Here is a 57,671-nt window from a genome sequence, read left to right as displayed (position 1 = left end):
CGTCCGGGACGCGGAAGCCCGCTTCCTGCAGGACGCGCACCGCGCCCTGGGCCAGGGTGTCATTGAGCCCGAAGACGGCGTCGAAGGTGGCGCCGCGGTCCAGCAGGTCATGCATGGCGGCCGCACCGTTGGACCGGTGCCAGTCCACCACATAGGCGACGATCCCGTCGTCGTACGGAATTCCCCGCGCCTCGAGCGCCTCCCGGTATCCGCGCAGGCGGAGCCCGGCCGAGCCAATCACCTCACCCTCGTGCGCGCCCACGACGGCGATCCGCTTCTTTCCGAGGTCAAGCAGGTGTTCGGTGGCGGCCCGGGCGGCCGTGACGTTCTGCATCGTGACGTGGTCGGACGCGCTGCCGAAGATGCGCTCGCCCAGCAGGACAATCGGGACGTCAGCCCTGATCAGGTCCGCATCCTCCTGGCCGAGTGCCAGCGGGCTGAAGATCAGGCCGTCCGACATCTTGAGCCGGGGGCTGGCCATCACCTCGAGCTCGCGATCACGGTCCGCGCCGGTCTGCTCGATCAGGACCACCAGGCCGTGCTTCGCGGCGGCTTCGATCACGGCGTCGGCCAGTTCGGCGAAGTACGGCAGGCTCAGCTGGGGGAGTGCCAGGGTGATGGCGCCGGTCTGCCCCGAGCGCAGGCTGCGTGCCGTCAGGTTGGGCCGGTAGCCGAGTTCCGCAATGGCCTTTTCAACCTTGGCGCGCGTGGTGTCCCGGACGTGCGGATGGTTGTTGATCACGTTGGAGACGGTCTTGAAGGACACGCCTGCCACGCGGGCCACGTCGTGAAGCGTTGCCGCCATCCTGCCTCCCCCTGGTGCTGTTCCAGGCCCGGGCGGCCTGTCACGGATATTTTACAACGTTGCATCGCCCCGCAGGACTTGCACGGACAGCAGGTCGCCGGTGGCCGTGCCTGGAAGGGCGTGGACCGAAAAAGTGAGCGTCCCGGCGGTTCCGGCGGGAACCATGAAGTCCTGCACGTCCGCGTCCACGCTACGCCACGCGGTGCCGGGTTCGCCGAGCGGAACGCCGTTGAGGCGCAGCTCGTGTCCCCGTTCCTGCCCGCCGTCCAGGATGCGGAAACGTACGCGCAGCACCGCCGCACCGTCTCCGCGCCCGGCGAGGGTGTAGGAGAACCAGCCGGTGGCACTGCGCCAGTGCACCCCGTCGCTGCCGCCCGCCCGGGTGGATTCGCCGGCAAAGTGGTGGTCGGATTCGGGCTGCTGCTCGCCGGCTGTGACGCTGTCGAGGACACCCGCGGCGCCGGCCGCGTCGGCGTCCAAGGCAGCCAGCCCGGCGGTGCGCTCCGCAGCCGAACGTCCGGCGGGCCAGTAGAGGGTGTAGCGCTCGTCGTGGATGCCGGCGAACGGCTCCAGCGGAACGGTCACGACGCCGCCGTCGAGCTCCGCGGTCAGTTCCGCCGTGAGCGTCGTGCGGTCCAGGAGTACGACGGCGTCAGCGGGGTTTGGTGCCGTGACCACTGGGGTGCCGGCCAGGGGAGTCTTCGGTCCGGCCGCGACGTGGCCCATCCGCTCGTCCGGGGCCTCGAAGCCGGGGACTCCGTCGGCGCCCGTGCGGGCTGCCAGGACCACCGGTCCATAGGTGAACGAGACCCAAGGGGAGCCGTCCGGCAGGGCCTCGGCCCGTACTTCGGCCGCCAGGCGGACGGTGACGGCTGTGGTTCCCTCCCAGATCCGGCGGATGGCGAGTTCCCGGCTCCCGGGACCCGCCTCCAGAAGCTGCCCGCCGGCGTCGGCCTCCATTCCTGTGGCCCAGCCGGGACGGCGCAGGCGCAGAGTGAACGCGGTAGGCGCGTGGGCGGTGACGTGCAGGGTGGCGGTGTCCGAGCGGGGGAAGTCCGTCTCCAGCCGGACGTGCACGCCCTGGCCTGCCCAGTCCAGTTCGGACGGAATGTAGAGGTTTACCGCGAGGTCATCCGGGCCGTGGCTGTAGATGAGTTCGCCATAGCGGGCGTGGTTTTCCAGCCCGGACCCGACGCAGCACCACATGGATTCCTGGGACTTGGAGTAGACGCGGTAGTGGGCCGGCCGCATGGGGGTGAAGTAGACGAAGCCGCCGCGTTCGGGGTGCTGCGAGGAGAGGATGTGGTTGTAGGTGGCGCGCTCGTAGAAGTCGAGCGCCGCAGGGTCGCCGGTGCGCTCGAAGCGGAGCTTGGCGAGTTTGAGCATGTTGTAGGTGTTGCAGGTTTCGGGGCCCTGCTCGTCCTGGACCATGGGCGAGAAGTCGCCGGACGCGTGGAAGTGTTCGCGGACGCTGTTGCCGCCGATGGAGACCGTGCGGCGCGTGAGGACGGTGTCCCAGAAGAAGTCCGCCGCTTGGGTGGAGGCAGGGTCTCCGGTGGTGGCGGCGAGCCGGGCGTAGCCCACCACCTTGGGGATCTGGGTGTTGGCGTGCAGCCCGTCGAGCTCATCCCGCCCGGCGGCCAGCGGGTCCAGGATGGCGCGGTGGGCAAACCTGTGGGCCTCGCGGAGGTAATCGTCGCGGCCGGTGATGTCCGCCAGCGCGGCGAAGGTGTCGTTGAGGCCGCCGAACTCGCAGTGGAGCATTTCCTCGAAGGCTTTGCCGCCCAGCGTCGCGGAGATTCCTAGCCACCAGTCGGCCAGGCGGGTCAGCATAGCGAGGGCCTGGGCGGATCCGGCGTAGGTGTAAGCGTCGAGCAGGCCGGCAAAGGTTTTGTGCAGGTTGTACAGCGGGACCCAGCGGCCGTTCAGGGTGAACAGATCCGCATCCACGGTCCCGGCGGCCAGTTCGTTTCCGAGCGCGCGTCCGCCGGGAACGCCGCCCAGGTACCCGTCGCCGGCCTCGGCCTGGCATTCGGCCAGGACGGAGAGCACGTAGTCCAGCCTTGCCCGGACGCGGGGATCGCCGGTGGCCGCGAAGAGCTGGGCGCAGGCGGAAAGGTAATGGCCGCCGATGTGCCCGTCCAGGCCGTCGGCTTCCCAGCCGCCGTAGCCGGGTGCCGCCGTCGAAAGTCCCGCTTCCCTCCGGAAGGGCGCCAGCAGCCGGTCGGCGTCGAGGCTGAGGACGTAGCGGAGGTCCACGTCCTGGGCATTCTGGAACTCGCTGGGAAGCAGGCGGATGCTGGACAGCGGGAACGACGACGTGCGGTGGCTCATGGAGGCCCTTTCGGGATGGCGCGGGGTTCTGGAGGAGCGGGTCGGGAAAGCGCTTTCAGCCTATCGAAAACCGGGCGGCTCCTGAAGGCTTTTCCCGACCCGCGTCAATGGCGGCCCCTGTCAGGCGCCTTTCACCGCCGCTTGCGTTTGGACCGCTGTTCGTCCCTCCGTTCGGAGCTGTCGCGCTCCGCGGACCGCTGCGACTTCCCGGCGACCACCACTTTCTGATGCCATTCGCGCTGGTAGGCGCGGCGGGCGGCGGCGTCGGTGCGGCGGGCCAGCGCGGCGATTTCGCGCTGGAGTTTGCCGTAGCTGTGCCAGCGGCGCTCGTCCAGCGTCCCGTCCGCCAGGGCCGCCTGCACGGCGCACCCAGGCTCCAGCTGGTGGGCGCAGTCCGAAAACCGGCAGCGGCTGGCCAGTTCCTCCACGTCGCCGAACATCTCGCCCATGCCTTCGCCGGCGTCGAACAGTCCGAATCCCCGGACGCCCGGGGTGTCCATCAGGACGGCGCCGTTGGGCAGCGGTACGAGTTCCCGGGACGTGGTGGTGTGCTTGCCTTTGAAGTCGCCGGAGCGGACCTCACCGGTGTGCTGGACCTGATGGCCCACGAGGGCGTTGATGAGAGTGGACTTGCCGGCGCCCGACGGGCCGAGGAGGACCAGCGTGCCCTGCGGCGGAAGGTGCGCCAGCAGCGCATCTATGCCGTCGCCGTTCTCGGCCGAGGTGGTGACCACGTCCACGCCCGCCGCCTGCAAAATGACCTTGCCGACGACGTCGTCCGCCACGTCCGCCAGGTCCGCTTTGGTGATGATCACCAGCGGAACCGCGCCGGAATCCCAGGCGGCCACGAGGGTTCGCTCCAGGCGGTTGTGCGTGAGCGGCCGGTCCACCGGGACCACCACGCCCACCACGTCCATGTTCGCGGCCAGGACCTGTGCCTCCGAGGAGTCTTCAAAGGCGCGTTTCCGGCTGAGTTCGGACCTGCGCGGCAGGATCCCGGTGATTTGGCGGTCACCGGCGCGGTTGGGCCCGATCCAGACCCAGTCGCCCGTGACCGGCACGCCGGTGTCGAGGGGATAGGGCAGGTGCAGCAGTTCCGTGCCGACGGCGGTGAGGACCAGGTTGCGGTCCACGCGCACCACCCGGCCGGGCGTGTGGTGTGGATGGTCTTCGGTTTGGTTCGAGTCGAAGTGTTCGGCGACGGACGGGGAGTAACCGTAATTTTCGGGTCCGTCGTGGCTGGAAATGGATACGGCAAAGCTGTCCAGGCTGGTGCCTGACGAATTGTTCAAGGTGAGTCCTCGGGAAAAGTCCCCAGGCACCGGGGGCGCGCAGTCCCGCGGGCAAGAACCTGTCGGGTGCGCCTTAGGCGGTGCGGATGCTGGAGACGGGGGTGATTGGTTTGATGGGTGCGGGGCGCTCTGGGCGCACGGCTGAAACAGTCATCAAAACCACCTCCGTTCCCTCCCGGTGTCCGGATGCTCTCACGGACTCTCGGTTTCCGAGTGTAGCCGCGGGCGCGGGCGTTGGGTAGGGCTTCATGTAATGAAACGTGTCAAGCTGTTCAATTAGAGTTGACCCATGAAGACCCTCCGCGTTGTTGTGCCAACCCCGCTGCCTGAGGAGCTGTGCGAGCTCATTGAACGGACAGAGCCTCGCGTGGAAGTCGTCCGCGACCAGGCGTTGCTGCCGCCGCAGCGATATCCCGGCGACCACCGGGGCGACGAAGCCTTCACGCGCACCGCGGAAGAGCAGGCCCGGTTCGAGAAGCTGATCGACTCGGCAGACGCGTTGTACGGCGTGCCGGACCAGTCGTCGTCGCAGCTCAAGCGCACTGTTGAGGCGAACCGGCGGCTGCTGTGGGTGCACACGACGCCTGCCGGAGGCGGAGGACAGGTCCGCGCTGCAGGCCTGGACCGGGAACAGCTGGCGCGCATTGCCTTCACCACGTCAGGCGGCGTCCACGCGCAGCCGCTCGCAGAGTTCGCAGTATTTGGCGTGCTGGCCGGGATGAAGGACCTCGGCAGGCTGCTGAACGATCAGCGGACCCGGACGTGGGGAGAACGCCGCACGCTCACGCAGCTTTCCTCGGCGACCGTCCTTGTGGTGGGCCTCGGCGGCATCGGCAGGGCAGTGGCGGGAAAGCTGGCGGCCCTTGGTGCGCGGGTCATCGGTGCCCACCGCAGGCAGGTGGAGGTGCCGGGGGCTGAGCGGATCTTCCCCATGGAACATCTGGCAGAAGCCGTAGCAGGAGCGGACGCTGTCGTGGTTTGCCTGCCCAGCACCACGGCTACGCACCGCGTTATCAGTCGAACGGTCCTGGAAAGCGTCAAACCGGGAGCCACGCTCGTCAATGTGGGCAGGGGCTCCACCGTGGACGAACCAGCCCTGGTGGAGGCCCTGGCTGACGGCCGGGTCGGCTTCGCCGCGCTCGATGTCTTCGACACGGAGCCGCTCCCGGCGGACAGCCCGCTGTGGGAAGTGCCTAACGTCCTCATCAGCCCGCACGCCGCGGCCATCAACGACGACGAGGAACGGCTCATTGCGGAGCTGTTCGCCGCGAATGCGACCCGGCTTCTTGACGGAGAGTCGCTCGTGAACCGGGTCAACACCGTCGAGTTCTACTAGGCCATGGCTGCAAGGGTAGGGATCCGGGAAGTCGCCGCGCTCGCGCAGGTTGCCCAAGGCACTGTTTCGCACTTCATCAACCATCCGGACAAGGTGTCCGCCGAAAAGCGCGAGCGTATCCAGCGAGCCATCGACGAACTGGGTTTTGTGCGCAACGACGCCGCATCGCAGCTCCGGCGTGGCAGCAGCGCAACCATCGCGTACATAGCGCCGGACATCAGCAACCCCTTCTTTGCCACTATTGCCGAGGGGGTCGAGCAGCGTGCCGCAGCTGACGGGCTGTCGGTCTTCCTGGCCAACTCCAACAGGAGCAGGGAACGGGAAGACGCCTATCTGGAAATGTTCCAGGCGCACCGCGTCCGCGGCCTGCTGGTGGCATCGCATGGCCCCATCGAGGACCGGCTGGCCCACATCCGCAGGCTCGGCACCCCGAGCGTTCTTGTGGGGCAGCGGGCGCTGGCCAGCGACCAACCGTCCGTGTCGGTGGACGACGAAATGGGCGGCTACCTGGCAGCGAAGCATCTCATTGAGCAGTCGGCGCGGCGCATCGCCTTTGTCGGGGGGCCTTTGGGGGTCCCGCAGATCTCGGACCGGATCGAGGGTGCCAGCCGGGCGGTGCGCGAATGCGTGGATGCCACCCTTGAGGTGATCAATGTGGGCAGCCGGACCCTCGCCGTGGGCAGGGAGGTGGCAGCCGAGATCGCCAAACGTTCACCGGAGCGCAGGCCGGAAGCAGTTTTCGCCGCCAACGACCTCCTGGCTTTGGGCCTGATGCATGGCCTTGTAGTCGACAGCGGGCTGCGCGTCCCTGCCGACATCCTCCTCGTCGGGTACGACGACATCGAGTTCGCCGAAGCCTCGGTGATCCCCCTGACATCGGTCAGGGCGCCGCATGAAGAGTTCGGCATCGCAGCCGTGGAACTCCTCCAAAGGGCCATTGCCAATGACACGAAGTCGGCCAAACAGATCGTCTTCCAGCCGAAACTGATGGTCCGGGCCTCCACGCTCGCCTGAGGTGCCGGTGCTGGCCGGTCCAGTGCCGGCCAGCACCGCGGCTACATCGCGGACGCTTCGCGGACCAGCAGGGGAACGCGGTCGACGGCGGCTGCCGCACCTTCGAAGTGATGCGCACCGCTCCCGATCTCGACGGCGGCGCGCCCGGGAAGCTGCACTGTCGCCGTCGCACCCGTGGGCACGGTGACGTCCACGCGCAGGTTTCCGCCGTCGATCTTCCAGGCGATGGCCGCCCGGCCGTACGGCGTCTCATGTTCCGCGGCAGCATGGGTGAGCCCGCCCCCCGGCTGCGGCCGGAACACGATGTGCCGGTAGCCAGGGGCTCCCGGCGCCAGGCCGGCCACCACGCGATGGAGCCAGTCGGCCACGGCACCCAGCGCGTAGTGGTTGAACGAGGTCATCTTGCCAGGGTTCACCGTGCCGTCGGGCAGCATGCTGTCCCAGCGTTCCCAGATCGTTGTACCGCCCTGCATCACCGCGTAGAGCCAGGACGGAGCCTGTTCTTCCAGCAGGAGGCTGAACGCCGAGTCCGCATGTCCCGTCACGGTGAGGGCATCGGAGACCAGCGGAGTTCCCACGAAACCCGTGGCGATCCGGTGCCCGGCCTCCTCGACTAGCTCGGCGAGGCGGCGCCCGGCGGCCGCCATTTCGGCCTCGGGCACCAGTTCGAACCCGATCGCCAGCGAGTATGCCGTCTGGGCATCGCTGGTCATGCGTCCGCCGGGGAGCACATACGCGGCGGCAAAAGCGCGGCGGATATCGGCGGCCAGCCGGGTGAACCGTTCCTCATCTTCGCGCCGGCCCAGGACCCCTGCCATCCGGGCCATGCGGTCCGCGGACCGGGCGAAGTACGCCGTGGCCACGAGGTAGCGGTCCGTGCGGGCGTCGGCCGGATCATGCGGCGGGGCAGACGGATCGAGCCAGTCGCCCAGCTGGAATCCTTCATTCCAGAGCCGGTCGGGGCCGGCGAGCCGCTCCACCAGCTCCACCCATCGCTTCGCACTGTCGTACTGCGCTTCCAGGATCCCGGAATCGCCGAAGCGCTCGTACAGGGTCCACGGCGTGAACGTTGCGACGTCGCCCCACGCCGCCCCCGGGCGGATGGGAGTCCACATCTTGTGCGCCGGAATGACGGGCACGTACCAGGGCACCGTTCCGTCGGGAAGCTGCTCCGCCGCCACGTCCTTCAGCCAGCTCGAGAGCATGCCGGAGACGTCGTAGAGGTACGACGCGGTGGGCGCGAAGACCTGGATGTCGCCGGTCCAGCCGACCCGTTCATCCCGTTGCGGGCAGTCGGTAGGGATATCGAGGAAGTTCCCCCGCATGCTCCAGAGGACGTTCTCATGAAGCCGGTTGACGCTGGGGTTCGAGGTCTCGAACCAGCCAGTGCGCTCAAGGTCGGTGTGATAGACACGGGCGATGACGTCGCCGCGGGCCACGGCGGCATCGATATCGCCCGGCCAGCCGCTGATCTCCGCATACCGGAATCCGTGGAAAGTGAACCGCGGCTCCCATTCCTCGTCCGGACGCCCGGCCATGATGTATTCGTCGGTCGACTTTGCACTGCGCAGCGGCCGGGTGTAGATCTCGCCGTCCTGCAGCACCTCCGCGGTGCTGATGAGGACCGAGTCGCCCGCCACGCCGGAAACCCGGATGCGGAGGCGGCCCACGAGGTTCTGGCCAAAATCGAGGACCTTCCTGCCGCTCGGGGTGGTCAGCACCGCCGCAGGAGTCAGCTCATGGGTGCAGCGGACGGGGGGTCCCTCCGGCGCCACGAGCGTGTCGGGGTTGCGGTGGGCGGCGACAACACGATGCCAGCCGGCGTCGTCGAATCCGGGCCGGGACCAGCCGTCGAGCTCAAGCCGCGCGTCGTACAGCTCGCCGTCGTAATTGCCGCTGCGGACAATCGGACTCGGCGCCGCCCGCCAGGAGTCATCCGTGGCGATGACCTCCACCGAGCCGTCGCTGTACCGGACTTCAAGCTGGGCGAGCAGCGACAGGTCGTTGCCATAGAGGTTCTGGAAGCCGCCGTACCAGCCGAGCCGCCCGCGGTACCAGCCGTCTCCGAGCCAGGAACCGATGACGTTCGGGCCGGACGCGAGATGGCCGGTGACGTCGTAGGTGTAGTACCGGAGCCGATGGTTGTAGGTGGTCCAGCCGGGTGACATGGCGTCGTCGCCCACGCGCTGGCCGTTGATTTCGACTTCGTAGAGGCCGTGGGCCGTGACGTAGAGGCGCGCAGAGGCGACGTCGCCGCGAACGGCAAACTCGCGCCGCAGCAGCGGCGGACGCCGTTCGTCCGACGCCGGGTCCTCCTCCCAGCCCGCGCCGATGGCCAAGGCCTTCCAGTCGCCGGGTTCCAACAGTCCCGCCTCGACGGTGCCCGGTCCGCTCCACGCGGAACGTGTTCCGTCGGCGCCTGTGACGCGGATCCTGACGGTGGCCTGCTCGCGGGAGCGCAGCGGCGCAGCAGGCCAGGGCTGCAGGACGGAGTCGGCGGAGTCAATCGGCGGCGTCGTTTCAGTGGTGCCTTCGCGCTCAATCCGCACTTCGTAGGAGGCTTGCGTCCAGCCGGCCGGCGCCTGGGTTTTCCAGGAGAGCCGCGGCGCGGCGACGCCGGTGCCGAGGGCCTGGCGGTGGTGTTCGAACGTTGGTGCGCCAACGGTGATGCTCATTAAAACTCCTGGTGGGGCGGGCCTTGACGGCCCAGGTCTGGGGTGTGGACTGTAGAAGCGGTCGTCCCCATCATTGCGCAGTTCTTGACACGTTTCAAGAGTTTTGCAACGGAGGCATTGTTTCATGGGAATATCTGTTGATACGGTTCAATAGCCGACCTTCTCGCGTTCCAGGGCGCACTTGGCCCACCTGAAAGGACCACTCCATGACGCATCCCTGCTACGCGGTGCTCGACGTCGCACTGACCGGGCCGGACGAATCCATTCCCGCGGACCGTGTGCCGTTCTTCGCCGTTTTTGAGCACGAGTCCGGAGACGTGAGGAGGGTGCCCGGATTCTGGGACGGCGGCAACCGCTACCTGGCGCGTTTTGCTCCGGAACGTGAGGGCCGCTGGACCTGGACCACCAGTTCGGAGTCCGCCGAACTTTCCGGGGCGACAGGCAGTGTTAACGTGGCCGCCCCGGCGCCCGCTGAGCACGGGCCGGTGCGTGTGGCCGGCACGTTCCATTTCGCCCACGCGGACGGTACGCCGTTCCGGCCGGTCGGGGCCACCGTGTACAACTGGCTGCACCAGCCCGCGGAAAGATTCGCGGCCACGGTGGACCCGCTGGCTGAGGCCGGTTTCAACAAGCTGCGCTTTATGGTCTTCCCGCAGGCGGGCGGCTATGTGGAGCATTTCCCTGAGCTGTTGCCCTTTGAACGCGGCGCCGACGGTCGCTACGACGTGACCCGCCCGGTAGTGACTTTCTTCCGGCGGCTCGATGCCGCCGTCGTCCTCCTGCAGTCCCGGGGGATCCAGGCCGATGTGCTGATCTACAACGCCTACGACAACGGCCGCTTCGGGCTGGACGGACTGACCGAAGCCGAGGATGCCATCTACCTGCGCTACCTGGTGGCGCGGCTCTCTGCATATTGCAATGTGTGGTGGTCCCTGTGCAACGAATTCGACATCCTGGACCGGCCCACGGCGCGGTGGGATGCGGCCGGGGAACGGCTTGCAGCAGCTGATCCCCACGACCATCTGCGGTCCATCCACAACTGGGTCCGTTTCTATGACTACAACCAGCCGTGGGTCACACACGCCTCGCTCCAGCTCGGACAGGCCACCGAGGACTTCGGCCGCGCTTCGCTGTTCCGCGACGCCTACCGCAAGCCGGTGGTGCTCGACGAGATCAAGTACGAAGGCGACGTCCCCGAGCGGTGGGGTCATCTCACGGCCCGGGACCTGGTGCACCAGTTCTGGATCACCACGGTGTCGGGATGCTATGCCTCCCACGGTGAGAGCTTCGTGCTCGACGGCGGCAGCCTGCACATCGTCGAAGGCGGGCGCCTGCAGGGCGAGAGTCCGGAACGGCTCGGGTTCCTGCGGAGGTTGCTGGACGAGGTGGACGGCGACGGCCTGGACCCCATCGATAACTGGTGGGACGAAGGTTTTGTCGCCGGCATTCCAGGGCAGGTTTACATCCAGTACCTTGGCCGGTCGGCTCCTGCGTCGTGGATGTTCCGGCTGCCGAATACGGGCCTGGGAATCCAACTGGAGGTCGGGGACCGCTTCGAGGTTGACGTGATCGACACCTGGAACATGACCATCAAGCCGGTCGATCGGATCTTCGAACTGACGGAGGTCCAGCGGAATGATGCCTTCGCTGCGGGGACGGATCCCGTCCCGCTGCCTGAAGGCGAGGCGCTCGCCCTTCGCATCCGCCGGGTCCAGCAATTGCGATCCGCCGCAAACGACGCACACTGAACAGGACTATCAATGCCAAACTATTGGGACGATTTTGCCCCGGGATCCGGCCGCCGCGAGCCACGTGCGGATGCGCTCAGCAACGCGCGCCGGCTGAGCCTCAACGGAAGCTGGCGGTTCCGGCTTTCGCCGACTGCGGCGGGCACCGGCGACGCGTTTACCAAGCCGGATTTCGACGACGCCGGCTGGGACACGATCGGGGTTCCGTCCCACTGGGTCCTGGAACCCGTCACCCCGCTGGCCGGCGGACCCGCCCGGTCGCTGCGCGGCACGGACGAGGGACCGCTCTACACCAATACCGCCTTGCCCATGCCGCTGGACCCGCCGCGGGTCCCCACCGAAAACCCCACCGGCGACTACCGGCTGGTCTTCAACGTGGCCGAGGACTGGGGCCGGGCGGTGCTGAGGTTCCAGGGCGTGGACTCCTGCGCGAAGGTCTGGCTGAACGGGCAGGAGCTGGGTTTTTCCACCGGAAGCCGGCTGCCCTTCGAATTCGACGCCCCCGTGTTGCCGGGGCGGAATGTGCTCGCCGTGCGCGTCCACCGCTGGTCCTCGGGCACTTACCTGGAGGACCAGGACATGTGGTGGCTGCCCGGCATCTTCCGGGACGTCGAGCTCCTCGAACGGCCGGCCGGTGCCATTGACGACCATTTTGTCCACGCCGGCTTCGATCACCGGACCGGCCATGGCACCCTCCGGGTGGACGCCTCGACCGCGGCCCGCGTGGAGATCCCGGAGCTGGGGATCAGCATGGCCGCCGGCGAATCCGCCACCGTGTCCGTTCAGCCGTGGAGTGCCGAATCACCGCGGCTTTACCGGGGAACGCTCGCCTCCGGGGGCGAGACGGTTGAGCTGAGGATCGGGTTCCGCACTGTGGAGATCGTCGATGGCGTGCTGCTGGCCAACGGCAGGCGGGTGTTCTTCCGTGGTGTGAACCGCCATGAACACCACCCGGACACGGGCCGCACGCTCGACCGGGAAACGATGGTGCGCGACATCGTGCTGATGAAGCAGCACAACATCAACGCCGTCCGCACCAGCCACTATCCTCCGCACCCGGAGTTCATCCGTCTGTGTGACGAGTACGGCCTCTGGGTGGTGGAGGAATCCGACCTTGAGACGCACGGCTTCATCTACGCCGGCTGGGAGGGCAACCCGCCGGCGGACCCCCGCTGGGTTCCGGCCATGCGCGACCGCACCCGCCGCATGGTGGAGCGCGACAAGAACAGCCCCAGCGTCGTGGCCTGGTCCCTGGCAAACGAGAGCTGGGTGGGCGAAAATTTCGACGCTGTGGAAGCCTGGATCCGCGACCGTGACCCGTCGCGTCCCCTCCACTATGAACGCGACCCCAGCTACCGCAACTCCGACTTCGCATCGCTGATGTACCCATCGCTGGAGCTTCTGGAGCAGATCGGCCGGCGCGAGGATCCACGGCCCGAAGGAATCACCGACGACGACGATGCGCGCCGGCGCTCGCTGCCGTTCCTACTCTGTGAGTACGCCCATGCGATGGGCAACGGTCCTGGTTCGCTGCTGGACTACCACCGCATCCTGAAGGCCCACGAGAGGTTCTGCGGCGGCTTTGTGTGGGAATGGATCGACCACGGTTTCACGCACCGGGACGCCGCCGGCCGTGAGTTCATCATGCACGGCTCGGATGTTGACTATCGACCCAACGGCGGCCGCTACTGCCTGGACGGGCTGGTTTTTTCGGACCGGACGCCGTCACCCGGCCTGGCCGAGCTGAAGAAAGTGCTCCAGCCTGTGGAGATCTCCGTCGGAGAGGCCATCGGGATCCGGAACGACCACGACGCCGTCGGGCTCGAGCACCTGGGTTTCAGCTGGCGCCTTGAGCTCGATGGTGTCCCGCGCGGCAACGGCGTCCTCGCCGTCCCGGCCGTCGCCGCGGGGCAGAGCGTCACGGTGCCGTGCCCGGTAGCCCCCGGTGATGAACCGGGCGAGTGGTGGCTCACCATCGAGGCGGCACTGAAGGAGGACACCGCGTGGGCTCCGGCCGGGCACCGGGTTGCGTGGTCCCAGGGTGCCTTGGCCGTCCGTCCCCGGCAACGGCCCGTGGAACCCTTGCGGGTGCCTGTGTCCGCCCGGCATTCTGTGTCGTCCGACGGCGGGCTGCGGCTTGGTGATGCGGTCTTCAACCCGGTGTCGGGCGGGCTCATGCGGCTCGGCGGGCTGGAGCTTGATGGTCCGCGGCTCGACGTCTACCGGGCCCCCACCGAGAATGACCGCGGGCAGGGCGGCAACAATAACCTCGCGGCCGTGTGGTCCGCCGTCGGAATGGACCGGATGCTGCGCCGGACCGACCGTATCGAGACCGACGGGGATCGCCTTCGGGTGGCCGGCCGCTGCGCCGCGGCCACCCACCCGCACGCCATTGAGTACCTGTTCGACTGGACCGCGGACGGCTCCGGGATCCGGCTGGAGGTTTCGGTGGAATTCACCGGCCCGTGGGCGGATACCCCATACCAGCACCGAGACATCGTGCTGCCCCGGCTGGGACTCCGGCTTGGCCTCCCCGGCGCCTACAGGGACGTGCGCTGGTTCGGGCGCGGACCGGGCGAGTCATACGCCGATTCACAAGAAGCCGCCGCCGTCGGGACATACGCGTCCAGTGTCGACGCCCTGCAGGTCGGTTATCCGGTGCCCCAGGAAAACGGCAACCACGTGGAAACACGCTGGCTGGAGCTCTCCGGCGCCGGGCTGCCCACTCTGCGGGTTGAAGGCGACCCGCTGTTCGACTTCACGGCACGGCGCTGGACCAGCGAGGCACTCGAACGCGCCCGGCACCCCCACGACCTGGCCGACTCCGGCAAGGTCTGGCTGAACGTCGACCGGGCCCAGCTCGGCCTGGGATCCGCCGCCTGCGGGCCAGCCCTGCCCGGCCAGTACCGGCTTCCGCGCGAAGCGGCCACCTGGAGCGTACTCTTCACCGTCTAGGGCAGGAAGAGACGGGGGCGGCGTGCCAACTTCGCACGCCGCCCCCGGTTACTCGTCCGTTGGGAAATCAGCTGATCGGCGCGGCCCGGGGCCTCGCCTGGAGAGTCCGGATCAGCTCGAACAGGTCCACCGGACCCACCTGGCCGCCTTTGAGTAGCATCTCCGTGCCGTCCAGCCACGGAGCGGGCGACGCAACCCGGCACAGCACCACGTTGCCCACCGGGTTAGCGGCGATGGACAGGGACCGGGCGCCCAGCTGTCGAAGGACGTGGCTGGATGTGTCGCCGCCGCAGACGATCAAGCGGTTGTTGCCGCCCTCGCGGAGGGCGGCTTCGATGACACCCGACAGGCGTGCGGAGAGCGTCTCAACCAGGCTGACGCCGTCGTCCGGTATTGCAGGATCGCCGGTGGTGACCACAACGCTCCGGTCAGCCGAAAGCTCAGCGATGACGCGGTCCTTGAGCGGCCCGTCATCGTGTGCCGGCAACGCGAGGACTGTCCACCCGCGGCGGCGGGCGTCCTCGATCTGGCGCGATGTCTGCGGTGACTGGGAACCTGAGACGGCAAGCACCGGTCCATCAGCGTTCAGCTCGTCGATGCTGTCTGTCCGTGTCCCGTCGCCGGGGGAGAAGGCGGCCGCGAGGCCACGGCTGAACCCGCCGGAGCCGATCACGAACTGCGGTGCGTTGGATTGTGAGTTGGCCACAACAGCCTGGGAGACCAGTTCAATATGGCCGTCCGTCATTGCGTCGAGGACGGTGGCGGCCTCGGTCCGCAGTGCCAGCTTGCGGGCGATATCCCCGGCATCCGTATATTCCGTGAGGTGCATGGATCCGACGGGAAGGCGGGTCTGGAGCGCGAGATGCAGTGCGAGGTCGGATTCCCGCATTGGCGTCACCGGATGCCGGGACATCGTTGGCTGGCGGTCCAGGCGGTACACCCGGCCCTCCTCCGCAGCGAAGTGGTGGCCGAAGGCTGTGTAGCGGCCGAAGTCGGGCTGGGCAAAGAGCGTCGGCACCGTCCCGGGGCCAAACACCTCGCGGGCAATTTCCATGACCCGGCCAAGGCTTCCGATTGTTGGCGAGGAGTCAGCCGTGGAACACGCTTTGTACTGCACGATCCGGGGCCGGAGCGCGCTGAGCGCCTCAAGTACCGGCCTCACCTCGGCCTCGACCTGGCCCGTCGGCAGCGAACGTGCCACCCCCGCCACGCCGACGGCGTTAACGTCCCCGGCGGCTGCCCGCAGCTCGGCGGCGTCGGGGAGCCCCAGGAAAAGGCGGCTGGTCCACCCGGCCCGCCTCAGTTGCAGGAGCACATCCACGCTGCCGGTGAAATCGTCGCCGTAAAAGGTGAACTGCAGGTCAGTCACGCGGCGCTCCGAACGTCTCGGCGGCACGGCGGAACTCGACTGAAGCGGCGAGGGCTGTCGCCATCGGTTCGCCGCGTCCGGCGGAATCCCACGCGGCACGCATGCTCTTCACCCCGGCGGCCGGCCCGTCAGGGTGGCCGTGGATTCCGCCGCCGGCGAGAACCAGCAGGTCATCCGTACCGGTGGCCGCATAGGTTGAATGGGCGAGGCCCGCCCACTGTCCGGACGATAGCACAGGCACTGTGGGAGTTTGCCCCAGGAGGGGTTCGCGGACAGCCGCGATCGAGTCGAGCACTTCGTCGTCGTTTTCGTAGAACTTGTTGCTGATGCCGTTGGTGTGGAGGTGGTCCACGCCTGAGAGCCGCGCCAGCTTCTGCCAGGCCCGGAAGGAGAACCCCAGCTGGTCCGACCGGCTGATTGCCCCAAACATCGCCCGGTGCCCGTGGATCGGTACCTCGGCGTGCCGGCGCAGGAACTCCACTCCGGCCAGGCCAACCATGTTGATGCAGGCCATTACGCAGGTGCCGCCGGCCTGGACCACCAGGTCGTGGTTGGCTTCAAGCCGGCCGATGTCGTCAGTGATGTTGAAGGCATACATCGGCATCACGCCGGTGCGGTCGGCGTGCCGCTGCAGCACCGGCATGACTGCCCGCACGCGTTCGGCCAGGGGAGCGGACGGACCGTTGCCCTGCAGCTCGTCGTCTTTCATGAAGTCGACACCGGCACTGGCCAGTTCGGCCACCACCTCGGCGAGCTCTGCGGGGCTGAGCCCGATGCTGGGTTTGATGATCGTTCCGATCATGGCACCGGCGGGCCGGGACATCAGCCGGCGGGTTCCTTCCACGCCAAAGGCGGGGCCGGGATAACGCTCCGCGAAGGCCTGGGGAAGGTCAAGGTCCATGAGCTTGATCGCAGCCAGTTCCTTGATCTCGAACAGGTTGCCGGCGACGGCGGCCTGCAGGTTCGGAAGCGAGGGACCAAAATTGGACAGGGGGAACCGGAGCCTCACCCTGCCGCGACGCCGTTTCGCCGGATCGCCGACGGCGCCGGGGAGCGGGGAGGAACCATTCAGCGGGAGCTCCTCAAGGTCCACCACCTGGGCGGCGAACCTGGCGCGCAGGTCATCGGACTCCCGTGCCACCCTGATGAACGTGCCGGTGGACTGCTCGCCGGCCAGCACTTCCGCAGCGTGCCGGAGGTCGAGCGATGTCTCGATGTGGTACGTCGCAACTACGTGCTGCGATTTCGCGTCGGCACGGGCTGTGGCGGATGGATCCGTGGCGAGGCCGGGGGTAACCGTGGGGGTCATTTTCATCACCATGCCAGCGGGAGCCAGACGGACATTTCGGACGCCCCGCGGTTGCCCCACGTGAAGTAGGGAATCAGCCGCACGGGGGCGGTGGCGAGTTCGGCGTCACCGACTTCGGTATACAGTCCCTGCCCTTCCGTGAGTGGCAGGACCACTGCCTCGCAGTCGAGTGCCACGATCCGGCGGCCCTCGATGTCAGTCTCGACGGGAGTGAATAGTGTGCCGCGGCGCAGTGCGATCTGCTCCAGCCGCACTCCTGCCGGCAGGTCCTGGCTTTCCAGACAGTAGGCAATCGGACCCCGGGTCACCGCAACCTGGTTGGTGATTTCCTCGGCCAGGCGGTGTCCGCGCACCATTTTGACCGGCATCGGCAACGCCAGGGTGATGGCGTCGCCTACTTGCCAATCGCGGTCGATCGTCGCATACGTTCCGGGTTTACCAGCTGCCGCCGGTTCGCCGTTGACAGTGATGGTGGCTCCGTCGCTCCAGCTGGGGATCCGCAGTTTCAGCGGGATGCCGCCGCCGGTCACGGAGGTGACGGTGAAGTCGACGCGCTCTCCCCAGGGCTGCTCGGAGACTTCCCGAAGTCCGATTCCCCGGCCCTCAAGCTCCACCTGGACCTCGGCGCTGCCGTAGAGGTGAACCCACAGGCCTTCTGAGGAGGTGGACATCGCGCGTTCATGGAACTGGGCCAGGGTGCGTGCGATATTCGGGGGGCAGCAGAAGCAGCTCATGTATTCTGCGCGAAGGCGCGCGTCAGACGCCGGCGGCTCCGGCACCGGGCGCTGGGCGGTTTCGCCGGGCATCCGGAGGGGGAAGGGGAGTTCCCGGACCTGCCGGAGCGGGTTGGTGTAGAAGTACCGGGTACCGTCCAGGCTGATGCTTGCGAGCAGGCTGTTGTAGGCGATGCGCTCGATGACGTCGGCGTAGGCCGCATCGCCGGTGAGTGCCAGCATCCGCTCGCTCCAGAAGATCATCCCGATATTTGCGCAGGACTCGTTGTGGGCAGTGGTGTTCGGCAGCTGGAAATGGCGTCCGTAGGCCTGGTGCACGCGGCTGATCTCGCCCTGCCACGGATTGCCGTCCGGTGACGCTCCGTCGTACAGCGCACCGCAGCCGCCCGTGATGTAGAGCTTGGTGTCGACGACGTCCCGCCACAGGCGTTCAAGCACTTCGGTGAGCTCCGGGTCACCGGTCTCGGCCACCAGGTCCGCCAGTCCGGCGTACAGGTAGTTGGCGCGGACAGCGTGTCCGGCCACTACCTTTTGTTCGCGCACCGGGATGCGGTCCTGGTTGTCGTCGCCGCCCTCAAAGTCGTCCCGCACAGCGACGAAGGACTCCGCGAGGCGAAGGTAGCGTTCATTGCCGGTGGCGCGGTAGAGCTCAATGACCGCCATGTAGTGCGAAGGGCAGATCGCGCTGCGTGCGAGCTGGTCCGTGTGGTTGGTGGCCAGGTTCTCCAGGAATCCGGCGGCCCGCTCGGCGGCGTCCAGCAGGACCGTTTCGCCTGTCACCCGGTGGTGTCGTACGCCGGCGGTGATGAGGTGGCCGAGGTTGTACGTCTCGAAGTTAAACCGGTCTGCGAGGGCCTGGGCCTGCTCGTGGTTGCGCTCGGCGATGCGCGTTGGCGTGTGGAGGTAACCGTCTTCGCGCTGGACCGAGGCGATCTTAGCCGCGATGTCATTGATGCTGGCCTCAAGGGCCGCGTCGGGCGAAGTCTCCAGGAGGCTGATCGCCGCCTCAAGCCACTTGTAGAGGTCACCGTCGAGGAACGGCGGGCCTTCGTGCTGGCCCTCGGCGTCACCGGCGGCAACAAGAAAATTCCGCCAGCCCGGGCTTACTGCCGGGTCGCTGAGTGAATTCCACATGCCCGGAACTGTCACGCTCCGCGTCCGCTCAAGTTCATCGCCCCAGAAGCCACCAGCCCAAACCACATTAGCTGCGTCGAGCGCGGTGAGCGGCGCATGGTGCCGCTTGGCTGTAGTGCTTTTCATGGTGTCGTCCTCGTCGTCGATTCCCTTGTCAGGCTACTGCCCGGATCCAATATTGATTATTCTCTCAAACTCGAATGAATATTCACAAGGGGTGAAAAATGTGATACGCTCAACACGAACGAGGGGCTGAATAATCTCTCACTCCTGATTGAAAACGCATCAATCAGAGGTCGCTGTCACCGAATGACAGCCGTCAAGGAGGACGCAATGAAAGCTTTCCGCAGTCGTCGAGTGATGGTGGCAACGGCCGTCGCACTCGCACTCACTCCGCTCTCTGCCTGTGGCGGATCACCACAGAATGCCGGCAGCACGGCCGGGAGCACCGGCACCGATCCCAGCAGCTTCACCATCCTGACGGCGAACGAAAACAAGGCCCTCCCCGCTACCCTTGATGCCCTGGCCAAGGGTGCCTGTTCGGCAGAGAACGCGGCACTCCCGATTGAACACCAGAAGGTCGCCCAGGCCGACGTGGTACAGAAGGTCACGCTTCTTGCCGGCCAGGGCGCCTTGCCCGCACACTTCATCGCGGGAACTGCCATGGTCCGTCCGGACGGGGACCTGGGCAAGGGCGGCCTGGTGCTGGATTACATGGACGCCCTGGAGAAGCTGGGCGTCGCCGATCAGCTCCTGCCGGCGGCTGCCGCCACCGTGGAGAACGTCTACGGGGGCATGGTTTCCCTGCCGTACCAGTACAACATCGAGGGAATCTGGTACAACAAGCAGATCTTCGCAGCCAATGGTATCCAGGAACCCAAAACCTGGGACGAGCTGACGGCAGCTAACGCTAAGCTCGCGCAGGCCGGTGTGATGCCGATGACCGAGGCGGGGAAATCGGGGTGGCCGCTCACCCGGCTCATGGGCATGTATATCTTCCGCAATGTGGGCCCGGATGCGATGAAGGATGTCCGGGATGGCAAGGCCAAGCTGACCGACCCTAAGTACGTGGCAGGTGCCAAGGCCCTGGCCGATCTTGCTTCTTCCGGTGCGCTGGGGGAGGGCTTCTCAACCCGCGACGCCGACACGTCCACGAACCTTTTCCTCACCGGCAAGGCCGCCATGACCTATGACGGCAGCTGGCTGCTGAGCTCCATCAACGACCCCAAGAAGAACACCATAGGGGACACCAACATCGGCTTTATGGCCTTCCCGGCCGTCAAGGGCGGCTCCGGCAGCATTGACCAGTTTGCGGCCAACGCCGGCGCAGTAATGGCGATGTCGCCTAAGCAGTTCGGGCCCAAGGTTGGCGAATGGCTGAAGTGCATTTCAAAGAACTACGGTGCCCAGGCGCTGAAGGACTCCGGCACTATCTCGGGGTTCAAGGTCAACGAGGATGTCAAGGAACTGCCCGTCATGACCTCCCAGATCCAGGAGAAGATCACCGGGCTCAAGGATCCCGTGCTTTGGTTCGAAGCCCTGCTGGATCCGAAGAGCAACTCTCTGGCCTCAACCAACGTCTCCCTTCTCACCACCGGCCAGATGTCGGCCGAGGACTACATGAGCGCCCTTCAGAAGAGCGTTGACGCAGCCCGCTGATTCGGTTTGGCTCGGCCGCCCGCTCAGGGTGGCCGGGCCTTCTGCCGACGAAAGGTTTGAACTATGAACTCGGTGTTCGGAGACCGCAAGACGATCATCATCCTCTTGGCTCCCGCCCTCCTGCTGTACACGTTGCTGAAGATTGGCCCCGTGGCCTGGTCCTTGGGCCTTTCCTTCTTTGAGGGGAACACCCTTCGCGGCTTCGAGTTTGTTGGAGTCGATAACTTCACCAAGTTCTTCACGGACGAGGCGGCCCTGCAGTCCCTGGGGGTCAGCGTGTTCTTCGCAATCGTCGCCACTGCGGGCCAGATCCTGCTGGGGTACCTGCTTGCCCTCCTTTACGTTTTTGTCCTGCGCAAGGGTTCATCCCTGCTCCGGACCATCGTTTTCTTCCCAGCGATCCTGCCGACGGTCGCCGTCGCCCTTCTTTTCCGCAGCTTTGTCGCCGTGGGAGACAACCAGGGCCCGGTCAACGACCTCATCAATTTCTTTGGTGGGGAAAGCGTGGAGTTCCTCGCCACGACCTCGGGCACCATGGCCACGGCGCTCGCCATGACGCTGTGGGGCTCCATGGGCTTCTACGCGATCCTGCTGTATGCGGGGCTGCTCGATATTCCCGACGAGATTCTCGAATCGGCCAAGCTGGACGGCGCCAACGGGCTCAAGCTGGTGCGGCATATCGTGGTGCCGCTGTCCCTGCCCATTCTGCTGTCCTCGATCATCTTCAGCCTGAACGCGACGCTGAAGGTCTTCGACAGCCTGCTTGCACTCAACAACGGCGGCCCCGGAACCTCGACGGCGCCGCTGACCCTTTACATGTACCGGACAGCATTCGAGTACGCGGAGTATGGCTATGGCAGCACCATCGCCCTGGTCCTGACGCTCCTGTGCCTTGTCTTCACCCTCGCGATTTTCCGATCGTCCCAACGCAAGGCGGAGGACTGAGATGACCGTCCAACCACAGCTTGAAAACCCTCCAGCCACCGTGCTGTCGCGTTCGGAACAACCCCTCCGCAACCGCCGTCGTGCCCGCCGTGCGCTCAAGCGCCTTCCGGTGTGGATCATCGTCACCATCGTGGTGGTGGTTGTGCTTTACCCGCAGGTATGGATGGTCCTTGGTTCGTTCAAGACGCAGTCCGAGTTCCTGTCCAACCCGGCGTTGTCGCTGCCCGAAAACTGGATCTTCGACAACTACACCACCGCCCTGAACAACGGCAACGTGTCGCGGAATTACCTCAACAGCATCCTGGTGACGATTCCGTCGGTAGCGCTCATTGTGCTGATCGGCGTGGCGGCAGGCTACGCCCTGGAGGTACTGGTCTGGAAGGGCCGGAAGGGCACGCTCCTCTACATCCTTGCGGGCATCATGGTGCCGGGCCAGATGATCCTGGTGCCGCTGTTCACGGTGTACTTCCGCGCGGGCCTCACCGACTCCCTGTGGCCGCTCATCATCACCTACACGGTGATGGGCCTGCCGCTGACCACCTTCCTGATGGCCGCCTACTTCCGGTCCATCCCGCGTGAGATTTTCGAGGCCGCCACCGTGGATGGCTCAAGCCCGCTGCGCTCCTTCTTTGTGATCGGCCTGCCGATGATGCGCAACTCGATCCTCACCATCGGCCTCGTTCAGTTCTTCAGCGTGTGGAATGACCTGCTCATCGCACTGACCTTCACCACCAGGCCGGATCTCGCCACCATCCAGGTGGGGCTGCTGAGCCTCAGCGACCAGTACGGCTCGACGCAGTACGGACCGCTTTTTGCGGCCGTGAGCATCAACATCGTGGTGTTGTTGATTGTGTTTGTGTTCCTCAACAAAAAAATCATGGCCGGCATGGCCGCCGGTTCAGTGAAGGGATAGTCGACCGCATGAACGAGACCCCGAGAATTGCCCTGCTGCACACGGGAGCAGTGGTCATCGGCCCTGTCATGGAGCTGGTGAAGCGGGAACTGCCCGGCGTCACGGCAATCAACTACCTGGACGACCGCATTGTGGCTGACCTGGGTGATCCTGATGTGTCCGAATCCGTGCCGCGCCGTGTGGCGGGCCTCGCCAGGGCGGCCGCCGACGCCGGTGCCGAGGTGATCATGCTGACGTGCTCCTCCATCTCGGAACTGGCAGCGACCATCTCGGCCGAAGTGGGCATTCCCATCCTCCGTATCGATGAGGCCATGGCTGACCAGGCGGTGGCCACGGGATCCAGGATCACCGTGCTGGCCACCCTTCAGACCACCTGCGGGCCCACCACCCGGCTCATTGCCGAGCGGGCACGGGCCGCCGGGCGTACGCCCACCATCCGGAGCGTTGTTGTTGAGGGAGCCTTTGCCGCCGTGGCCTCGGGTGACCGGCCCAGCCACGACAGGATTGTTGCGGCCGCGATCCGGGCTGCTGCAGAAGATTCGGACGTGGTGGTGCTGGCGCAGGCATCCATGGCAAGTGCCGCCGAGGGCTGCGACGTGGCGGTGCCTGTGCTGACGAGCCTGGAATCGGGCGTCAAGCGCCTGCACCAGCTGCTTGCGTCGCTCCCTGCTAAGCGGTGAGCTCCCGGCTTTCGGTCCCGGCCCCGTCTGTCTCTTCTCCGGCCAGTACTTCGGCGGTGTGGATGTCGGTGATGAGCACATTCACCCAGCCGCCAGCCAGGGCTCCGCGAATGGGTTCGCGCTTGCGCAGGCCACCGGCGATCCCGATGCGCCGGGGGATGGCCAGGAAGTTTTCCACCGGGATCGAGATGGTCCGTGCGGCAAGGTCACCAGTGACCGCCGTCCCGTCTGCGGTGAAGACATGGTGACAGATATCGCCGACGGCCCCTTCCGCCAGCAGCCGTTCGCGGTCCTCCGGGGAGAAGGCGTTTCCACTCTCGGCCAGCAGGTTGGACGGTTCGATGCTGCCAATGCCCACGATGGCCATGGTGAGTTCGCTCCATCGCCTCGCCACCTCGGTCAGGGCTGCTTCTTGGAGGAGGCTGTCCCTGATCGCCTGGTCGGCCACCACGCCGGGGGCGGGAACGTAGACCGGTTCCGCGCCGAGCATCCGGGCAAATTCGCCGACGAGGCGTTGGGCCATGTTTTGAACTTCGGGGGTGCCAATGCCGCCAAGAAGCTGGACAACCTGGGTGGCGCCGCCGACGTTGAAAGGTCGCATGCGGTCCACGAGGGCGAGCAGCGTCTGGCTCCACGAGGAGATTCCGATGCGGTCCCCGCCGCCGAGGGTGGCCTCGAGGTAGCTGCCTGCCGCCGCCCCGAGCGCAGAATGGACGGCCCGTTCGTCGTCGTCGCTCTCAATATCAACGACGACCGCTTCCAGCAGGCCGAACTTCGCCTCCAGGCGCTCCTCGAGGTCGGAGTAGACGCCTGGGGAGACCATCACGGTGGTCCGGACGATTCCTTGGGTCACCGCGCGTTTCAGCAGGCGGGAGACCTTGGCCTGGGAAATGTTCAGCGCGGTGGCGATGTCCGCCTGGCGGATTCCCCGCTCGTGGTACATGCGGGAGACCTTGGTCAGGAGGCGGACTTGCCCGTCAACGGGGGCGGCATTTCGGCCATGTGCCACGGGAGGCTCCGATCGGGGACGGCGGCTTTGCGGGAGGTGTCCCGTGGATCTCCGGGGAACCTACCAAGCACGTTTTATAAACAGTGTATCATAATTCGGAAGTGATAGTTTATGCAGGCAACTCACCTTGAAGGCGCGGCAGACCGCGCGGATGTGAAGGCCGGCGACCGCGCCCTGGCCGCCTCGCTTCGTGCGGCACTCGGCGTGGGGAACGGCGCCGTTCCGCCGGCTTCCGGTGACCGTTCGACGGCGGACGCGGACGTTAGCGTCGAGGTCTTCGATCGCGTTGTGGCCGGCGTCGACGCCTCGCATTTCCTGCTCACGCCGGCGGCGGTGGTGCGGGCGCGGTCGATCGAGGACGTTTCGGCCGCCTTCCGCTACGCACGGGGGCACCGCCGCTCCATCACACTCCGCTCCGGGGGAACCAGCCTGTCAGGCCAGGCGTCCGGCGAGGACCTGCTGATCGACGTCCGGGGCGCTTTCCGGGACATCCGGCCCGCAGCTGACGGGAGTACCGTCGTCGTCCAGCCCGGTGCCACCATCCGCCAGGTCAATGCGAGGCTTCTCCGGCACGGCCGGAAGCTCGGGCCCGACCCGGCAAGCGAGATCGCGGCGACCGTGGGCGGCGTCGTGGCCAACAACTCCAGCGGCATGGCGTGCGGCACGGAGTTCAACTCCTACCGGACCGTGCGCTCGCTGAGGTTCGTGCTGGCCAGCGGAACCGTGGTGGATACCTCCGTCCGGGATGCGGACGAACGGCTCGCCGCTGCTGAACCGTCCCTGCACGCCGGACTGGCCCGGCTCCGCGACGAAATCCGGGCTGACCCCGCATTGACGGCGGAAATCCTTCGCCAGTACCGCGGCAAGAACACGATGGGCTACGGGCTGAAGTCTTTCCTCGATTTCGACGCACCGGCGGAGATCCTGGCCCACCTGATGGTGGGAAGCGAGGGCTCGCTGGGCTTCATTGCGGAGGTTGAATTCGGCACCGTGCCGATTCCGGTGTGTGCTGCCACCGCGCTGGTGATCTTCGATGACCTGGAGCAGGCCACGCGGATCCTGCCCGTCCTGGTGGGTACGGGCGCGGCCACCATCGAGCTGATGGACGCGGCGTCGCTTCGTGTGGTGCAAAACGATCCGGCCAGCGCCGACATCCTCGCGGGCGTGGACATCGCCTCCCATGCTGCGCTCCTCATCGAGTACCAGGGGAAGGATGAGGACGAACTCGGCGAACGGCTCAGGGAGGCGCGCGTTGCCCTCGCAACTGCCGGCACCCCGCCGTTTGAACCGACCGCCCACCCGAAGCAGCGGGCCCATTTGTGGCATGCGCGGAAGGGGCTGTACGCGGCCATCGCTGGCGCGCGGCGGCCGGGCACCACGGCACTGCTGGAGGATATTGCCGTGCCGGTCCCGCTGCTCGCGCCGACCTGCGCCTCACTGCAGCGGCTCTTCGCAGAGTACGGCTACAACGACGCCGTGATCTTCGGGCACGCGAAGGACGGCAACATCCACTTCCTCATCACCGAGGATTTCACGGCCGACGGCGCGGTTGAGCGCCAGCGTGCCTTCACCGAAGACCTCGTGGAGCTGGTCCTGGAAGCCGGCGGAACCCTCAAGGCCGAGCACGGCACCGGCCGGATCATGGCTCCGTTCGTCGAGCGGCAGTTCGGCCGGCGGCTCTACCAGATCATGCTGGAGGTCAAGCGGCTCTGCGACCCCGCGGGAATCCTCAACCCGGGTGTGCTGATCGGCGACGACCCGGAATCGCACCTCGCGCACCTGAAGCTGAATCCCGTCGTCGAGCCGGAAGTGGACCGGTGTGTGGAGTGCGGCTACTGCGAGCCCGTGTGCCCCAGCCGGGACGTGACGATAACCCCGCGCCAGCGCATCGCGGTCCGCCGTGCCCGGGCCGCAGCGACCGCCCGGGGGGACAGCGGGCTCGACGCCGAACTCGCGCGCGCCGAGACCTATAACTCGGTGGAAACGTGCGCCGTGGACGGGATGTGCCAGACGGCGTGTCCGGTGTCGATTAATACGGGCGACCTGGTCCGGCGGCTGCGCGAGCAGGATGCTTCGCGGGTCACGCAGGCAGCAGGCCGAGCCGCTGCCGGGCAGTGGGCAGCGGTCACACGGATGGCAGCGACTGCCCTGACCGCTGCGAAGTGGCTGCCGGCTCCCCTCGTCCGCGGGGCCAGCGATGCAGCACGCGCTGTACTTGGCACGGATGTGGTGCCGCGCTGGACAGGCGATCTGCCTGCCGGCGGCAGCAGGCGCGCCGGCGTTGACCGTCCAGCGGCTGAAAAGCCGGCGCAGGCGGTGTTTTTTGCCTCCTGCACAGGGTCGATGTTCGGGCCTGCCAAGGGCAGCATCGGAGCAGCCGAGGCGTTCCGCCGGCTGTGCGCCCGGGCGGGTGTCGGCGTCGTCATTCCGCCCGCTGTTGACGGGCTGTGCTGCGGTACGCCGTGGAAGTCCAAGGGACTGACGGACGGGTTTGCCGAGATGGCCGGGCGGACCGTGGCCAGCCTGCTGACAGCGTCCGACGGCGGACGGTTGCCGATCGTCACCGACAACTCCTCCTGCACGGAAGGCCTGCTGCACGCGCTCGACAAGGTCCGGGCGTCCGGTGGCGGAACAGGCCAGCTGCGGATTATCGATTCCGTGGACTTCGCCGCCGCCGAACTGCTGCCACACCTCCGCGTGCACGAACAGGTGGCCTCGATAGTCCTCCACCCCACGTGCGCCAGCACCCGCCTGGGAACCAACGAGGGACTCCGCGCGCTCGCCGGCGCTGTATCCGGGCAGGCCGTGGTTCCGGATGCCTGGGGGTGCTGCGGGTTTGCCGGTGACCGGGGGATGCTGCACCCGGAACTTACAGCTTCCGCCACCAGGGCCGAGGCGGTAGAGGTGGCCAGCGGGGACTTCGAGGCTCATGCCTCCTGCAACCGCACCTGCGAGATTGGCATGAGCCGCGCCACCGGCAAGGAATACCGGCACATTCTCGAAATCCTTGAAGAGCGGACGCGGGCCTAGCCACCCGGGCTCCAGATCCTTACACGTGTAGAAAGGCTTGATATGAAGATCGCAGTCACGGGCAGCTCGGGAAAGCTGGGGCGGGCCACGGTGGACCGCCTCCGGAGTGAAGGGCATGAAGTCGCCGGATTCGACCTCACCGGCACGGCTGGCTCAGGCTTCACCCGGGTGGACCTCGCCGACTACGGACAGACGCTGGACAGCATGATTGGCGTTACCGCCCGGCATCAGGGGCTGGATGCGGTAGTGCACCTCGCGGCCATCCCGGTGAACGGGCTGGTTCCCGACGCGGCGACCTTCCAGAACAACATGACTATCAGCTTCAACGTGGTCCACGCCGCCATGCGGGCAGGAATCCGCAGGATTGTCACGGCCTCCAGCATCACAGCCATGGGATTCCCGTTCGATGAGCCACCCGCCGCGCTGCCCATCGACGAGTCCACCACCGCCGCCAACAACACCTACGCGCTGGCCAAGGTTGCCGAGGAGGCGATGTGGGCCCAGCTGGTCCGCTGGGAACCGGAGATGAGCATCAGCTCGCTCCGGTTCACCAATGTTGTGGCTCCGGACGAGTACGGAACCTTTGCGAATGCGTCGGATCCCGCGTACCGCCGCGACCTGCTGTTCAGCTACGTCGATTCACGGGACGGAGCCGCCGCGGTTGCGCTCGCGCTGGAACATGCGGCGCCGGGCTTCGAAATATACGACGTCGCGGCCTCCGATACCGGAAGCGCGGTTCCTACCGCCGAGCTCGCCGCACTCCACTTCCCTGGCGTGCCTGTACGACCAGGGCTGGGCGAGTTTGAAACGCTCATGTCCATCGACAAGGCCCGCAGCAGGCTCGGCTACGAACCCGAGCACCTGTGGCGGGACGGATATGCGGCACACCAGCTCGAGGTTTGACAGTTTCCACGCATGGCTCCGCTAGGCGGCTTTCGCGAACCTGCTGCGCGTCATCCTTTTGGTCTCCGGACCGCGTGCCAGCCGGATCTGCTTACAATCGATGTTCAGCCACCTATCAAGGGAATCATGAAGAAACTCACCACGGCCCTGCTTGCCGGCGCGCTCCTTGTCTCTGCTTCCGCTTGTGCCGCCCCGGCAAAACTGTCCACGGAAGCGACCTGCGAGCGGATCAAGATCGTTGCTTCAGACTCCAGCGCCAATATGGGCAAAACGGGCATGACCATCCTCGCCAACAGGCTCCGCCCCATCGTGGCCGGAGCATCGGACGAGTTGAAGCCGGCAGTCCAGGCGATCATCGAATTCACGGATGAGTCCGCGAAAGAGAGCCCGGACGCGGAAAAGCTCGCCGACCTGCAGGACGATTACCAGAAGGCCGGTGCCACGTTCACCGAGCTCTGCCAGTAGGGCCGAACGGCTAGAGGGCAGTCAGCGGGCGGGTCCCTCCCGTCGCTCCTTGCCGGGAGCGGCGACCGGTGAGGTCCGCCCGTCCTGGGAACGCATCTCAATGAAGGTGTCGTAGGCGGTCGTGTGCATCGCTTCGTCGTAGGCCGCCATCGCGGCGGCAACTGCAGAGGCGGTGGCGCCCCGGCGGCGGGCCCGGACGGCGATGGCGCCGAACGCGGCCATGACCCCAAGCAGGCAACCAACCACGGCGATTGCGGCGAAGACTTCAGCCATTCAGCGACCCCGTTTTCTGTCAGGCGCGCACGCGCGTTGCCTGTGCATCCAAGATTACGCGGGCGGACGGCCGCGGCGGCCTTGCCGGGACCCGGGCCCGCCGGTGAATGACATACTCGGCCCCTGCCAGGTTGATCACCCAGGCCGACCCCATCAGCAGCGCCCGGATGAGTTCGCCGGGCGGGCCCACCAGCAGCATCCAAGGCAGGATCACCAGCGCCTGGGTGCCGGCGGCCACCGCAATGGCGTACGCGCGGGTCATCCACACGCTGTGCCGGACGAAGTCCCGCCGGCGGATCGACACGATGCCCATCACCAGGCTCGCCAGCATGGCGGAGCCGAAGAGGATCCGCAGCGGGACATCGGTGATGCCGTCGGGAAGCACGTAGAAGGCGGACATCCACAGGCCGGTCAGTGCCGTCAGCAGCCCGGCGGGAATCAGAATGAGCCCGGCGATGCGGTGCCAGCCGCGCCTGCCTCTGAGCGCTGGCACGAACTGGAACGCGCCGAGCAGGCTGTAGACCGTCACGCTGACAATGTGGACCACCACCGGGACAGGTGAAGCGAAGAACCTGGCATTCTGCGGTGTGATCGCGGCTCCACTGGTCAGTTCCGTGAGCCGCGCCGCCCCGGCGATGACCGGGATGAGGCTGAGGAGGATCAGCCCGGCGGGCACTGGCCACTGCGCCCTGCGGCGGCCTGCGGGGGCAGAGGCGAGCTTGGTTTGCGTTGGCATTGTCGGTCCCTTTGACTGAAAGGTGTACGGCGTACACCTGATGTGCACCACGCTAGGTGTACGCCGTACACTTGTCAATAGGAAACGGCTAAGGAAGGGTGGGTCGGATGACCCAGCAGCTGGAAACCTCACGCCGCACCCCCCTGAACAGGGCCCGCGTGCTGGAGGCCGCCGTCGCGCTCGCCGACGAGGTGGGCCTTGAGGCGCTGAGCATGCGCCGGCTCGCCGAGGCGCTCGGGGTGGTGCCGATGGCGCTCTACAAGCACGTCGCCAACAAGGATGAACTCCTTGACGGCATGGTGGACGTCGTTATCGGCGAGATCGCGCCGGTCGCCGGCGCTGGCTGGAAGGATGCCGTCCGGCTGCGCGTGCTGTCCGCGCGGCAGGCGCTGCTGCGGCATCCGTGGGCCCGCCAGGCGCTGGAAACCCGCACCAACCGGACGCCCGCCGTCCTCAAGCACACCGACGAAGTCATCGGAATGTTTCTGGCCGGCGGCTTCTCCGTTGACCTCACCCACCACGTGATGCACGCGCTGGGGAGCCGGATGTGGGGCTTCACTCAGGAGCTGTTCGACGCCGCCGCCGGAAGCCAGGAGGCGGTGATGCCGCCGGAGGCGCAGGCTGCCATGCTCCAGGAGATGGCGCGGACGTATCCGAACATCCTTGAGGTGGCTGGCGTTGCCCGGCACGACGACGGCTCAGTGGTCAGCTACGGCTGCGACGACCAGTTTGAGTTCGAGTTCGCCCTCGACCTGATGCTGGACGGCTTCGAACGCCTGCATGGGCGGCACTGGAGCTCAGGACGTGGTCAGTGAACCGTTGATTCGCCGTGGAATGCCGCGCGAACCTTCCCGCAGCTCCGGCGGCAGGACTGCTTCCGGCGCGTTCTGATAGGTGACCGGCCGCAGCCATCGCTTGATAGCGGCGCTGCCCACGGAGGTATGCGCTGAATTCGTTGTCGCTGGATACGGGCCGCCGTGGGTCATGGACCACGCGACGGCGACTCCCGTAGGAATGTCGTTAAAGACGAGCCTCCCGGAACGGCCCTTCATTGCCTGGGCGATTGACCCCAGCCTGTCCGCTTCCGCGTCTTCAAAAAGCAGGCTCGTGGTGAGCTGTCCACCAACCGACTGGAGGGCAGCGACCACCTGCTCCTGAGTCTCATACCTGACGATGACTGCCGCAGGTCCGAAGGCCTCTTCCAGCAAGGGTCCCGTGAGCCGTCCTATATCGACGCTGATGAGATGCGGGCCAGCGGAACCGCCTTGCGCGCCGTTGACAAGAACTGACGCGGCCTCCGCAGCCGTCCAGGCCCCGATGCTTTGGGTGAAGCGTTGCTGGATTCCGTCGTTCAGCATGGTTAAGGCGGGCGCGGCATCCAGCAGCTCCGCGAGGGCGGCAACCAGGGCGTCGCCGGCACCGTACGGAATGAAGATGAGGCCGGGCTTGGTGCACAACTGGCCGGCGCTGCCGCTGATGGACGATGCCAGTGCGGCTGCGATGCCGGACGTTCTCGCCAGGGCAGCGGCGGCTGTCACCACCACCGGATTGAGGCTTCCGAGTTCACCGTAGAAGGGAATCGGGGAGGGGCGGGCGGACGCGAGATCAAACAGGATCCGTCCTGCTGCGTTGGACCCGGTGAATCCGACTGCTTGGATGTGCGGATCCAAAACCAGGTTTCGCCCCGCCTCGATTCCCGTGACGAGGGCAATGGTCCCAGGCGGCATTCCTGACGTCGTCGCCGCCCGCTGGATCGCCTCAAAGGCAAGCCGGCTCGTCTGCGGATGCCCTGGATGCCCTTTGACGACGACGGGACACCCGGCGGCGAGGGCGGAGACCGTATCACCGCCGGGAACCCCGAAAGCCAAGGGGAAGTTGCTCGCCCCGAAGACTGCCACCGGTCCGAGCGGTATCCGTGTGAGGCGCGTATCCGGAGTGGTGGACGTTGCGTGGTCGATGGCGGCTTCCAGATACCCGCCGTCGTCGAGCACGTCCGCGAAAAGCCGTGCCTGCTTCACCGTCCGCGTCATTTCGGCGGAAAGCCGGCTCGCGGAAAGCGAGGTTTCAATCGCAGCCACGCCCTCTATCGCCTCCCGGTGCCGCTCCAGTTCGTTGGCAAGCTCGTGAAGGAAAACGGACCGCTCAGACCGGAGGGACTCGCCGAGTTCGACAGCGGCATCAGCCGCTGCCGAACATGCCGCGCTCACGTCAAAGGGCGTGGAATCTGCCAATACGGGGGTCATCCGCGCTTCAGCTGTGTGACTCGTTGCGGTGGTCATCCCTTGACGGCACCGGCACTCAGCCCCTGGACGAGGAACTTCTGCACGTAGGCGAACAGGAGGACCACCGGGATGATAGCGACGACGCCGCCGGCGGCCAGGGCACCGAAGTCCGCGCCGAACTCGCCCAGCAGGTAGCTCAGGCCCACGGGAACCGTAAAACGGCTCTGCGTGCTCATGAACATGATGGCGAACAGGAAGTTGTTCCAGGCGCTGATGAATGCGAAGGATCCCACTGCCACAATGCCCGGCTTCAGCAGCGGGAGGACCACGAGCCGGAAGGCCTGGATGCGCGTGCAGCCGTCCACCCAGGCAGCTTCCTCGAGTTCCATGGGGACGTTCCGGATGAAGCCGGCCATCAGGATCAGTGACAGCGGCAGGTGGAAGACGGTGTCCGAGATGATGAGGCTCCACAGGTTGTTGGTCAGGCCAACGGCATTGAAGATTTCAAAGAGCGGAATCAGCATCATGGCGCCGGGCACGAACTGGGTGCACAGCATGGCCACCAGGAACAGCGTCTTGCCGCGGAACCTGAAGCGGGCAAGGGCGTAGCCGCCGAGCAGGGCGATGACGGTCGAGGTGAGGAGGCTCATCCCGGCCACGAAAAGGCTGTTCTGGAAGTAGATGCCGAAGCCTGAACCGTTCCACACGGTGGCGAAGTGGTCGAAGGTGATCGGCCACGGCACCAGCGACGTGGAGCCGGCGGGCCGGAACGCAAAGAGCAGCATCCAGTAGAACGGGACAAGCGTGAAGATGAGGAACAGCGTCAGCGGAGCGTAGGTCAGGACCCTGTCGATGCGGCGCTCGCGCTTTTTCAGGGCACTCATGGGCCGAGGAGCCGGTGTGCTGGCGGCCTCTGGCTCGGCCGGAGTGAGGGGTGCCGTGGGAAGCAGCGAGGTCATTTTTCATCCTCTTTTGACTTGGTGATGCGCAGATAGACAAGCGAGAAGAACGTCAGGATCAGGAAGGCCACAACGGTCAGCGCCGAACCGTAGCCGAAGTCCCGGTCATGGATGGCTGTCTGGGCGACGTAAAGGGGGAGGGTTGTTGTGGAACTCGCGGGTCCGCCGCCGGTGAGTGTGTACAGCAGGTCAACGTTGTTGAACTCCCATACCGCCCGGAGCAGGGTGGCGATGATGATGGCCTGGCGGATGTGCGGCCACGTGATCGAGACGAACTTCCGGAGGGTGCCGGCGCCGTCCACCTCTGCGGACTCGTAAAGCTCCAGGGACACGGACTGGAGGTCGGCAAGTATGAGGATCGCGAAAAACGGGATGCCCTTCCACATCTCGGCCAGCACAACGGCCCAGAAGGTGGTGCCGCTCCCCGAAAGGAGGGACACTCCGTACTCGCCGATGCCGATGTCCGCGAAGTAGCGGCCGATCCCGGTGGAGGGGTTGTAGATGAGGATCCAGATGGTGGTGGTCAGGATCCCGGAGACCGCCCAGGGCGAGAACACGAGCGCCCTGGCCAGGCCGCGTCCGATGAATGTCTTGTTGATCAGCAGCGCCAGTGCCAGTCCGAAGATGAACTGCAGTCCCACCTCGACGGCCACCCACTGGGCGGTGAAGGCAAGGCTCCGCCAGAAGAGGGGATCGGAGCCCATGGCGATGAAGTTATCCAGGCCGGCGAAGCCGTCGTTCCAGGGCTGGGTCACATTCGAGTGCTGGAGGCTGTAGTAGAAGACGCTGCCGACCGGATAGACCAGGAACACCAGGGTCAGTATTGCCGCGGGGCCGATGAGGAGATAAGGATAGAGGCGCCTCAGGCCTGAGTGTCGTGAGCGTCCGGGACGCTTCGCCCGTGCGGGGCGGGCGGGAGTAATGACTGCCATGGGTTACTTCTTCATGTACTTCTGCTGGGCCTTGGTCAGCTTGTCGGCGCTGGTGGTCAGGAAATCCTTCATGGAGAGCTGGCCTTGGAGCACTTTCTGCCATTCGGGGAGCATGTCGGTGGTGGTGATGGAGTTGAACTCCGGCAAGTAGTAGGGCTGTTCCAGCAGGACCGCGTCCTTGTTCTCAAGAGCCTTCACGGATGCCTGCATGGCCGGGTTCTGCGTCACCCACGACTCCTTGGCCACCTCGGTGTTGCCCGGCAGGTAGCCGGATTTCTGGGCCCAGAAGCTGTTGCCTTCAACGCTCATCGTGTACTGCAGGAACTTCCATGCGGCTTCCTTGTGTGTACTGGCCTGGAACATGGAGAAGCCGGTGGTCATGCGGCCCGTAAGGACGGATTTTCCGGAGGCAGAGGGGAACGGCGCAACCGCGCCCACCTTGTCGGCGCCCAGGGCTGCGACGTGGGTGGGGTAGGACCCAATGCTGTGACTGAGCATGGCCGCTCCGCCGGCGCCGAACTGCGCCACCATGGTCTTGAAGTCGGCGGTCAGGTCACTGGCTGCCGTGTCCTTGCCGTACAGGGCGGCGTATTTCTCCGCTGCGGCGATGATTGCCGGGTCGTTGAGGGTGGACGTGCCGTCTTCGCGGAAGAATTTGTCCATTCCGGCCTGCGGGTAGACCATCTGGACGAACTGCGGGAAGAACCCGTTGCCGCCCCGGAGCGTGTAGCCGAATTTGCCCGACGCCTTGTCCGTCAGCTTCTCCGCCGCCGTGTAGAAATCGTCCCAGGTGGAGGGGCTGGACAACCCCGCACCCTTGAGCAGGTCAGAGCGGTAATAGACGACGTCGGCAAGGCTGGTTGCCGGTGTCAGGTACAGCTTTCCATCCGGTGAGGCCGCCCGTGAGGACTTGGTCATCGCCGGCGAGATTTTGTCTTCCCACCCGCCGCTCTTGAAGTCGTTGTCGAGGGGCGCCAGGGCGCCCTGCGCGACGAGCGCTGAGATGTCGGAGGCTTTCGGGGTGATGATGTCCGGCGTCGCCTTGGTGGCGATGGCCGTGCTGATCTTCTGCATGTATGAGTCAGTAGGCAGCCCGAGGTAATTGACCTTGATGCCGGGGTTTTTGGCCTCAAACATGCCGATCAGCGTCTTCAGATTCTCCGTGCGCTCGGGGCGGGTATCCGTGTCCCACAGTTCGAGCACGACGTCACCCTTTTCGGCGCTGCCGGTGTCTGCCCCCGTGCCGCAAGCTCCCAGTGCCATGGTGCTGGCGAGGATGGCTGCCAGGGACAGGGCTGTCCTTCTTTTGAGGATCCTGCTGGGGGATGAGCTTTCGTTCTTACGCATCATTGCGTTCCTCTCGTTAGGCGCCGGCCGGAGATGCCGGTGAATCGCCGCTGTCATACATCATATACTACATACGATACACCTGATATGATGAGTTTCATGGAAAGGAATTTATTGTGATCACGGAATCCATGCCCAGCGGTCTGCTGCCAGCGTCGTCCCGGACCGGCCTTGTGGTGGAGGCGCTTCGGCGGTCCATCCTCACGGGCGAGCTGCCTGCCGGGCAGCCGCTGGTTGAGACGGAACTGGCCCGCCGATTCGGAATCTCCAAAACCCCCGTGAGGGAGGCGCTCAAGACCCTCGTCGGTGCCGGACTGGTCACGATGAGCGAATACAAGGGCGCCACCGTGCGCGTTGTGGATGAGGAGATGGCCCGCAGTGTCTTCGACGTCCGCTCACTCCTGGAGCCGGTCGCCGTCGCCCGCACTGTGGAACGCGGACTGGACCTTGACCTTGCGCAGGAGGCGCTGGACCGTGCCTCGTCCGCCAAGGACGAAGCCGAACGGAGCCTCGCCAACAGGGATTTCCATCAGCTGCTCTATTCCAACTGCGGCAACCCTGTCCTCATGGACATGCTCGACGGGCTGCGCGAGCAGACGGCCCTCATCTCGGTCAACGCCTGGATCCAGCAGCCGTCCTGGGAGACAGAAGCGGCCGAGCACGCCGAAATCCTGGCCGCGGCGCGAAAAGGCGACGCCGGACGGGCAGCCGAGCTGGTCCTCCACCACATTCACAGTTTCGAGGTCCGCGCCGTCGGACAGATCGCTGGCAGGAAACGATGACATTCTCCGAGCTCCGGACAGCCCTGGCCGACGTCGTTGCGATTCCCGTAACGCCCTACCGGGACGGCGCCGTCGATGTCGCCGCGTTCAAGCTGTTGCTTCGGCGGCTGGTGGACAACGGCGTCACCACGATTACGCCCAACGGAAACACCAGCGAGTTCTACGCGCTGACCGCCCAGGAGCGTCATCAGCTGATCGAGGCCTCGGCCCAGGCGGTCGGCCCGGAAGCCTTCCTTCTTCTTGGCGTCGGCCACGACGTGGAGTCTGCCATCGGCGACGTCCGGGCCGGCGCGGCGGTTGGCATCCGGATGGCGATGATCCACCAGCCGTCCCATCCGCATGTCTCTGCCGCCGGCTGGGTGGAATACCACGCCCGGATTGCCTCGGCCACGCCGGATACCGCGTTTGTGCTGTACATCCGGAACGAGTGGGTGACCGCGGCAATGCTGGTTGAGCTGGCCGACCGCTGCCCCAACGTCATCGGCATCAAATATGCGGTGCCGGACCCCACCCAGTTCGCCCGGATCCGGGATCTGGCCGGCGCCGACCGGTTCGTCTGGATCGCCGGACTGGCTGAACCATATGCCCTGTCCTACGCCGCCCACGGCGCCACCGGGTTTACCTCAGGGCTGGTCAACGTCAATCCGCAGCTGTCGCTCTCCCTCCGGGACGCCCTGCGCTCCGGGGACTACCGTTTGGCCGGCAATCTGCTGTCCCGGATATCCAGGTTCGAGGAACTGCGGGCAGAGGACAGGTCGGCCAACAACGTCAGCGTCGTCAAGGAAGCCCTGTCCCAGCTGGGCCTCTGCGAACGGACCATCAGGCCGCCCAGCCACGAGCTCGAGGAAGGCATCCGTGCGGAAATCGCCGGCATCCTGGCGGACTGGAGCACCGTGAATGACCTCTTTCCGGCGGACATCCGCACCGAGACGGCAGTGCGCGCATGAAGATCACAGGATTCAAGACCTTCATGCAGCGCGTCGGGAACCGGCCGAGGCTGCTGTTGCGAGTGGACACGGACGAAGGCATCTCAGGCTGGGGCGAGGCATACAACCACGGCCCGGACTGGGCCCTGGTTCCGGTGCTCGACTACCTGTTTGAGCAGGTCAAGGGCGACGATCCCCGCCGCGTCGAGTATGTGACCCAGAAGCTCATCCGCAAAGCGCGCTTCCCCCAGGGCGCGATTGGCCTCGCCGCGATCTCTGCCATCGACCACGCGCTGTGGGACATTGCGGCCAAGGCGCTCGACGTGCCGGTGTACAGCCTTCTGGGCGGTACCGTGCGCGACAGGGTTTCCGTCTACGCCGGCGTCTACTCGGCACCGGACCCGGCGGAATGCCGGGCCGTGACCGAGGAGCTGAACGAACGGTACGGCTTCACGGCGTTCAAGCTCAGTCCCTTCCGGGGTGACATCCACAACCGGCGGTGGGGACTGGTCGTGTCCGAGACCGCTGAGTACTTCGGGGCCGTCAGGGAAGCCTGCCCCGATGCCTGGGACTTCGCCTTCGACGCCCACGCCAAGATTTTCGAGCCCTTCCAGGCCGTCCAGCTGGGCAACGCACTCGCCCCGTACCAGCCGCTCTTCTTCGAAGAACCCATCCGGCCCGAGTACTTTCCCGCCTGGCACCGGCTGCGCGCCGAACTCCAGGTACCCCTTGCCACCGGCGAAAGCCTCTACTCAGCCAACGAGTTCCTCAGCTTGCTCTCCGGCGGCGGAGCCGACATCGTCCAGCCGGACATCTGCGTGGTGGGCGGAATCTCCCAGATGCGCAGGATCGCCACCATCGCCGAGGCCCATTTCACCACGGTGGCGCCGCACAACCCGATGGGTCCGCTGGCGGTTGCCCACAATCTTCACTTCGCGGCAGCCTGCAGCAACTTCTCCATCCTCGAGTACAAGCTCGAGGAAACCACCTGGTGCCCCGACCCGTACCTTCCCGTGGACGGCCACCTCGAACTTCGGCCTGACCGGCCTGGCTGGGGAATCGAGATCGACGAGGCCGCCCTCACCGAGGATGACTACATCCATTGGGAGCGCCAGCTTCCCACCAGGCCCGACGGGTCCCTCGCGTTCTGCTGACCTGTGCCGGCCGGGCACGTCCCGCTTCAGGCGTTCTACGCGTCCTGGAGCGGGCGCCGGGCCAGCCAGGCGGCCACGATCGCGCCGGAAATGTTGTGCCACAGCGAGAACACGGCAGACGGCAGCGCTGCCAGGGGTGAGAAGTGGGCGGTGGCCAGCGTGGCCGCCAGTCCCGAGTTCTGCATGCCCACCTCGAACGCGAGGGCACGGCGTGCCTTGTCATCCAGCCGGCCCACCTTCCCCGCCAGGTAGCCAAGGCCCAGGCCAAAGCCGTTGTGCAGCACCACGGCAAGGAACACGATGCCGCCGGCGGCAACGATCTTGCTGGAACTGCCGGCCACCACGATGGCCACGATCAGGGAAATCACGACGGCGGACGCCCAGGGAAGTGCCGGGAGCACCTTCGCGACGAGCTTCTTAAGGAAAAGACGGGCGAGAAGGCCGGCGACGACGGGCAGCAGCACGGTCTTGACGATGTCGCCCACCATGGCGCCGGCGTCGATCTGCAGGTAGGAGCCGGCCAGGAACAGCACCAGCAGCGGCGTGACAATGGGCGCGATGAGCGTGGAGACCGAGGCCACTGCGACGGACAGCGCCACATCGCCCTTGGCAAGGAACGCCATCACATTGGAAGCGGTGCCGGACGGTGCGCAGCCCACCAGGATGAGGCCCACGGCCAGTTCAGGTTCCAGGTTCAGCGCCACGGCGATCAGCCAGCCGGCCCCGGGCATGATCACGTAGTGGGCCACGATGCCCAGCACCACCGCCCACGGGCGTTTCGCCACTGCGGCGAAGTCAGGCGGGGTCAGCGTCAGGCCCATGCAGAACATGATGATGCCCAGCAGGTACGGCACGCTGGGGCCCAGGGGCTTGAACGCTCCGGGGAGGAAGAATCCCAGGACACCGGCCACGACCACCAGCAGCGGGAAAACTGTGACCGCGATCCGGGCGATCTTCGCCTCCGCGGCCAAAGCGGGGTTGATGGGGGCTTCAACAGGGGGATTCTGGGATTTTGTTGCCTCAAGCATCCAATCATGCTGGCACTGGCGGGCGCCCGGGAGCCAGTTCGTGACCCCGCACGGTAACAAGCCAGGCCGTCTCTTCGCGGGTTTCTGCCCGGAACGGCGGGGCGCGGTGCCATACTGAGTTTTGCATCACTTCGGCAGTCGGGGGGAACTTCGGAAATGGTCCTGGACACAGCGACCCTTAGGATTGCGTTCGCCCTCATGGCTCTGGTGCTCGGGTTGCTGTTCTATTTTTCGGCCTACCGCTTCACGCGCTCACCCTACAGCGGCTGGTGGTGCCTGGCCCTGGTGTTTTTCCTGACAGGTTCAGCCGCCTTCCTCTTCAACGGAACCGCCCATCAGTGGTGGGCCAATCCGCTGGGAAACGTCCTGGTGGTCCACGGCGGAGTGGCCGTCTGGGCCGGTGCGCGGTCCCTGCGGACGGTGCCGCCGCGCCGGTGGCTGTTCACGGCCATACCCCTGGCCACCCTGGTTGCCTCCGCCGTCGACAATCCCGGCACCAACACCTGGTCCGGCGGTGCGGTGTTCCTGGCCGCGATGAGCCTGACGGTGGGGCTTGCCTCACGGGAACTCTGGCGGCTCGAACCGGGTTATTCGCGGGTCAGGATCCCCATGGCTGCCGCGGCAGCGGGGATGTCCGCCTTCTACCTCGGCCGGCTGGTGGTCTTCCTGCTCGAAGGCCCGGACGGGCCAACCTTCGTCGCATATTTCGGCTCAGCGGTGACCACGCTGGTCACCATGGTGCTGCTGGTGGTGGTGTCCTTCAGCATGGCTGCGCTGAGCAGTGAACAGCAGACCCGCGCCCTCCGGATGGTGGCCACCCGGGATGACCTCACGGGGCTGCTCAACCGCAAGGCTTTCTTTGACTTAGCTTCCGAACACCTGGCGGACCCGGCCGTGACCCGTGCGTCCGGGGCGCTCATCCTGGCGGACCTGGACCATTTCAAGGCGGTCAACGACACCTACGGCCACGCCGCCGGTGACCTCGCGCTGCAGGCCTTCGCAGAAGCGTGCCAGGACACGGTGCGGACAACGGATCTCACGGGACGGTACGGCGGGGAAGAGTTCATCCTGCTCATCCCCGGGGCCACGGCGGACCGCGCGGAACGCATTGCGGATGCGATCAGCCGGCGGCTCGCGGATTCGGTCAGCGCCGATGGGCCGAGGATGCCCACCGTCAGCTATGGCATCGCCACGTACGACGCCGGGACGCCGGGCCTGGACGCCCTGATTGCCTCTGCGGACGCGGCACTCTATGAGGCCAAGTCGCAGGGCCGGAACCGGACTGCGCGCAGCGATACCGCCCGCTGACCGTCGGCTCCGCAGCCAGCGTCAGTTGAGCTTGCCCGCCAGCCGCTCACGCATCTGGATACTTGCCGAGTTCAGCCCGATCAGCTCCACGTCCCGGCCGTGCCGGCGGTACTTCTCAGTGACCGCGTCCAGGACCGCGATGGTGGAGGCGTCCCACAGGTGTGAGGCGTGCAGGTCTATCACCACGCGGCTGATGTCAGGCTCGGCATCCAGGGCGTACTCGAACTGGGTGTAGAGGTCGTTGGAGGATGCGAAGAACAGCTCGCCGTCCACGGTGTAGGTGGCTACGTTCTCGCCGTTGAGCTCCACCACGGTCCGCTCGACGGTGACGAAGTGGGCCACGCGCCGGGCGAACATGGCCATCGCCGCCAGGACGCCTGCCCCGACGCCGATAGCCAGGTTGTGCGTGGCTGACACCACGGCCACGGTGATCACCATGACGGCGGTCTCGGACTTGGGCATCCGGCGCAGGGTCCGGGGAGCGACGGAGTGCCAGTCGAAGGTGATGGCGGAAACGAAGATCATCACGGCCACCAGGGCGGCCATCGGGATGAGGCCCACAACGTCGCCCAGGAGCACCACCAGGACCAGCAGGAAGACGCCGGAAAGGAACGTGGACACCCGGCTTCGGGCCCCGGACCCCTTGACGTTAATCATGGTCTGGCCGATCACTGCGCAGCCGCCCATGCCCCCGAGGAAGCCGGTGACGATGTTCGCCACGCCCTGGCCCCAGGATTCACGGGTCTTGTTGGAGCGGGTGTCCGTGATGTCGTCCACGAGCTTGGCGGTCATCAGGGATTCCAGCAGCCCCACCAGGGCCATGGACAGCGAGAACGGGGCGATGACCTGGAACGTTTCCCACGTCAGCGGCACGTTGGGGATGAACAGCGAGGGCAGGCTCTCCGGCAGCTGGCCCTTGTCCTGGACGGCCGGCACGTCCACTCCGGCCACCACCACAAACGCGGTGAGCAGGACGATGGCCACCAGCGGGGAGGGCACCGCCGTCGTGATCCTGGGAAGAAGCACCACAATGACCAGGCCGATGGCCACGAGCGGGTAGACCATCCACGGCACGCCGATCAGCTCCGGGATCTGGGCCATAAACACCAGGATGGCCAGGGCGTTGACGAACCCCACCATCACCGACCGCGGGATGAACCGCATCAGCCGGGTGACGCCCAGGACCGCGAGCAGGATCTGGAAGACTCCGGCCAGGATCACTGCCGCAATGAGGTGGTCCAGGCCGTGGCTGCGCATCAGCGGTGCGATGACCAGCGCCACCGCGCCCGTGGCTGCGGAGATCATGGCGGGCCGGCCGCCCACAAAGGAGATGGTGACGGCCATGGTGAAGGAGGCAAACAGCCCGATCCGGGGATCGACGCCGGCGATCACCGAGAACGCGATGGCTTCGGGGATGAGCGCAAGGGCCACCACCAGTCCGGCAAGTGCCTCGGTTTTGAGCCGGCGGGGTGAGCGGAGGGTGGCCCTGACGGACTGGAGCTGCAGGGGCTGCATGGATCCCTATTTCTTGGTCTGGCGGTAACGCTCGATCTGTTTCAGCCGCCGCAGGAGGCTGTCGCGCCGCGGGTGCGGAACGGCGTCGGGCGCCTCGGCGGTGAGGTCAATGTGCTTGGTTCCGTACTGCCACAGCAGGAGGTCATCCAGCAGGCGGTCCGGGCCGGGGGAGTAGCGGTGGTCCAGGGCCTTGCGGACCTCGGTGATCCGGTTGGCGCTGAGCAGCCCGGCGAGCTGCACGGTCTGGTTGAGGCCGTGCGCCGCCATGAGCTCGGCGGCCCAGCCCCAGTCATCATCAACTTTACGGTCCACGTGCGGCAGCAGGGTGCGCCAGACGTCCCGGATCCGGTTGGGAGTGAGCTGGGCGGCGCCTTCACCTTCGAGATCCCAGTAACTGCGGACTTCCTCGTAGCGTTCGTGCAGGTCCGCGAACGCACTCTCCACCGTCTCCAGCATGGCGGCGGTGGCGGTGAACTGCCGGTCGAAGTGCGGCGTCCAGGCCCGGGGGTCCTCGGCCTTGAAGCGGATGTCGTGCTCGATCTCGCTCCAGGCGTGCGCGAACACCGTGCGGATCTGGCATTCGAAGAAGTAGCTGCCGTTGGGCTGGATGTCCGGGTTGAAGGCCTGCTGGTACTCCTTGACGGCCTCGTTCTGGATGGTCCGCAGGATCAGGTGGCGGCTGGAATAGCCGTAGGTGCCGGACTCGATGGAACCGATGTCCTTTTCGCGGTCGCCCCGGCAGTCGAACACGTTCCGCTGGCGTTTGATCAGGTTGGCCACGAGGGCGTTCTCCGCCGGCAGCTTGGTGATGACGCGGACGCCCACCATGTCATTGAGGGTCCGGAACGGATCCGGGAACTTCAGGACCGGCGGACCGCCAGGTTCCAGGGGTTCCTCAATGCGGGAGATCTTCTCCTTGAACGATTCAACGCTCTTGGTGCGGCCGGTGACAAACAGCGGGGTCACCTCGGTGTCCTTCAGCATGTCGCGGAGGATGTGGAGAACGTCCTTGGTGACCAGCTTCAGGGCAGGGCGGACGCGCTCGTAGATCTCCACGTTCTCCTGCACGGATTCGCGGAGGCTGACATCCAGGCTGTCCCAGTTACTCGGCATGGCTCCAGCTTACGGCGGGGGTCCGACGTCGAACTTCTCATCAACACGTGACGCCCGGATTCCTGGAAAATGAACTTGCCCGCAGTCCCGGAAGGCTGACCAGCCGCGGCCCGTCACCGGATGCCTGCTGCCTCGGGAGTATTTGCGGCCTGGGCCGTTTTGATGCCGCCTGTTTTGATCAGTCCTGGTTCGATCCTGGCCGGAGGAGTCGGATAGCCGCTGATGCCGACGTCGGCGGACAGCGTGAGCCCGTCGAATGCCCGCGGAACCTGGAGGCCGATCCTCGCCGTCGTGACCACAAGCGTTGACATCGTGTCGCCTGCAAAGCAGATGCTGGTGGGTTGTTGCGCCGGAACGTGGAGAACTCGCTCAATGCTGCCGTCGGGACGGTACCGGTGGATCCTTCCGGCACCCCAAATCGCCACCCACAGATGGTCTTCCGCGTCCACAATCATGCCGTCAGGACTCCCGCCCGAGACCGTGGCGAAAGCCTGCGCGGTCATGAGCGTACCGCCGTCGGGCTCAACCTCGAAGCGCGTGATGGTGCCCGCTGCACTGTCGGCCAGATATATGAGGGAGCCGTCGGAGGTGAATGCGGGTCCGTTCGGAATGGTCAGGCCGGTCAGGACTGTGGCAATGGTTCCGTCGAAGTTAACCCGGTGCAGGGCACCTGCGCACGGGGCCGCGTCCAAGGCCATCGTTCCGGCCCAGAAGCGTCCGCCCGGGTCACAGACGGCGTCGTTCATCCGGACCGCTGCGGGCTGATGTGGGTCCTCGGGGGACAGCCGGCTTTCCGGCTTGGCCAGCCACGCCACGGCGCCGCCGTCGAGGATGGCGATCCCGTCCCCGGCCGCCGCCAGCAGCGCGGTATCCGATCCGGCGATGGGCGCGACCGCTCCTAGCGGCGTGGGAAGAACCTGCAAGAGCACCGCATTCTCGGGAGAGGCCGGGTCAACCTGCCAGAGTTGCCCGCGCAGGATATCGACGGTGAGGACCCGCCCGTCCGGCAACCTTCGCGGTCCTTCACCGAGTTCAAGCGGGGTCCAGTTGCAGACTTTCCACGGAGGGTAGCGGTGGTCTTCAAAGGCATGGGCCTTGGTGTCTGCCTTCATGGGAGGCGCCTTTCATCTGAGCAGGGTTCATCGCAGGACGGTGCCGTTTCCGGCGTCGAGAAGCGAGAGTTCCGATTGGGTGGGGAGGCCTTCCCAGTCCCCCTTGCTTGAGACGGCGAATGCCCCCAGCGTGTTGGCCAGGTAGAGCCGTTCCTCCGCTGGGAGTCCCGTGAGCAGCCCGGAAATGTAGCCGGCCGTGAAGGCGTCACCGGCACCGACGCTGTCGACGGCGGTGACGGGGCGGGCAGGGGAGTGCGTGGTCCCGTGCCTGCTGTGGAGTGTGGCCCCGCCGGCGCCAAGTTTCAGCACGACTTCCCGCACGCCCAGGCTGAAGACGGCGGACGCGGACTCGGCAGCCGTGACGGGCTGGCCCGGGATGAGGAGGTCCAGTTCGTCGGGTGAGCCGATGACGACGTCGACGTACGGGACAAGGGCGCTGAGGGTGGAGGACGCTTCCTCCCTGCTCCACAGTTTCGATCGGTAGTTCACGTCGAACGTCACTGTTGCCCCTTGCTCCTGCGCGGCGGACGCCGCCCTCAGGACTGCGTCCGCCGCGCTGTCGCCCAAAGCGGAGGTGATGCCGGTGATGTGGACGATGTGTGGATTTCCGGCCAGTGCCGGGGCAAGGTCATCGCTGCTCAGCGCCGAGCCTGCCGAGTTCTGGCGGTAGTAGCCCACCCTGGCCACATCCGGGAGCCGCTGCTCGAAGATCAGGATCCCGGTCTGGCGGCGTGGGTCGGTGGTTGCGTGGTCCTGCCCCACTGACTCGGCCCTGAGCGTGCGGCGGATGAGTTCGCCGCCGGCGTCGTCGCCCACCCTGCCGGCCCACTGGACGCTGTGGCCAAGCCGCGCCAGTGCTATGGCCACGTTGGATTCCGCGCCGGCTACCGTGGCGCTGATGTTCGGGTTCAGGGCCAGCGGGCGGTCGGCCCTCAACGCGATCATGGTTTCGCCAAAGGTCAGGACGTCCATTGGTGCCGGTCCCCTGCGTAGTGGCGTTCTGCGGCCCCCGCCTGCGTCTGCGCCAGCCCGATGAATTTCCGGGCGCGATCACCGAGCCCGGACAGGCTCCCGCCGCGGGGCGCGTCGCCAGTCAACGGGCTACCCGCCCCGACGGCGAGGGCTCCTGCCTGGAGATACTCCGTGACGGACTCGGCGGCCACCCCTCCTACGGGGACGAATTCGATGTCAGGGAACGGGTCCCTTAGCGCTTTCAGGTAGGCCGGGCCGCCAACGCTCGCCGGGAACAGTTTCACTGCCGTGGCCCCTTCGCGCGCCGCCGCATAAACTTCGGCGGGCGTGAGCGCCCCCACGAGCAGGGGAAGCCCAAGGTTGAATGCGGCGTCGGTGCTGGGTGCCAGGCATGGCGTGACGATGAACTGCGCGCCGGCGTCTTGGGCCTCACGAACCTGCGCGGCGGTGAGGACGGTGCCAGCTCCCAGGAGGGCTTTTCCGCCGGCCGCTTCATGGATCCGGCTGATGACGTGCAGGGCGTCCTTCGTGGTGAGGGAGACCTCCAGGATGGTGATCCCCGCGTCGACCAGCGTCATGGCGGTGTCGAAGCAGGCTTCCGGGTTGTTTCCGCGGATGATTGCCAGCAGCCGGTTGTCCCGCAGGCCGGCCAGGAGTTTATGGCTCGCGTTTTCCATGGGCTAGTCCTCTGTTTGGTCGGTTGGCGGGGGCAAGGTTCGTGTTTTAAACATGAGGCAGTGCGTAGGGGCTGGCCCCTCTCCGGAAAACGATTCCGGCCCGGGTGTGGGGTCCGTCGGATTGAAACCGAGGTCCGTGATGGTCCCACTGAGGTCCCACCGTTCGGCGGCGCCGCCGGACATTCCCAGGTACGTGCCGAATTTGAGGGGTATGGTCAGGGACGCGTGGAGCAGGCTGGCGTAGTCCCTTGGTCCCAGCCATTGAGAGGCGAGGTCTGCGGTGTCAGCGGGAAATCCTGTCAGGCCAAGCCGCAGGCAGGCAACGGAGACGGGCGACCGTTCCGTCAGGATTTCGAGCAGGTTCTCAGAGAAGACTTTGGCGGCGCCGTATTCGCAGCAGGGACGCGGGCGCCACTGCGGGCTGATGGGGTACTGCGCCTCCCGGTGGTAAAGGCCCAGGGTGTGGATCGAGCTGGCGAACACAATTCTGTTGATGCCAGAACCGGTGGCCGCAGCCGCCAGGTGTGCGGTGAGCATGGCACCGCTGTCGACCGCAGTCCGGGCATCGATTCCGGGATAGGGATGACCTGCCAGGTGGACGACGGCGGAAGCGGACCTCAGCGCCTCGTCCCAGGCACTGCGTTGGCTGAGATCCAGGACAAGGCGTTCGGTCCCGTCCCCAGCGTCCTGCGAGTCTCCGGCGGGCCAGTCCAGGTCAATCAGCCTGAGCCGGTAGCGCCCGGCGAGAGCCTGCGATGTGAGCTGCCCAACGTGCCCGGCGGCGCCGGTGACAACGACGAGGGGACGGGTTGATTCTTCGCCTGCACGGGAATTCATGTTTGATCCTTTCACCAGTTGGTGAAGGATCCGTCGAGGCGCCGCAGTTGGGGCATGGCAGGAGGTTCCATCTGGTGGGCCCGGGCGGCCTCCAGATCCACCTCAAGTCCCAGGCCGGGTGCCTCGGGACGGCGCATCCATTCCCCGTCCATGGTGGCCTGGACCGGGAACACGTCTGTGGCCTGGGTGCCTGGAAGCTGGTACTGCTCCTGGATGCCGAACGTAGGCAGGGTCATGTTCAGGTGCAGGGACGCGGCCGTGGCGATGGGTCCCAACGGGTTGTGGGTGGCCGTGCGGATGTGGTGGGACTCGCACCAGCCCGCTATCTTCTTGGCCTCCGTGAAGCCGCCAACGATGCAGATATCGAACCGCGCGTAGTCGATCAGGTCCTGTTCGATCATGGGCCGGATTTCCCATTTGGACGCGGCCTGCTCGCCTGCCGCCAACGGTACCGAGGTGCGCTGGCGCAACGTGCGGTAGATGTCGGGGTTTTCCCAGCGAAGGGGGTCCTCGATGAAGTACATGTTGGCCCCCTCCAGCTCGCGGCACAAGGTTGTTGCCTCGGGAAGTTCCAACCGGGTATGGACGTCAAGGATGAGCTCGAACTCGCTGCCGAGCTCGTCCCGGACGGCCGCCACTTCAGCCAGGGCATGGCGGGTGGCGGCGCGCGGTTCCAGCAGGTCGCCCTCGGATGGAACCGAGAGACGACCCACGGTCCAGCCCTCCTCAAAGGCCTGCCGCGCGCTTTCCACTAGTTCCGCGTGGTCGGCTCCACCGATGTGCCGGTAGCATTTGACCCGGTCGCGGACCGCTCCTCCGAGCAGCTCGTAGACCGGGATGTCCAGCGCCTTGCCCTTCAAGTCCCACAGGGCAATGTCCACCGCCGAGATGGCCGAGGCAAGCACACGGTCCGCGGGGTAGAACCCCGACCTGGACATGACCTGCCACAGATGTTCGGTGCGGAAAGGGTCGTTGCCGATGAGGAGCGGTTTGAAGTGCTCCAGGGCTCCCCGGACGGCAAGCTGCCGCGAACGCAGCCCGACTTCTCCGACGCCGAAGATTCCTTCGTCGGTGTGCACAACAACCATCATCATGGCGCCGCCGTCGTCGATCGTGAGTATTTCGAGGTCTGTTATTTTCACGCGATGAGGCCTTTCATTCAGGCAGAATGTCTATTTCATGCCTGAAGTGGCAAACCCGCGGACATAGGACCGCTGGACGAAAAAGAACATGATGAGCACAGGGATGACGTACAGGACTGAGCCGGCAGCCAGGAGGTTGTTCAGCGGGAACCCCTTCTCGTTGACGTAGCCGGTGGTAACGGCGACGGCGAGGGTGGTGTTGTCCTGGTTGAGCAGGAGCTTCGGAGCGATGAAGTCGCCCCAGACCCCGTTGAAGGAAAGCACGAAGGCGGTGATGATGACGGGCTTGGACAGCGGAAGAAAGATCTGCGCGAAGATACGCAGCCGTCCACAGCCGTCAAGAATCGCGGCCTCCTCAAGTTCGCGGGGAAGCTGCGCGAAGAACTGGCGGTAGAGGAAAATGAGGTAGGGAACGCCTGCCATGCCCCATAGCACCCATGGCCAGTACGTCCCGACCAGCCCGACCTTGGCAAACAGCAAGTAGGTAGGAATGAGGGTGATGATGGGGGGCGTCATCATCATGGCAACGAGGATTCCGAACAGGACATTCTTCCCCTTGCCGTGGAGGCGTGCGAACCCATAGCCGACGAGCGCGGAGCTGATAGTGGTCAGGGCGCCCGAGACAGTTGACAGAAACAGGGAGTTGGCCGCATACGCCCAGAACGGCTGGACTGTTGTGGCTTCGACGAAGTTCTGGAACTGCATCGGGCTCGGGATCCAGGTGATGGGATCAGAGGTCAGCTGGTCCGCCGGCTTCAGTGAGGTCAGCACGAGCCAAAGGACGGGAAGGAAGAGAATGGCGCAGACGACCAGCAGGATCACCAGCGCCGCCAGATTTTTGCGTTCCCGGCTTTGCCTTAGGGGAGCCTCCGGTGGCGTGGCCTGCGTCTGCGTTCCGGGGCGGTGACTGGTGAGTGTCATCCCTGCTTCCCTTCTTTGGACGGGTCCACGGCGTAGAAGACTGTGCGACCGCCGATCTTGAACGTGAGGACGGTGATGACCAGGATGGCAAGGAAGAACAGCCAGAGCATCGCGGAGGCGTACCCGTACCTGGAGTATGCAAAGTACTGCGCGTAGACGTCGATCATGAAGACCCGGTTCGCCTCCGGCACTGCTGTGATCGCAGCGGGCCCGGTGGCTGGCGACAGCAGCAGTGCCGGAACGAAGGTCTGCAGGACGCCGATGGTTGTGGTGATGACCTGGAAGAGCAGTATCGGTGAGATGCTCGGCAGCGTGACATGGCGGAATGCCATGAACGCGTTTGCGCCATCCAGCCGCGCCGCTTCGTGAAGCTCGGCAGGAACGTCCTGAAGTGCGGCAAGGTTGATCAAAACCCCGCCGCCGATGCCCCAGAGCATCACCACCACAAGGACGACGAAGACCATGTTTCCCGTCAGCCAGCTCACTGCATCGGCGCCAAAGAGAGCCAGGACGCCGTTGATGGCGCCGCTGTCGCGGTCGAACAGGAGCTTCCAGGTCAGCGTTGCTGCGACAGGCGGCACGATGGCCGGCAAGTACACCAGCATGCGGAACCCCGCCCGAAAGTGGACCTTTTCGTTCAGCAACAGGGCCAGCCCCAGTCCACCGCAGATGGTCAGCGGCACGATGACGATGGCCAATAACCCGGTGCGTTGCAGGCTTGCCCACGTTTGTGGATCGGACAAGGCCTCGCCGTAGTTCTTCAGGCCGATCCAGTTCTGGCTCGGTGCTATTCCGTCCCAGTTGGTGAAGCTGATCCAGAGCGCGTAGCCAAGCGGAAACAGCGTCAGAAGTACCGTTCCGATCAGCCACGGGGAGACAAAGGCATAGAAAGCGCCCGAACCCCTGAAGCCAGTGGTGCTCCGCCGGCTTCTGGAGCGGGAATACCTAGCCTGCGACTGCGTGGTCACCTGCGTCAGCCCTTCTTGCCGGCAAGTTCCATGCCCTGCTTGAGGAGATCGTTGACGGCAGTGGTGGCCTGGTCTGCGAACTGGCCGGCCGACAGCTCCCCGCTCACGGCGTGCGGGAAGAGGTTCGCGATGGCGGCGCTGATGGCCACGGTCTGCGCGTAGGGGCTGAACGGGAGGACCTCAAGGTACTGCTCCTCATTCTGTTGGACCTTCAGGCCTTCAGACTGGTACGGCGCGGCCTGCGGCAGTTCAGACCTCAGGGACGTCACTGACGGCAAGCCCCAGCCGGACTTTGCCCTCGCCTTGGCATCGGGGCCGGTGCAGCAATACCACTCGAGGAACGCGTAGGCCTCGTCCTTCATGGCCGTCTTGGAGGAGATCCAATAGCCTGTTGCCGCCGTGGTGGCGCTGACGCGCTTCGAGCCCATCATCGGGGCCGGTGCGAGACGGGCAACGTCGACGATCTTGGGACTCGTCCCCACCAGACCGCCAAACCAGTATCCTGCCGCGGACATTGCAACCTGCCCGTTGCCAAAGGGTGGACCGTCCCAGCCGTCCGGGTTCGGGTCCGTCAGGGTGTGGCCCACCTTGGCGTTGGCCACGTCGAGGAACCACTTGAGTGACTGCCTGGCTTCGGGGCTCGTGAAGTCGGCTTTGGTGAGGTCGTCGTTGAAGATACGCCCGTTGGAAGTGGCCACCATGGCTGAGATCGTCTCGATGTTAGGCGCAGTGGTGAACAGTCCGTACTGCTGGACCTTCCCGCCGCTGCTCTTGGTCATGGGTTTGGCAAATTCGAGCAGTTGGTCATAGGTGAACGGCTTGTCCGCGGTCGGCAGCGGAACGCCAGCCTCGGTGAAGGCCTGGGTGTTGTACCAGAACATTGAGTCCTGGGACCAGTCCTTGGCGAATCCGTAGCGGGATCCGCTGCCCTGCTTGTTCCCGTCCCAGCGCCAGACGTCGTTGATTTTTGCCAGATCGGATTCCTTCAGCGCCGTGGACTTCGAGAGGTAGTCGTCCAGGTTCAGGGCCAGGCCGCGGCTGGCGATGTTTGCCGTGGCGGTGGCGCCGGGCGAGCGTACGATGTCCGGCGGGGTTCCGGCGGCGAGCATTGCATTGAGGCGAGTGGGGTCATCCTCGATGATCGTGATGGGCACATCCGGGTGCTCCTTGAGCCAGGCGTCGATCACGTCCTTGGTGATTTCTTTGCCGAGGCCCATGATCTGCAGTCCGCCGGACTTTTTTGCCGCCCCGCCTGCCCCACTCGCCGAGCAAGCGGTCAGTCCGCCGACTGCTGCAAAACCGGCAAAAAGGGCAGCGCCGCCAAGGACGCTCCGGCGGGAAACGTTATTTAGTGCATTCATTGGACGTACCTTCATCGCTACGGGCCCCGTGAGGCCGAAGTGTGTAATGTCATGGACAGATCCCCGACTTATTGTGAGCGCTATCACAAGAGTGTGTCAAGAGTCTTTACACAAACTATTTCCATCACCGGCAAAGCCATACATAATGAATGGGTGAACTCCTCCAGAAGCGGCGGATCCCTCCGCAATCTCCGGCAATCCAATTCCCTTCATGTCTTGGATCTGCTGGCCAGCCAAGGTCCCATGCATCGTGCGGAGATGGCCAGGCGTGCCAACATCTCGCGTACGACGGTCACCACCATCACGCGTGACCTGATGGAGCGCGGTGTCCTGGTGGAGCTGACCGAGCGGGCTGATGGCGGGGACGAAGTGGACGGCCGTGCCGGCGACCAGCTTGCCTTCAGCCCGGAGGCCGGCTGGATCGGGGGGATGAGCCAGGTGCTGGACAGGATCTGCGTTCGCATCACTGACCTGATGGGCCAGGAAGTGGCTTCGGCGGATGGCCCGATCGGCGCAAAGGACGATTGGACCATCCGCGCGGAAGCCGCCGTCTATCTCCTCGACCGGGCACTCAAGGAGGCCGGAGGAGAGCGGGACCACCTTCTGGGGGTCGGCATCGGCCTGCCGGGGCAAATCAACCCGGTAGACGGCATTGTGCACGGCGCGCTCGCGGATCAGCCATGGCACGGTATCAACGCGCGCGAGGAAATGGGGCGCCGCCTCGGGGTTCCTGTCTTCATCGACAACAACGTCCGCCTCGAGACGATCGCCGAAGCCAAGTGGGGGGCAGGACAGGGCATCACCGACCTCATGTACGTCAGTCTGTCCAGCGGAATCGCGGCGGGGTTCCTCTTTGGGGGTGAGCTCTACCGTGGGTCAGTCGGAGGCGCTGGAGAACTGGGCCATACTTCTGTGGACGTCAACGGACCGGCCTGCCGATGTGGAAACCGGGGATGCCTGGTTCTCGTCGCAGGGAGCCCTGCCATCCTCAGCCGTCTGGCACCCATCCTGGGCCCGTCGGCCTCCATGAATGATGTGCTGGCCGCCAGCGCGGCCGGGGACAGGTCTGCCCGGAACGTCCTGGCCGAAGCAGGAACCATGGCGGGCCGCCTCCTGGCCAGCGTATGCAACCTGCTCAACCCGCAGCGCATCGTAGTGGGCGGCCAAACGTCATTGGCCGGAGCAGTGCTGCTTGACCCCCTCCACGAGAGCATCACGCGATACGCCCTCACCCCGTCGGCGGCCCTTGAAGTGGTGGCCTCAGACCTTGGCGGCGGTCCGGAAGCCGGCGCCGCCGGTGGCGCGGCACTTGCCCTGTCCAAATTAACCACCTCACCCGACATGCTGGACCGGCTCCTCAACGGATCAGAAGCGAAATCAGGAAACGGTCGTCGCCGCATGGCGCCGGCGGTGAGCTAGGGGACCTGCCGCAGTATGCCGGGCTTCTCACTGTAGGCTCGGCACATGGCTGACATGCGGCGTCGAACGCGGGGCGCTGCCCCAAGGAAGTTGCAGTGAAGCGGCACCGGTACCACTACGGGGAGGCTCCCAGCCAGTTCGGGGAGCTTTACCTTCCGGAACTGCCCGACGGCGGCGCGCGCCGGGGCGTGGTGGTGGTCATCCACGGCGGCTACTGGCGCTCGCAGTACGGCGCCGAGCTCGGCGAACCACTGGCCAAGGACCTGGCGGCGCACGGGATGGCCGCCTGGAACCTGGAGTACCGCCGGGCCGGAAACGGCGGCGGCTGGCCCAACACCTTCGCCGACGTCCTGGCGGGAATCGACAAGCTGGCAGATCTCGCCGAGGACCATTCCCTGGACCTGGACCGCGTAGTGGCCCTGGGTCATTCGGCCGGCGGCCACCTTGCCGTGTGGGCGGCGGGCCGCGACCGTCTGGCACAGCTGGGACTGCCCGACGCCGACCGCCAGGTCCTGCGGGACAGCGGCACCGGCGCGGTCCGGCTGGCAGGCGTGGTCAGCCAGTCGGGGCTGCTCAACCTGGCCGAGGCCGAAAAGCTGGACCTCAGCAACGGTGCCGTGAGCAACCTGCTGGGCGGGTCGTCGTCGAAATATCCGCTGCGCCTCCGGTACGCCGATCCGATGACCGCGATCCCGCTGGACGTGCCTGTCCACGTGGTCCACGGGGCCGCTGACACCACCGTTCCGCTGAGCCAGTCTGAGTCCTATGCTTCCGCCGCGGGTGCTGCCGGCATGACCGTTCGGCTGACCAAGGTGCCGGGGGACCACTACGACCTGATCGACCCCAAAGCCACCGCCTACAGGGAATGCCGTGAACTGGTGCGGCAGCTGCTGGGCTGACGCGGAGCGATATATTTCTATTCGTTGCCGGCATCTAGACATTGGACATCCCATCTCCTGTAAGCTGTAGCAAGAGAAAGTCGCCTCGGCGACAAGGAGGAGATCACGTGGCCCTTGCATCGCGAGAAGTATCGCCAGCCCGTTTCAGCGCCCAGATCAGGTCCAACGCACTGCAGACGCGGATCATGGAGCTGATCCTGGAGCAGGGCCTGGATGTGGGGGACGCGCTGCCCACCGAAAGTGAGCTGTCCGCCGAGCTGGGCGTGGGCCGCAACACGGTCCGGGAATCCCTGAAGGTGCTGCAGGCACTGGGCGTGATCGAGATCCGGCACGGCTTCGGCATGTTCGTGGCCCCCAACAACTTCAGCGCCCTGGTTTCTGGACTCACGTTCCGCGGCCGGCTGTCCCTGCGGCACAAGGGCGAGGAGGCCATGGAACTCATCGACGTCCGGCAGGCCCTGGAATCAGGCCTCATCGGTTCGGCGATCGAGCTCATGACCGCCGAGCACCTCGCCGACCTGCGGACCACCATGGAAGCCATGGAGGCGGCCGCGGCCAAGGGTGAGGCGCTGGCCGAGCATGACGCCGAATTCCACCGGCGGCTCTACGCGCCGCTGAACAACGAGCTGCTCATCAACCTGATGGACGTGTTCTGGCAGGTCTACCGCCAGATCCATGAGGCTCTCGGCTCCGGCCCGGTCAACCTTGAGGACCAGGCGCGTGTCCACTGGGACATCTACGAGGCCGTGGAGAAGAAGGACAAGGCGCTGGCGTCCGAACGCCTGCAGCGCCACTTCGACGGCATCCGCCTCAAGCTTAAGGACGTTGCTTCGCGTTAGGTTCGGCCGCCCGGCCACTTGCCAATTCGCGTTGCCCGCGGCGGCAACGGTCTCGGCAGGCCCGCCTGTCAGGTTGGAGTCTAAGAGTGTCGCCGGAGGCGTGCGGGAAACAGCTATTAGACCCTATTCTGACGGTGTTTGACGGGCTGCCGGACGTCCGTTTGGCGTGTACTCGCCCGTTACATCATCGACACACAGTACGTCGGAACCCGTGCGGCCATAGCTTCCTAATCACTCGCTGTATCGACTGCCGTTGCCCTGTCTGCGCTTGCCCAATGTATGTTTCATCAAGGCAGCTGGACGTTGCCCGCCACTTGTTCCCCCGGGCTGCTGGCAGGCTCTCACCAGGTCAGGTTGTGACTATGTGTTGCCCAAAGACGCCAGCACTGCTAGTCCGACATCGGCGTCTTGGTCGGGAGTTCCACCCGCGATTCCAAGGCCTCCCACGTGCTTTCCTTCGAACACCAAGGGAAATCCGCCACGTATGTTTGTGAGGAGATTATTGGTTCCCATCGGAAGTGCAAGCGCGAAATCTCCCTGCATCCAGCCGGTCGGCCTCCGTGACGATGCTGCCGTATTGGCTTTTCGCCGGCTGGTCTCCACGCTGTGGGGCATCGAGCCGTCCGCACGACCGAAAGCGATAAGCCCCATCATGGGATCCACGACGGTGGCTGCCACCAGGACGCCACGTTTTGCCCCTTCTTCGAGGGCCAATGAAACAGCACGTGCGGCGGCTGAGTAACTTACCGAGAGCGATTCAACGTAGTTCTGCATTGGTGTTCTCCTTGACGCGGTAATGATCAGTTGGAAATGGGCAGCGCAGAAAGGTGGGTGCGCTCCGCTTTTACCTCGCGCCGCCTCTGGTGCAGGAGAGGTTCGGTGTATCCGTTGGGCTGGGTGGGTCCTTGGAACACCAGGTCTGCGGCGCACTGGAATGCGATGCTTTCCTCGTAGTTGGAAGACATGGGGCGGTAAAGCGGGTCAGCTTCGTTCTGTTGGTCCACAACTGCGGCCATCCGTCGCATGCTTTCGTGCACGTCCTGCTCGCTCACTACTCCGTGACGGAGCCAGTTGGCGATGTGTTGGCTCGATATGCGAAGGGTGGCACGGTCCTCCATGAGTGCAACGTCATGAATGTCAGGAACCTTGGAGCACCCCACCCCATGGTCGACCCAGCGGACAACGTATCCGAGCAGCGACTGCATGTTGTTATCCAGTTCTTCCTGGCGCTCGGCCGCCGACCACACGGGGTTAGCCGCAATGGGCAGAGTCAGCAGTCCCTCAAGGGTGCCCCGCCGTCCCTGATTGGCGATGTCCAGCTGCCGGGAGGGAACATCAACACGGTGGTAATGGATTGCATGGAGGGTTGCCGCCGTGGGGGAGGGTACCCAGGCTGTGCTGGCGCCGGCCAGGGGATGGGCAACCTTTTGCTCGAGCATTGCAGACATGAGGTCCGGCATCGCCCACATGCCTTTACCAATCTGGCCGTGGCCGCGTAGCCCCACCTCGACGCCTACATCGACATTCTGATCCTCGTAGGCGGAGATCCATGCTTGGTTGCGCATCTCAGCCTTGCGGACGAAGGGCCCGGCCGCCATGGAAGTGTGTATTTCATCACCGGACCTGTCCAGGAACCCGGTGTTGATGAAGACCAGCCGTTCCCGGGCCTCCGCTATGCAGGCTTTGAGGTTGACCGTGGTCCGCCGCTCCTCGTCCATGAGACCCAGTTTCAGCGTGTTCACCGGCAGCCCGAGGAGTTCCTCCACGCGCCGGAATAGTTCCACTGTGAAAGCCACTTCGTCAGGGCCGTGCATTTTTGGTTTGACGATGTAAATGGAACCTTTGGACCCGTTTCGGAAGGAATTGGCGGGATCCCTGCCGGGCAGTGCGGTCAGGGTGGTGAGGACGGCATCCAGGATCCCCTCGCCGATCTCGTCTCCCTGGGCATCGAGCACGGCGTCGGTACTCATGAGGTGGCCGACGTTGCGGGCGAAGAGGAGCGCCCGTCCGGACACCGTGACTTCTCCCGCGCCATCTGGGGAGTTATAACGCCGATCGCTTGCCAGCCGGCGGACCATCACCTCGTTGCCCTTTGCGAACGTGTCTTCCAGATCGCCCCGGTTGATCCCGAGCCAGTTGCGGTAGCAGAGGACCTTGTCATCGGCGTCCACGGCGGAAACGGAATCCTCGAAGTCGATGATCGTTGTGATGGCGGATTCGAGGAGGACGTCGGAGATACCTGCCGGGTCCGTCTGTCCGACCGGTGTGGAGGGGTCGATAGTGATCTCGACGTGTAGCCCATGGTGGCGTAAAAGGATCGCCGACGGCGAGCCGGGCTCACCAAGATAGCCAGCGAAGAGTTCAGGCCGAGCCAGGCCGCTCAAGGTGCCGCCTGCCAGTTCCGTCGTCAACATGCCGTCGCGAACGATGTATCCTGCCGAATCGGCGTGGCGTCCGGCTGTCAGCGGGAAGAACTCGTCGAGCAGGCCGCGCACGTATGACACCACCAGCCTGCCGCGTGCCGCGTCGTAGCCTTTTACCCCCGTCGCCGGCGCCAACGCGTCTGTGCCATACAGCGCATCGTAAAGGGAGCCCCAGCGCGCGTTGGCGGCGTTGAGGGCGTACCGGGCATTTGAAACGGGGACAACCAGTTGGGGTCCGGCTACGACGGCGATTTCCTTGTCGACTCCGGTGGTGAGCACCTGTACGTCATCCGGTTCGGGAAGGATGTACCCGATTCCTTCCAGGAAGGTCCGGTATTCGTTCCGATCGAACGGAAACGGGTGCAGCGCGTGCCATTCGTCAATCTGTGCCTGCAGTTCGTCGCGCCGGGCCCGCAATTCCCGGTTCCGGGGTGCTAAATCGCGCACAATCTGGTCAAAGCCTTGCCAGAAGTCCGTTGCTTCGATGCCCGTGCCAGGCAGGGCCTCGTACGCGATGAAACGGTGCAAGGCGGTATTGACGGATAGGCCGCCGACATTAATTCGATCTGCCCGGTCCATCATGGCTGACCTGCCTGCGTGGCTCCGGCGGCGCCTGAAGCGGCAAAGACGGCTCCGGGGTTGAGGATGCCTGCCGGATCGAGGGCCCTCTTCACGTTGTGTGAAATCTCGAGCAGGTCTTCTCCGATCTGGTCAACGAGCCAGGGCCGCTTGAGTCGGCCTACGCCGTGTTCGCCGGTGATGGTGCCTTCCAGTTCTATGGCCAGGTCCATGATCTCACCGTAGGCGAGGTAGGCACGTTCCTTCATGTCGGCGTCGTCCGGGTTGAAAACGATCAGCGGATGGGTGTTGCCGTCACCGGCGTGGGCGATGAATGCGATGACCACATCGCGGGCTTCAGCGATTTTCTCGACTCCGAGGATGAGTTCTCCCAGCCGGGGGATAGCTACTCCGACGTCCTCAAGCAGCAGCGTGCCCAAACGTTCGACTGAAGGGATGGCGATCCGCCGGGCGTGGGCAAAACGCTCGCCTTCCTGCTCGTTTGCGGCTTCGAAGGCCTCGAAGGCGCCATGCCGGCGGAAGGCCTCGAGCATGGTGGTGATTTCGGTGCCGCTGGGGCTTTGGTCATCCGAGCGCGCTACAACGAGGGCGGACGCCTGCCGGTGCAGGCCCATGTCAAGAACGTCTTCGACGGCGTTGATGGACGTCGCATCCATGTACTCGAGCATTGAGGGGCGGACGCTCGACGCGATCTCCAGGATCGCGGCTGCCGCCTCCGCGCTGCTGGCGAACCAACCGACTACCGTCCGTGCCGGCGGTGCTGCCGGCAAGAGCCTCAGCGTGAGCTCAGTAATGATGCCAAGCGTTCCCTCGCTGCCAACGAAGAGCTTGAGCATGGACAGCCCGGCAACATCCTTTAGCCGCGGTCCACCCAGGCGTACGACCCGGGCGTCAGCGGTGACGACTTCCATTCCCAAG

47 protein-coding genes (2 of these 47 running past the window's edge) are annotated in these 57,671 nt (G+C 65.7%); 19 read left to right on the top strand and 28 right to left on the bottom strand.

Translation table 11 applies throughout. The annotated features are described in order from the left end of the window. The 3 genes from J2X42_RS05545 to rsgA form a co-directional block, all read right to left on the bottom strand. On the bottom strand, positions 1–805 hold the 5' portion of the coding sequence (locus J2X42_RS05545; RefSeq protein ID WP_310163048.1) for a LacI family DNA-binding transcriptional regulator. The gene continues 215 nt to the left of window position 1, outside the view; only the first 805 of its 1,020 coding nucleotides appear in the window; it begins with the start codon at positions 803–805; its stop codon lies beyond the left edge, outside the window. Between the two features lie 51 nt (positions 806–856). After that, the gene (locus J2X42_RS05540; RefSeq protein ID WP_310163047.1) at positions 857–3,139 is read right to left on the bottom strand and encodes a beta-L-arabinofuranosidase domain-containing protein; all 2,283 of its coding nucleotides are present in this window, start codon (positions 3,137–3,139) and stop codon (positions 857–859) included. A 131-nt stretch (positions 3,140–3,270) separates the two neighbouring features. After that, positions 3,271–4,431 carry a ribosome small subunit-dependent GTPase A gene (gene rsgA / locus J2X42_RS05535; protein WP_310163045.1) on the bottom strand — a complete coding sequence of 387 codons (1,161 nt, stop codon included), beginning with the start codon at positions 4,429–4,431 and terminating at the stop codon, positions 3,271–3,273. A 289-nt stretch (positions 4,432–4,720) separates the two neighbouring features. Between rsgA and J2X42_RS05530 the strand changes: the two genes are divergently transcribed. Both J2X42_RS05530 and J2X42_RS05525 read left to right on the top strand, forming a co-directional pair. Continuing rightward, positions 4,721–5,767, top strand: coding sequence for a D-2-hydroxyacid dehydrogenase (locus J2X42_RS05530; protein WP_310163043.1), 1,047 nt, complete (start codon positions 4,721–4,723; stop codon positions 5,765–5,767). A gap of 3 nt (positions 5,768–5,770) precedes the next feature. Continuing rightward, positions 5,771–6,781, top strand: a complete 1,011-nt coding sequence (locus J2X42_RS05525; protein WP_310163041.1) for a LacI family DNA-binding transcriptional regulator — start codon at positions 5,771–5,773, stop codon at positions 6,779–6,781. Positions 6,782–6,822: 41 nt separating this feature from the next. Here J2X42_RS05525 and J2X42_RS05520 read toward each other — a convergent pair whose 3' ends face one another. Then, positions 6,823–9,456: a glycoside hydrolase family 78 protein gene (locus J2X42_RS05520; RefSeq protein ID WP_310163039.1), complete on the bottom strand. Its 2,634-nt coding sequence runs from the start codon at positions 9,454–9,456 to the stop codon at positions 6,823–6,825. A 206-nt stretch (positions 9,457–9,662) separates the two neighbouring features. On the opposite strand from J2X42_RS05520, the gene J2X42_RS05515 reads away from it, so the two are divergent. Together J2X42_RS05515 and J2X42_RS05510 are read left to right on the top strand one after the other, a co-directional pair. Continuing rightward, entirely contained in the window at positions 9,663–11,204 is a 1,542-nt protein-coding gene (locus J2X42_RS05515; RefSeq protein ID WP_310163037.1) for a DUF4038 domain-containing protein, read from the top strand. Between the two features lie 12 nt (positions 11,205–11,216). Then, positions 11,217–14,159 (top strand): glycoside hydrolase family 2 TIM barrel-domain containing protein, encoded by a 2,943-nt coding sequence (locus tag J2X42_RS05510; RefSeq protein WP_310163035.1) that lies wholly within the window; start codon positions 11,217–11,219, stop codon positions 14,157–14,159. Between the two features lie 67 nt (positions 14,160–14,226). Here J2X42_RS05510 and J2X42_RS05505 read toward each other — a convergent pair whose 3' ends face one another. From J2X42_RS05505 to J2X42_RS05495, 3 genes are read right to left on the bottom strand one after another with little or no spacing between them, the layout of a single operon-like run. After that, on the bottom strand, positions 14,227–15,528 hold the full coding sequence (locus J2X42_RS05505; RefSeq protein ID WP_310163034.1) for a four-carbon acid sugar kinase family protein: 1,302 nt from the start codon (positions 15,526–15,528) through the stop codon (positions 14,227–14,229). Then, entirely contained in the window at positions 15,521–16,837 is a 1,317-nt protein-coding gene (locus J2X42_RS05500; protein WP_310163032.1) for a RuBisCO large subunit C-terminal-like domain-containing protein, read from the bottom strand. Before J2X42_RS05500 ends, J2X42_RS05505 begins: the two co-directional genes overlap by 8 nt. Before the next feature lie 5 nt (positions 16,838–16,842). Further along, positions 16,843–18,831 (bottom strand): beta-L-arabinofuranosidase domain-containing protein, encoded by a 1,989-nt coding sequence (locus J2X42_RS05495; protein WP_310163031.1) that lies wholly within the window; start codon positions 18,829–18,831, stop codon positions 16,843–16,845. A gap of 207 nt (positions 18,832–19,038) precedes the next feature. Here J2X42_RS05495 and J2X42_RS05490 point away from each other — a divergent pair, with 207 nt between their 5' ends. The 4 genes from J2X42_RS05490 to J2X42_RS05475 all read left to right on the top strand — a co-directional run bounded on the left by J2X42_RS05490 (position 19,039) and on the right by J2X42_RS05475 (position 22,902). Then, a complete protein-coding gene (locus J2X42_RS05490; RefSeq protein ID WP_310163028.1) occupies positions 19,039–20,364 on the top strand; it encodes an extracellular solute-binding protein in 1,326 nt (441 codons plus the stop codon). A gap of 63 nt (positions 20,365–20,427) precedes the next feature. After that, complete coding sequence (locus tag J2X42_RS05485; protein WP_310163026.1) at positions 20,428–21,309, top strand: sugar ABC transporter permease; 882 nt, start codon at positions 20,428–20,430, stop codon at positions 21,307–21,309. 1 nt (position 21,310) lies between these two features. Further along, positions 21,311–22,222, top strand: coding sequence for a carbohydrate ABC transporter permease (locus tag J2X42_RS05480; protein ID WP_310163023.1), 912 nt, complete (start codon positions 21,311–21,313; stop codon positions 22,220–22,222). 8 nt (positions 22,223–22,230) lie between these two features. After that, the gene (locus tag J2X42_RS05475) at positions 22,231–22,902 is read left to right on the top strand and encodes an aspartate/glutamate racemase family protein (RefSeq protein WP_310163021.1); all 672 of its coding nucleotides are present in this window, start codon (positions 22,231–22,233) and stop codon (positions 22,900–22,902) included. On the opposite strand, the gene J2X42_RS05470 is transcribed toward J2X42_RS05475, so the two are convergent. Beyond that, positions 22,892–23,911 (bottom strand): sugar-binding transcriptional regulator, encoded by a 1,020-nt coding sequence (locus tag J2X42_RS05470; RefSeq protein ID WP_310163017.1) that lies wholly within the window; start codon positions 23,909–23,911, stop codon positions 22,892–22,894. The two genes, J2X42_RS05475 and J2X42_RS05470, sit on opposite strands and share 11 nt — an antisense overlap. 111 nt (positions 23,912–24,022) lie before the next feature. Between J2X42_RS05470 and J2X42_RS05465 the strand changes: the two genes are divergently transcribed. The 3 genes from J2X42_RS05465 to J2X42_RS05455 all read left to right on the top strand — a co-directional run bounded on the left by J2X42_RS05465 (position 24,023) and on the right by J2X42_RS05455 (position 28,309). Next, entirely contained in the window at positions 24,023–26,941 is a 2,919-nt protein-coding gene (locus tag J2X42_RS05465) for an FAD-binding and (Fe-S)-binding domain-containing protein (RefSeq protein ID WP_310163015.1), read from the top strand. A gap of 42 nt (positions 26,942–26,983) precedes the next feature. Continuing rightward, positions 26,984–27,844, top strand: a complete 861-nt coding sequence (locus tag J2X42_RS05460; protein ID WP_310163011.1) for an NAD(P)-dependent oxidoreductase — start codon at positions 26,984–26,986, stop codon at positions 27,842–27,844. A 126-nt stretch (positions 27,845–27,970) separates the two neighbouring features. After that, positions 27,971–28,309, top strand: coding sequence for a hypothetical protein (locus tag J2X42_RS05455; RefSeq protein ID WP_310163009.1), 339 nt, complete (start codon positions 27,971–27,973; stop codon positions 28,307–28,309). Positions 28,310–28,330: 21 nt separating this feature from the next. On the opposite strand, the gene J2X42_RS05450 is transcribed toward J2X42_RS05455, so the two are convergent. Further along, the gene (locus J2X42_RS05450) at positions 28,331–28,582 is read right to left on the bottom strand and encodes a hypothetical protein (RefSeq protein WP_310163007.1); all 252 of its coding nucleotides are present in this window, start codon (positions 28,580–28,582) and stop codon (positions 28,331–28,333) included. Positions 28,583–28,601: 19 nt separating this feature from the next. Continuing rightward, a complete protein-coding gene (locus tag J2X42_RS05445) occupies positions 28,602–29,318 on the bottom strand; it encodes a DUF2306 domain-containing protein (protein ID WP_310163005.1) in 717 nt (238 codons plus the stop codon). 107 nt (positions 29,319–29,425) lie between these two features. Between J2X42_RS05445 and J2X42_RS05440 the strand changes: the two genes are divergently transcribed. After that, the gene (locus J2X42_RS05440; protein WP_310163002.1) at positions 29,426–30,133 is read left to right on the top strand and encodes a TetR/AcrR family transcriptional regulator C-terminal domain-containing protein; all 708 of its coding nucleotides are present in this window, start codon (positions 29,426–29,428) and stop codon (positions 30,131–30,133) included. Here the strand turns inward: J2X42_RS05440 and J2X42_RS05435 are convergent. The 4 genes from J2X42_RS05435 to J2X42_RS05420 are packed head-to-tail and all read right to left on the bottom strand — an operon-like array spanning position 30,116 to position 34,778. Continuing rightward, positions 30,116–31,561, bottom strand: a complete 1,446-nt coding sequence (locus J2X42_RS05435; protein ID WP_310162999.1) for an aldehyde dehydrogenase family protein — start codon at positions 31,559–31,561, stop codon at positions 30,116–30,118. The genes J2X42_RS05440 and J2X42_RS05435 overlap by 18 nt on opposite strands. Positions 31,562–31,593: 32 nt before the next feature. Next, positions 31,594–32,499, bottom strand: a complete 906-nt coding sequence (locus tag J2X42_RS05430; protein ID WP_310162997.1) for a carbohydrate ABC transporter permease — start codon at positions 32,497–32,499, stop codon at positions 31,594–31,596. Next, positions 32,496–33,431 carry a sugar ABC transporter permease gene (locus tag J2X42_RS05425; protein ID WP_310162995.1) on the bottom strand — a complete coding sequence of 312 codons (936 nt, stop codon included), beginning with the start codon at positions 33,429–33,431 and terminating at the stop codon, positions 32,496–32,498. The genes J2X42_RS05430 and J2X42_RS05425 overlap by 4 nt, the downstream gene beginning before the upstream one ends. A gap of 3 nt (positions 33,432–33,434) precedes the next feature. Then, entirely contained in the window at positions 33,435–34,778 is a 1,344-nt protein-coding gene (locus J2X42_RS05420) for a sugar ABC transporter substrate-binding protein (protein WP_310162993.1), read from the bottom strand. 116 nt (positions 34,779–34,894) lie between these two features. Between J2X42_RS05420 and J2X42_RS05415 the strand changes: the two genes are divergently transcribed. Genes J2X42_RS05415 through J2X42_RS05405 form a run of 3 tightly spaced genes read left to right on the top strand, consistent with a single transcriptional unit; the run spans position 34,895 to position 37,640 of the window. After that, entirely contained in the window at positions 34,895–35,560 is a 666-nt protein-coding gene (locus tag J2X42_RS05415) for a GntR family transcriptional regulator (protein WP_310162991.1), read from the top strand. Next, positions 35,557–36,507 (top strand): dihydrodipicolinate synthase family protein, encoded by a 951-nt coding sequence (locus J2X42_RS05410; protein WP_310162989.1) that lies wholly within the window; start codon positions 35,557–35,559, stop codon positions 36,505–36,507. The genes J2X42_RS05415 and J2X42_RS05410 overlap by 4 nt, the downstream gene beginning before the upstream one ends. Beyond that, positions 36,504–37,640 carry a mandelate racemase/muconate lactonizing enzyme family protein gene (locus J2X42_RS05405; protein ID WP_310162987.1) on the top strand — a complete coding sequence of 379 codons (1,137 nt, stop codon included), beginning with the start codon at positions 36,504–36,506 and terminating at the stop codon, positions 37,638–37,640. The genes J2X42_RS05410 and J2X42_RS05405 overlap by 4 nt, the downstream gene beginning before the upstream one ends. A 35-nt stretch (positions 37,641–37,675) precedes the next feature. Here the strand turns inward: J2X42_RS05405 and J2X42_RS05400 are convergent, their stop codons facing one another. Then, complete coding sequence (locus J2X42_RS05400; protein WP_310162985.1) at positions 37,676–38,668, bottom strand: bile acid:sodium symporter family protein; 993 nt, start codon at positions 38,666–38,668, stop codon at positions 37,676–37,678. A 156-nt stretch (positions 38,669–38,824) separates the two neighbouring features. Here J2X42_RS05400 and J2X42_RS05395 point away from each other — a divergent pair, with 156 nt between their 5' ends. Continuing rightward, on the top strand, positions 38,825–39,976 hold the full coding sequence (locus J2X42_RS05395) for a GGDEF domain-containing protein (RefSeq protein WP_310162983.1): 1,152 nt from the start codon (positions 38,825–38,827) through the stop codon (positions 39,974–39,976). Between the two features lie 21 nt (positions 39,977–39,997). On the opposite strand, the gene J2X42_RS05390 is transcribed toward J2X42_RS05395, so the two are convergent. The 10 genes from J2X42_RS05390 to J2X42_RS05345 all read right to left on the bottom strand — a co-directional run bounded on the left by J2X42_RS05390 (position 39,998) and on the right by J2X42_RS05345 (position 50,594). After that, entirely contained in the window at positions 39,998–41,491 is a 1,494-nt protein-coding gene (locus tag J2X42_RS05390) for a SulP family inorganic anion transporter (RefSeq protein WP_310162981.1), read from the bottom strand. A gap of 6 nt (positions 41,492–41,497) precedes the next feature. Continuing rightward, positions 41,498–42,604 carry a (p)ppGpp synthetase gene (locus tag J2X42_RS05385; RefSeq protein ID WP_310162979.1) on the bottom strand — a complete coding sequence of 369 codons (1,107 nt, stop codon included), beginning with the start codon at positions 42,602–42,604 and terminating at the stop codon, positions 41,498–41,500. Positions 42,605–42,717: 113 nt separating this feature from the next. Further along, positions 42,718–43,716, bottom strand: a complete 999-nt coding sequence (locus J2X42_RS05380) for an SMP-30/gluconolactonase/LRE family protein (protein WP_310162978.1) — start codon at positions 43,714–43,716, stop codon at positions 42,718–42,720. Positions 43,717–43,743: 27 nt separating this feature from the next. Continuing rightward, positions 43,744–44,688, bottom strand: coding sequence for a sugar kinase (locus tag J2X42_RS05375; protein WP_310162976.1), 945 nt, complete (start codon positions 44,686–44,688; stop codon positions 43,744–43,746). Then, positions 44,676–45,365 carry a bifunctional 4-hydroxy-2-oxoglutarate aldolase/2-dehydro-3-deoxy-phosphogluconate aldolase gene (locus J2X42_RS05370; RefSeq protein WP_310162974.1) on the bottom strand — a complete coding sequence of 230 codons (690 nt, stop codon included), beginning with the start codon at positions 45,363–45,365 and terminating at the stop codon, positions 44,676–44,678. The genes J2X42_RS05375 and J2X42_RS05370 overlap by 13 nt, the downstream gene beginning before the upstream one ends. Positions 45,366–45,368: 3 nt before the next feature. Beyond that, positions 45,369–46,202 carry an NAD(P)-dependent oxidoreductase gene (locus J2X42_RS05365; RefSeq protein WP_310162972.1) on the bottom strand — a complete coding sequence of 278 codons (834 nt, stop codon included), beginning with the start codon at positions 46,200–46,202 and terminating at the stop codon, positions 45,369–45,371. Between the two features lie 11 nt (positions 46,203–46,213). Next, positions 46,214–47,344: a mandelate racemase/muconate lactonizing enzyme family protein gene (locus J2X42_RS05360; RefSeq protein ID WP_310162969.1), complete on the bottom strand. Its 1,131-nt coding sequence runs from the start codon at positions 47,342–47,344 to the stop codon at positions 46,214–46,216. 30 nt (positions 47,345–47,374) lie between these two features. Continuing rightward, positions 47,375–48,265 carry a carbohydrate ABC transporter permease gene (locus J2X42_RS05355; RefSeq protein WP_310162967.1) on the bottom strand — a complete coding sequence of 297 codons (891 nt, stop codon included), beginning with the start codon at positions 48,263–48,265 and terminating at the stop codon, positions 47,375–47,377. Beyond that, entirely contained in the window at positions 48,262–49,233 is a 972-nt protein-coding gene (locus tag J2X42_RS05350; RefSeq protein ID WP_310162965.1) for a sugar ABC transporter permease, read from the bottom strand. Before J2X42_RS05350 ends, J2X42_RS05355 begins: the two co-directional genes overlap by 4 nt. A gap of 5 nt (positions 49,234–49,238) precedes the next feature. Further along, positions 49,239–50,594 carry an extracellular solute-binding protein gene (locus J2X42_RS05345; protein ID WP_310162964.1) on the bottom strand — a complete coding sequence of 452 codons (1,356 nt, stop codon included), beginning with the start codon at positions 50,592–50,594 and terminating at the stop codon, positions 49,239–49,241. Between the two features lie 51 nt (positions 50,595–50,645). On the opposite strand from J2X42_RS05345, the gene J2X42_RS05340 reads away from it, so the two are divergent. The 3 genes from J2X42_RS05340 to J2X42_RS05330 all read left to right on the top strand — a co-directional run bounded on the left by J2X42_RS05340 (position 50,646) and on the right by J2X42_RS05330 (position 53,751). Then, complete coding sequence (locus J2X42_RS05340; protein ID WP_310162960.1) at positions 50,646–52,013, top strand: ROK family transcriptional regulator; 1,368 nt, start codon at positions 50,646–50,648, stop codon at positions 52,011–52,013. Between the two features lie 95 nt (positions 52,014–52,108). Then, positions 52,109–52,912 (top strand): alpha/beta hydrolase, encoded by an 804-nt coding sequence (locus tag J2X42_RS05335; RefSeq protein ID WP_310162957.1) that lies wholly within the window; start codon positions 52,109–52,111, stop codon positions 52,910–52,912. Positions 52,913–53,019: 107 nt separating this feature from the next. Then, on the top strand, positions 53,020–53,751 hold the full coding sequence (locus J2X42_RS05330) for an FCD domain-containing protein (RefSeq protein ID WP_310162955.1): 732 nt from the start codon (positions 53,020–53,022) through the stop codon (positions 53,749–53,751). A gap of 360 nt (positions 53,752–54,111) precedes the next feature. Here J2X42_RS05330 and J2X42_RS05325 read toward each other — a convergent pair whose 3' ends face one another. The 3 genes in view from J2X42_RS05325 to J2X42_RS05315 are tightly spaced (at most 26 nt apart) and all read right to left on the bottom strand, a layout consistent with a single transcriptional unit that may run on beyond the window. Next, entirely contained in the window at positions 54,112–54,525 is a 414-nt protein-coding gene (locus J2X42_RS05325) for a heme-binding protein (RefSeq protein ID WP_310162952.1), read from the bottom strand. Between the two features lie 26 nt (positions 54,526–54,551). Next, entirely contained in the window at positions 54,552–56,753 is a 2,202-nt protein-coding gene (locus J2X42_RS05320; RefSeq protein ID WP_310163362.1) for a malate synthase G, read from the bottom strand. Then, a protein-coding gene (locus tag J2X42_RS05315; protein ID WP_310162950.1) for an FAD-linked oxidase C-terminal domain-containing protein crosses the window boundary here: on the bottom strand, positions 56,753–57,671 show its 3' portion. The gene runs 560 nt beyond the window's last position; the window shows 919 of its 1,479 coding nt (coding positions 561–1,479); its start codon lies off the right edge, out of view — the gene reads right to left on this strand; its stop codon occupies positions 56,753–56,755. Before J2X42_RS05315 ends, J2X42_RS05320 begins: the two co-directional genes overlap by 1 nt.

The sequence above is a fragment of the Arthrobacter sp. BE255 genome, assembly GCF_031457335.1.
Classification (GTDB): Bacteria; Actinomycetota; Actinomycetes; order Actinomycetales; family Micrococcaceae; genus Arthrobacter.
Note: the sequence above shows the minus strand (reverse complement) of the source record. Positions and strands in the feature narration are given on the sequence as shown.

Bases quoted from the DNA above. Each gene is read 5' to 3' on its own strand.
- J2X42_RS05540 (WP_310163047.1), bottom strand. From the start codon at position 3,139: ATGAGCCACCGCACGTCGTCGTTCCCGCTGTCCAGCATCCGCCTGCTT.
- J2X42_RS05530 (WP_310163043.1), top strand. From the start codon at position 4,721: ATGAAGACCCTCCGCGTTGTTGTGCCAACCCCGCTGCCTGAGGAGCTG.
- J2X42_RS05525 (WP_310163041.1), top strand. From the start codon at position 5,771: ATGGCTGCAAGGGTAGGGATCCGGGAAGTCGCCGCGCTCGCGCAGGTT.
- J2X42_RS05520 (WP_310163039.1), bottom strand. From the start codon at position 9,456: ATGAGCATCACCGTTGGCGCACCAACGTTCGAACACCACCGCCAGGCC.
- J2X42_RS05515 (WP_310163037.1), top strand. From the start codon at position 9,663: ATGACGCATCCCTGCTACGCGGTGCTCGACGTCGCACTGACCGGGCCG.
- J2X42_RS05510 (WP_310163035.1), top strand. From the start codon at position 11,217: ATGCCAAACTATTGGGACGATTTTGCCCCGGGATCCGGCCGCCGCGAG.
- J2X42_RS05500 (WP_310163032.1), bottom strand. From the start codon at position 16,837: ATGACCCCCACGGTTACCCCCGGCCTCGCCACGGATCCATCCGCCACA.
- J2X42_RS05495 (WP_310163031.1), bottom strand. From the start codon at position 18,831: ATGAAAAGCACTACAGCCAAGCGGCACCATGCGCCGCTCACCGCGCTC.
- J2X42_RS05490 (WP_310163028.1), top strand. From the start codon at position 19,039: ATGAAAGCTTTCCGCAGTCGTCGAGTGATGGTGGCAACGGCCGTCGCA.
- J2X42_RS05485 (WP_310163026.1), top strand. From the start codon at position 20,428: ATGAACTCGGTGTTCGGAGACCGCAAGACGATCATCATCCTCTTGGCT.
- J2X42_RS05480 (WP_310163023.1), top strand. From the start codon at position 21,311: ATGACCGTCCAACCACAGCTTGAAAACCCTCCAGCCACCGTGCTGTCG.
- J2X42_RS05475 (WP_310163021.1), top strand. From the start codon at position 22,231: ATGAACGAGACCCCGAGAATTGCCCTGCTGCACACGGGAGCAGTGGTC.
- J2X42_RS05465 (WP_310163015.1), top strand. From the start codon at position 24,023: ATGCAGGCAACTCACCTTGAAGGCGCGGCAGACCGCGCGGATGTGAAG.
- J2X42_RS05460 (WP_310163011.1), top strand. From the start codon at position 26,984: ATGAAGATCGCAGTCACGGGCAGCTCGGGAAAGCTGGGGCGGGCCACG.
- J2X42_RS05455 (WP_310163009.1), top strand. From the start codon at position 27,971: ATGAAGAAACTCACCACGGCCCTGCTTGCCGGCGCGCTCCTTGTCTCT.
- J2X42_RS05450 (WP_310163007.1), bottom strand. From the start codon at position 28,582: ATGGCTGAAGTCTTCGCCGCAATCGCCGTGGTTGGTTGCCTGCTTGGG.
- J2X42_RS05445 (WP_310163005.1), bottom strand. From the start codon at position 29,318: ATGCCAACGCAAACCAAGCTCGCCTCTGCCCCCGCAGGCCGCCGCAGG.
- J2X42_RS05440 (WP_310163002.1), top strand. From the start codon at position 29,426: ATGACCCAGCAGCTGGAAACCTCACGCCGCACCCCCCTGAACAGGGCC.
- J2X42_RS05435 (WP_310162999.1), bottom strand. From the start codon at position 31,561: ATGACCCCCGTATTGGCAGATTCCACGCCCTTTGACGTGAGCGCGGCA.
- J2X42_RS05430 (WP_310162997.1), bottom strand. From the start codon at position 32,499: ATGACCTCGCTGCTTCCCACGGCACCCCTCACTCCGGCCGAGCCAGAG.
- J2X42_RS05425 (WP_310162995.1), bottom strand. From the start codon at position 33,431: ATGGCAGTCATTACTCCCGCCCGCCCCGCACGGGCGAAGCGTCCCGGA.
- J2X42_RS05420 (WP_310162993.1), bottom strand. From the start codon at position 34,778: ATGCGTAAGAACGAAAGCTCATCCCCCAGCAGGATCCTCAAAAGAAGG.
- J2X42_RS05410 (WP_310162989.1), top strand. From the start codon at position 35,557: ATGACATTCTCCGAGCTCCGGACAGCCCTGGCCGACGTCGTTGCGATT.
- J2X42_RS05405 (WP_310162987.1), top strand. From the start codon at position 36,504: ATGAAGATCACAGGATTCAAGACCTTCATGCAGCGCGTCGGGAACCGG.
- J2X42_RS05400 (WP_310162985.1), bottom strand. From the start codon at position 38,668: ATGCTTGAGGCAACAAAATCCCAGAATCCCCCTGTTGAAGCCCCCATC.
- J2X42_RS05395 (WP_310162983.1), top strand. From the start codon at position 38,825: ATGGTCCTGGACACAGCGACCCTTAGGATTGCGTTCGCCCTCATGGCT.
- J2X42_RS05390 (WP_310162981.1), bottom strand. From the start codon at position 41,491: ATGCAGCCCCTGCAGCTCCAGTCCGTCAGGGCCACCCTCCGCTCACCC.
- J2X42_RS05385 (WP_310162979.1), bottom strand. From the start codon at position 42,604: ATGCCGAGTAACTGGGACAGCCTGGATGTCAGCCTCCGCGAATCCGTG.
- J2X42_RS05380 (WP_310162978.1), bottom strand. From the start codon at position 43,716: ATGAAGGCAGACACCAAGGCCCATGCCTTTGAAGACCACCGCTACCCT.
- J2X42_RS05375 (WP_310162976.1), bottom strand. From the start codon at position 44,688: ATGGACGTCCTGACCTTTGGCGAAACCATGATCGCGTTGAGGGCCGAC.
- J2X42_RS05370 (WP_310162974.1), bottom strand. From the start codon at position 45,365: ATGGAAAACGCGAGCCATAAACTCCTGGCCGGCCTGCGGGACAACCGG.
- J2X42_RS05365 (WP_310162972.1), bottom strand. From the start codon at position 46,202: ATGAATTCCCGTGCAGGCGAAGAATCAACCCGTCCCCTCGTCGTTGTC.
- J2X42_RS05355 (WP_310162967.1), bottom strand. From the start codon at position 48,265: ATGACACTCACCAGTCACCGCCCCGGAACGCAGACGCAGGCCACGCCA.
- J2X42_RS05345 (WP_310162964.1), bottom strand. From the start codon at position 50,594: ATGAATGCACTAAATAACGTTTCCCGCCGGAGCGTCCTTGGCGGCGCT.
- J2X42_RS05340 (WP_310162960.1), top strand. From the start codon at position 50,646: ATGGACAGATCCCCGACTTATTGTGAGCGCTATCACAAGAGTGTGTCA.
- J2X42_RS05325 (WP_310162952.1), bottom strand. From the start codon at position 54,525: ATGCAGAACTACGTTGAATCGCTCTCGGTAAGTTACTCAGCCGCCGCA.
- J2X42_RS05320 (WP_310163362.1), bottom strand. From the start codon at position 56,753: ATGGACCGGGCAGATCGAATTAATGTCGGCGGCCTATCCGTCAATACC.